The 57671-nt window shown below is 66.0% G+C and carries 50 protein-coding genes and 1 riboswitch (1 of these 51 running past the window's edge); of the genes, 26 read left to right on the forward strand and 24 right to left on the reverse strand.

The window, feature by feature from the left end:
* Positions 1–2277: hypothetical protein (locus CSC74_RS00005; protein ID WP_211369524.1), on the forward strand; the 2277-nt coding region annotated here is incomplete at its 5' end.
* Positions 2278–2280: 3 nt separating this feature from the next.
* Positions 2281–3342, forward strand: coding sequence for a hypothetical protein (locus CSC74_RS00010; protein WP_162312393.1), 1062 nt, complete (start codon positions 2281–2283; stop codon positions 3340–3342).
* A 39-nt stretch (positions 3343–3381) separates the two neighbouring features.
* On the opposite strand, the gene CSC74_RS00015 is transcribed toward CSC74_RS00010, so the two are convergent.
* Together CSC74_RS00015 and CSC74_RS00020 are read right to left on the reverse strand one after the other, a co-directional pair.
* Entirely contained in the window at positions 3382–3591 is a 210-nt protein-coding gene (locus CSC74_RS00015; RefSeq protein ID WP_162312394.1) for a hypothetical protein, read from the reverse strand.
* A 117-nt stretch (positions 3592–3708) separates the two neighbouring features.
* A complete protein-coding gene (locus CSC74_RS00020; RefSeq protein WP_162312395.1) occupies positions 3709–4674 on the reverse strand; it encodes a cation diffusion facilitator family transporter in 966 nt (321 codons plus the stop codon).
* Positions 4675–4958: 284 nt separating this feature from the next.
* Between CSC74_RS00020 and lexA the strand changes: the two genes are divergently transcribed.
* From lexA to CSC74_RS00055, 7 genes are all read left to right on the forward strand, one after another.
* Complete coding sequence (gene lexA, locus CSC74_RS00025) at positions 4959–5567, forward strand: transcriptional repressor LexA (protein WP_162312396.1); 609 nt, start codon at positions 4959–4961, stop codon at positions 5565–5567.
* Entirely contained in the window at positions 5567–6178 is a 612-nt protein-coding gene (gene imuA / locus CSC74_RS00030) for a translesion DNA synthesis-associated protein ImuA (RefSeq protein ID WP_162312397.1), read from the forward strand. The genes lexA and imuA overlap by 1 nt, the downstream gene beginning before the upstream one ends.
* 9 nt (positions 6179–6187) lie before the next feature.
* The gene (locus tag CSC74_RS00035; RefSeq protein ID WP_162312398.1) at positions 6188–7612 is read left to right on the forward strand and encodes a Y-family DNA polymerase; all 1425 of its coding nucleotides are present in this window, start codon (positions 6188–6190) and stop codon (positions 7610–7612) included.
* A complete protein-coding gene (locus tag CSC74_RS00040) occupies positions 7609–10776 on the forward strand; it encodes an error-prone DNA polymerase (protein ID WP_162312399.1) in 3168 nt (1055 codons plus the stop codon). The genes CSC74_RS00035 and CSC74_RS00040 overlap by 4 nt, the downstream gene beginning before the upstream one ends.
* Positions 10776–11366: an alpha-ketoglutarate-dependent dioxygenase AlkB family protein gene (locus CSC74_RS00045; RefSeq protein WP_246192878.1), complete on the forward strand. Its 591-nt coding sequence runs from the start codon at positions 10776–10778 to the stop codon at positions 11364–11366. The genes CSC74_RS00040 and CSC74_RS00045 overlap by 1 nt, the downstream gene beginning before the upstream one ends.
* A 47-nt stretch (positions 11367–11413) precedes the next feature.
* Positions 11414–11965: a YdeI/OmpD-associated family protein gene (locus CSC74_RS00050; protein ID WP_162312400.1), complete on the forward strand. Its 552-nt coding sequence runs from the start codon at positions 11414–11416 to the stop codon at positions 11963–11965.
* 152 nt (positions 11966–12117) lie between these two features.
* A complete protein-coding gene (locus CSC74_RS00055; protein ID WP_162312401.1) occupies positions 12118–12528 on the forward strand; it encodes a VOC family protein in 411 nt (136 codons plus the stop codon).
* A gap of 114 nt (positions 12529–12642) precedes the next feature.
* Here CSC74_RS00055 and CSC74_RS00060 read toward each other — a convergent pair whose 3' ends face one another.
* From CSC74_RS00060 to CSC74_RS00075, 4 genes are all read right to left on the reverse strand, one after another.
* Entirely contained in the window at positions 12643–13119 is a 477-nt protein-coding gene (locus CSC74_RS00060; RefSeq protein WP_162312402.1) for an MgtC/SapB family protein, read from the reverse strand.
* A 175-nt stretch (positions 13120–13294) separates the two neighbouring features.
* Positions 13295–14026: a sulfotransferase-like domain-containing protein gene (locus CSC74_RS00065; protein WP_211369525.1), complete on the reverse strand. Its 732-nt coding sequence runs from the start codon at positions 14024–14026 to the stop codon at positions 13295–13297.
* A gap of 17 nt (positions 14027–14043) precedes the next feature.
* Positions 14044–14991: an aminotransferase class IV gene (locus CSC74_RS00070; protein WP_162312404.1), complete on the reverse strand. Its 948-nt coding sequence runs from the start codon at positions 14989–14991 to the stop codon at positions 14044–14046.
* 176 nt (positions 14992–15167) lie between these two features.
* Positions 15168–15800: a DUF4142 domain-containing protein gene (locus CSC74_RS00075; RefSeq protein WP_162312405.1), complete on the reverse strand. Its 633-nt coding sequence runs from the start codon at positions 15798–15800 to the stop codon at positions 15168–15170.
* Positions 15801–16087: 287 nt separating this feature from the next.
* Here CSC74_RS00075 and CSC74_RS00080 point away from each other — a divergent pair, with 287 nt between their 5' ends.
* Positions 16088–16354: a hypothetical protein gene (locus CSC74_RS00080; RefSeq protein WP_162312406.1), complete on the forward strand. Its 267-nt coding sequence runs from the start codon at positions 16088–16090 to the stop codon at positions 16352–16354.
* 70 nt (positions 16355–16424) lie between these two features.
* Here CSC74_RS00080 and CSC74_RS00085 read toward each other — a convergent pair whose 3' ends face one another.
* Positions 16425–17741, reverse strand: coding sequence for a glycoside hydrolase family 30 protein (locus CSC74_RS00085; protein ID WP_246192880.1), 1317 nt, complete (start codon positions 17739–17741; stop codon positions 16425–16427).
* Positions 17742–18152: 411 nt separating this feature from the next.
* On the opposite strand from CSC74_RS00085, the gene CSC74_RS00090 reads away from it, so the two are divergent.
* The 3 genes from CSC74_RS00090 (at position 18153) to CSC74_RS00100 (ending at position 23919) form a co-directional block, all read left to right on the forward strand.
* Positions 18153–20996: a TonB-dependent receptor gene (locus CSC74_RS00090; protein ID WP_162312408.1), complete on the forward strand. Its 2844-nt coding sequence runs from the start codon at positions 18153–18155 to the stop codon at positions 20994–20996.
* A 323-nt stretch (positions 20997–21319) separates the two neighbouring features.
* Positions 21320–22354, forward strand: coding sequence for a GGDEF domain-containing protein (locus CSC74_RS00095; RefSeq protein WP_246192882.1), 1035 nt, complete (start codon positions 21320–21322; stop codon positions 22352–22354).
* A gap of 119 nt (positions 22355–22473) precedes the next feature.
* The gene (locus tag CSC74_RS00100; RefSeq protein WP_162313659.1) at positions 22474–23919 is read left to right on the forward strand and encodes a glycoside hydrolase family 30 protein; all 1446 of its coding nucleotides are present in this window, start codon (positions 22474–22476) and stop codon (positions 23917–23919) included.
* A 132-nt stretch (positions 23920–24051) separates the two neighbouring features.
* Here CSC74_RS00100 and CSC74_RS00105 read toward each other — a convergent pair whose 3' ends face one another.
* Entirely contained in the window at positions 24052–24615 is a 564-nt protein-coding gene (locus CSC74_RS00105; protein WP_162312409.1) for a dihydrofolate reductase family protein, read from the reverse strand.
* Positions 24616–24834: 219 nt separating this feature from the next.
* Between CSC74_RS00105 and CSC74_RS00110 the strand changes: the two genes are divergently transcribed.
* Positions 24835–25119 carry a hypothetical protein gene (locus CSC74_RS00110; RefSeq protein WP_246192884.1) on the forward strand — a complete coding sequence of 95 codons (285 nt, stop codon included), beginning with the start codon at positions 24835–24837 and terminating at the stop codon, positions 25117–25119.
* A 142-nt stretch (positions 25120–25261) separates the two neighbouring features.
* Here the strand turns inward: CSC74_RS00110 and CSC74_RS00115 are convergent, their stop codons facing one another.
* Positions 25262–26422 (reverse strand): sensor histidine kinase, encoded by a 1161-nt coding sequence (locus CSC74_RS00115; protein WP_162312410.1) that lies wholly within the window; start codon positions 26420–26422, stop codon positions 25262–25264.
* 154 nt (positions 26423–26576) lie between these two features.
* Here CSC74_RS00115 and CSC74_RS00120 point away from each other — a divergent pair, with 154 nt between their 5' ends.
* The 4 genes from CSC74_RS00120 (at position 26577) to CSC74_RS00140 (ending at position 32023) form a co-directional block, all read left to right on the forward strand.
* Positions 26577–26888 carry a hypothetical protein gene (locus CSC74_RS00120; protein WP_162312411.1) on the forward strand — a complete coding sequence of 104 codons (312 nt, stop codon included), beginning with the start codon at positions 26577–26579 and terminating at the stop codon, positions 26886–26888.
* 684 nt (positions 26889–27572) lie between these two features.
* Entirely contained in the window at positions 27573–28490 is a 918-nt protein-coding gene (gene ku / locus CSC74_RS00130) for a non-homologous end joining protein Ku (RefSeq protein ID WP_162312412.1), read from the forward strand.
* 3 nt (positions 28491–28493) lie between these two features.
* A complete protein-coding gene (gene ligD / locus CSC74_RS00135) occupies positions 28494–30923 on the forward strand; it encodes a DNA ligase D (protein WP_162312413.1) in 2430 nt (809 codons plus the stop codon).
* A 182-nt stretch (positions 30924–31105) separates the two neighbouring features.
* Positions 31106–32023: an NAD(P)/FAD-dependent oxidoreductase gene (locus CSC74_RS00140; RefSeq protein ID WP_162312414.1), complete on the forward strand. Its 918-nt coding sequence runs from the start codon at positions 31106–31108 to the stop codon at positions 32021–32023.
* Between the two features lie 191 nt (positions 32024–32214).
* On the opposite strand, the gene CSC74_RS00145 is transcribed toward CSC74_RS00140, so the two are convergent.
* The 3 genes from CSC74_RS00145 to gcvP form a co-directional block, all read right to left on the reverse strand.
* The gene (locus CSC74_RS00145) at positions 32215–34326 is read right to left on the reverse strand and encodes a catalase (RefSeq protein ID WP_162312415.1); all 2112 of its coding nucleotides are present in this window, start codon (positions 34324–34326) and stop codon (positions 32215–32217) included.
* Positions 34327–34463: 137 nt separating this feature from the next.
* A complete protein-coding gene (locus CSC74_RS00150; protein WP_162312416.1) occupies positions 34464–34919 on the reverse strand; it encodes a hemerythrin domain-containing protein in 456 nt (151 codons plus the stop codon).
* Between the two features lie 343 nt (positions 34920–35262).
* Positions 35263–38190 carry an aminomethyl-transferring glycine dehydrogenase gene (gcvP, locus tag CSC74_RS00155; protein ID WP_162312417.1) on the reverse strand — a complete coding sequence of 976 codons (2928 nt, stop codon included), beginning with the start codon at positions 38188–38190 and terminating at the stop codon, positions 35263–35265.
* Positions 38191–38230: 40 nt separating this feature from the next.
* A riboswitch (glycine riboswitch) is annotated at positions 38231–38346 on the reverse strand.
* Between the two features lie 530 nt (positions 38347–38876).
* Here gcvP and CSC74_RS00160 point away from each other — a divergent pair.
* From CSC74_RS00160 to CSC74_RS00170, 3 genes are read left to right on the forward strand one after another with little or no spacing between them, the layout of a single operon-like run.
* Positions 38877–39335 (forward strand): VOC family protein, encoded by a 459-nt coding sequence (locus CSC74_RS00160; RefSeq protein WP_162312418.1) that lies wholly within the window; start codon positions 38877–38879, stop codon positions 39333–39335.
* Positions 39332–40576 carry a multidrug effflux MFS transporter gene (locus CSC74_RS00165; protein ID WP_162312419.1) on the forward strand — a complete coding sequence of 415 codons (1245 nt, stop codon included), beginning with the start codon at positions 39332–39334 and terminating at the stop codon, positions 40574–40576. The genes CSC74_RS00160 and CSC74_RS00165 overlap by 4 nt, the downstream gene beginning before the upstream one ends.
* A 59-nt stretch (positions 40577–40635) precedes the next feature.
* Positions 40636–41040, forward strand: a complete 405-nt coding sequence (locus CSC74_RS00170; RefSeq protein WP_162312420.1) for a hypothetical protein — start codon at positions 40636–40638, stop codon at positions 41038–41040.
* Between the two features lie 312 nt (positions 41041–41352).
* On the opposite strand, the gene CSC74_RS00175 is transcribed toward CSC74_RS00170, so the two are convergent.
* The 8 genes from CSC74_RS00175 to CSC74_RS00210 all read right to left on the reverse strand — a co-directional run bounded on the left by CSC74_RS00175 (position 41353) and on the right by CSC74_RS00210 (position 49333).
* Positions 41353–42903, reverse strand: a complete 1551-nt coding sequence (locus tag CSC74_RS00175) for a trypsin-like serine peptidase (protein ID WP_162312421.1) — start codon at positions 42901–42903, stop codon at positions 41353–41355.
* A gap of 161 nt (positions 42904–43064) precedes the next feature.
* The gene (locus CSC74_RS00180; RefSeq protein ID WP_162312422.1) at positions 43065–45149 is read right to left on the reverse strand and encodes a M2 family metallopeptidase; all 2085 of its coding nucleotides are present in this window, start codon (positions 45147–45149) and stop codon (positions 43065–43067) included.
* A 42-nt stretch (positions 45150–45191) separates the two neighbouring features.
* On the reverse strand, positions 45192–45887 hold the full coding sequence (locus CSC74_RS00185) for a YrbL family protein (RefSeq protein WP_162312423.1): 696 nt from the start codon (positions 45885–45887) through the stop codon (positions 45192–45194).
* Positions 45888–46138: 251 nt separating this feature from the next.
* Positions 46139–46621, reverse strand: coding sequence for a hypothetical protein (locus tag CSC74_RS00190; RefSeq protein WP_162312424.1), 483 nt, complete (start codon positions 46619–46621; stop codon positions 46139–46141).
* Between the two features lie 96 nt (positions 46622–46717).
* Positions 46718–46972 carry a cell division topological specificity factor MinE gene (gene minE, locus CSC74_RS00195; RefSeq protein WP_162312425.1) on the reverse strand — a complete coding sequence of 85 codons (255 nt, stop codon included), beginning with the start codon at positions 46970–46972 and terminating at the stop codon, positions 46718–46720.
* Positions 46973–46974: 2 nt separating this feature from the next.
* On the reverse strand, positions 46975–47784 hold the full coding sequence (gene minD / locus CSC74_RS00200) for a septum site-determining protein MinD (protein WP_162312426.1): 810 nt from the start codon (positions 47782–47784) through the stop codon (positions 46975–46977).
* Positions 47785–47912: 128 nt separating this feature from the next.
* Complete coding sequence (gene minC / locus CSC74_RS00205) at positions 47913–48704, reverse strand: septum site-determining protein MinC (RefSeq protein ID WP_162312427.1); 792 nt, start codon at positions 48702–48704, stop codon at positions 47913–47915.
* Between the two features lie 2 nt (positions 48705–48706).
* Positions 48707–49333, reverse strand: coding sequence for a GNAT family N-acetyltransferase (locus tag CSC74_RS00210; protein ID WP_162312428.1), 627 nt, complete (start codon positions 49331–49333; stop codon positions 48707–48709).
* Between the two features lie 147 nt (positions 49334–49480).
* Here CSC74_RS00210 and CSC74_RS00215 point away from each other — a divergent pair, with 147 nt between their 5' ends.
* The 5 genes from CSC74_RS00215 (at position 49481) to CSC74_RS00235 (ending at position 54003) form a co-directional block, all read left to right on the forward strand.
* Positions 49481–50701, forward strand: a complete 1221-nt coding sequence (locus CSC74_RS00215; RefSeq protein ID WP_162312429.1) for a sensor histidine kinase — start codon at positions 49481–49483, stop codon at positions 50699–50701.
* A complete protein-coding gene (locus CSC74_RS00220; RefSeq protein WP_162312430.1) occupies positions 50698–51339 on the forward strand; it encodes a response regulator in 642 nt (213 codons plus the stop codon). The genes CSC74_RS00215 and CSC74_RS00220 overlap by 4 nt, the downstream gene beginning before the upstream one ends.
* 302 nt (positions 51340–51641) lie before the next feature.
* On the forward strand, positions 51642–52814 hold the full coding sequence (locus CSC74_RS00225; protein WP_162312431.1) for a polyketide cyclase: 1173 nt from the start codon (positions 51642–51644) through the stop codon (positions 52812–52814).
* Positions 52815–52946: 132 nt separating this feature from the next.
* On the forward strand, positions 52947–53318 hold the full coding sequence (locus CSC74_RS00230) for a DUF423 domain-containing protein (RefSeq protein ID WP_162312432.1): 372 nt from the start codon (positions 52947–52949) through the stop codon (positions 53316–53318).
* Positions 53319–53328: 10 nt separating this feature from the next.
* Positions 53329–54003 (forward strand): DNA-3-methyladenine glycosylase family protein, encoded by a 675-nt coding sequence (locus tag CSC74_RS00235; RefSeq protein ID WP_162312433.1) that lies wholly within the window; start codon positions 53329–53331, stop codon positions 54001–54003.
* A 96-nt stretch (positions 54004–54099) separates the two neighbouring features.
* On the opposite strand, the gene CSC74_RS00240 is transcribed toward CSC74_RS00235, so the two are convergent.
* The 4 genes in view from CSC74_RS00240 to CSC74_RS00255 are tightly spaced (at most 44 nt apart) and all read right to left on the reverse strand, a layout consistent with a single transcriptional unit that may run on beyond the window.
* Entirely contained in the window at positions 54100–55137 is a 1038-nt protein-coding gene (locus CSC74_RS00240; protein ID WP_162312434.1) for an NADP-dependent oxidoreductase, read from the reverse strand.
* Positions 55138–55181: 44 nt separating this feature from the next.
* Positions 55182–55988 carry a M15 family metallopeptidase gene (locus CSC74_RS00245; RefSeq protein WP_162312435.1) on the reverse strand — a complete coding sequence of 269 codons (807 nt, stop codon included), beginning with the start codon at positions 55986–55988 and terminating at the stop codon, positions 55182–55184.
* Positions 55989–55997: 9 nt separating this feature from the next.
* A complete protein-coding gene (locus CSC74_RS00250) occupies positions 55998–56603 on the reverse strand; it encodes a hypothetical protein (RefSeq protein WP_162312436.1) in 606 nt (201 codons plus the stop codon).
* Between the two features lie 21 nt (positions 56604–56624).
* Positions 56625–57671, reverse strand: partial view of an alpha/beta hydrolase gene (locus tag CSC74_RS00255; protein ID WP_162312437.1) — the 3' portion only. Its footprint extends 255 nt past the window's final position; only the last 1047 of its 1302 coding nucleotides appear in the window; the start codon falls outside the window, past its right edge — the gene reads right to left on this strand; its stop codon occupies positions 56625–56627.

Genomic DNA, 57671 nt, shown 5'->3' on the forward strand with positions numbered 1-57671 from the left:
GTCGGCGCCGGGCGCGTGCCCACCCCCGCGCCCGGCGCCGACCGCGAAGCCCTGACCAGCGCGATCCGCGAACTGGTGCGCATGGACCGGCGCGAACTGCTGGTGCAACCCGACGAACGCGGCGGCGCGGTCCGCGACACCACCCCCTTCACCCTGACCGCCGCCGCGCGCAAGACCGTCTCGCGCGAGACCCAGGCCGTGCTGAAGAACCAGGGCGTGGACCTGGCCGCCACCCCCATCGACACCGCCGTGCAGCGGCTGTTCGCCGACAAATGGCTGGTGCCGGCGAAGATCCCGCACTGGCCGCGGCCGGTGGTGACCGCCCAGTCCGGCATCACCCTGCCGCCGGCGCCCGGCGCCGCGCTGGTGCAGCCGGCCGGCGTCGCCGACCTGCTGGTGGTCAAGCAGCAGATCAAGCGCTACGAAGGCGCGGAAATCGCCCACATCGAAAACGTGCTGATCGGCGAAAAGAAATCGCGCGCCCACCGGCAGCTGGAACGCAGCGAGGAAACCACCGTCAACGAAACCGAGAACACCCGCAGCAGCGAGACCGAACTGCAGAGTACCGACCGCTTCGAACTCAACCGCGAATCGTCCAGGACCATCCAGAACGACCACAAGCAGGGCTTCGGCCTGAGCCTGTCCGGCAAGTACGGGCCGACCGTGGAATTCAGCAACAGCTTCCTGGTCGAGGATTCCTCTTCCACCGAAGACGTTTCCAAAAACTCGTCGAAGTACGCCAAGGACGTGGTCAGCCGCTCGCTGGAACGGCTGACCGAACGCGTGCGCGAAGTGCGCACCCGCACGCTGATCCGCGAGACCGAGGAAACCAACCTGCACGAACTGGACAACGGCCCGCCCCACGGCACCGGCAAGCACATCAACGGCGTCTACCAGTTCCTGGACAAGGTCTACGAAACCCAGGTGTTCAACTACGGCATCCGCCAGATGTTCGACTTCATGATCCCGGAGCCGGCCTCGTTCTTCTGGTACGTGGAGAAACACCCGACCCTGGACGTGGACCTGCCGCCGCCGCCGCAGAAACTCGATCTGGTCTGCCCCAACGCCTCCTACCTCAGCGAGGACCTGGCCTTTGCCCTGGCCGCCGAGTACGGCGCCGACATCGACGGCATGCCCGCGCCGTACCTGCTGATCAACTCGGGCGCCAAGCATGGCGAGGACAACGCCAGCGAAAGCGGCCAGCCGCGCGGCGTGCAGCGCCTGGAGCTGACCGTGCCCGCCGGCTACCGCCCGTTGCGCGCGCGCGTGCGTGGCGTGGCGCTGACCGACCAGAACCCGGTCATCGCGGTCACCATCGGCAGCGAGCGCGCCCTGTGGCAGCCGCCGGCCGCGGGCCGGGTGGCGGTGAGCGGCGGCTACACCCTGGCCCACCAGCCGTCGCTGTACCTGTACCTGGACGCGGAGCCGTATGCCTTGAGCGCCGAATCCAAGCTGGGCGTGTCGATCGTCGCCTACGAGACCGCGACCTGGTCGCTGGACATCGTGGTGGTCGCCCAGCGCACCGACGAGGAGGAAGACCGCTGGCGCCTGGCCAGCTACAAGAAGATCCGCGGTGCCTACGAGGACCGCGTGCGCGAACACGAACAGAAGGTGGAACAGTTGCGCGCCGAGGCCGAGGCCCGGGCCGAGCGCGAAAACCGGATGCCGTTCGGCGCGCCGCCGGCGACCAACCGGCAGATGGTGGTCACCGAGTTGCGCAAGCACTGCTTGTCGATGATCACCCAGCAGCGCTACGACGCCTTCGACGCGACCAAGGACGCCAGCCCGCCGTATTTCGATTTCGCCGAAGCCGCGGCCGAGGGCGCCTACATCCGCTTCTTCGAACAGGCCTTCGAGTGGGACCAGATGCAGTACGTGTTCTACCCGTATTTCTGGTCGCGCAAGGCGACCTGGGTGGAGCGCTTCAGCAAGCAGGAAATCGACCCGGTGTTCCTGGAATTCCTGCGCGCCGGTTCGGCCCGCGTGGTGGTGCCGGTGCGCCCGGGCTTCGAGGCCGCGGTCAGCCATTTTCAGGAGACCGGCAAGTTGTGGGGCGGCGAAGGCGAGCCGCCGCGGATCAACAGCCCGCTGTACGTGTCGATCATCGACGAGATCCGCGAGCGCACCGGCGCGCCGCGCGGCGAAATCCCGGTCGGCGAACCCTGGGACAACCGCGTGCCGACCGCGCTGGTGCTGGTGCGGCCCGAATCGGACCTGCCGAAGTGGAAGCGCACCGCGCCCAAGGTATGGGAGTGGCTGCCGGACGAGGGGAACTGAGCCGTGGCGGCGGCCCGGACCGTGGTCTTCGTGCAGGGCGGGAAGAAGAACGAGGTCGCCTATCCGTGGATGTTCTTCCACCTGGATCCGCTGAACGACGGCAAGCCCGAAACCGTGGACCTGGTGTTCTTCGATTTCCCCGACGGCACGGTCAAGACCTGGAAGAACCTGCTGCTGAAACGCGGCAGCGCGCCGACCGCGGCGCCCGACACCGAGGTCGAGTTGCTGCCGCGCGTGAACATGCGCAATGCCGACGGCACCCTGGGCCCGGAGCGGCCGCCGATCACCCTGATGTACGACTGGGTGAAAAAACAGCCGAAGCAGTCGATCCGCAGCCTGCAGGTGTTCAGTCACGGCTGGATGGGCGGTCCGATCGTCTGGAACAGTGCCGAATACGATCCGGCCGGCAACAAGCTGGAGCCGCTGGACCAGCAGGACCGCGACCCGAACGACACCGATTTCCGGATCCGCGATTTCTTCGGTTCCAATCCGCTGGCCGGGGCCGAGGGACGCAAGTTCGCCGATGCCTTCGCCAGCGATGCGCTGATCAAACTCTGGGGTTGCGTGGCGCCCGACGGCATCCGCCAGCAGATGCAGAATTACCTGAAGGCGCCCAAGGGCAGCAAGGGCGATGCGGCGCGCAAGGCGCACCTGATCGACTATCTGGGTTCGATCGGCGACAGCTTCCCGATGATCATGGCCCAGCAGCTGGACCTTGCGGTCTGGGCCTCGCCGATCGGTTATGGCTCCGAACCCGGTGGCGAGGTGCCGACCAACCGCGGCAAGGTCAAGGTGAAATACACGGGCAAATTCCCGCCCGACCTGAAGAAGGACCGCTGGTGGCGGGTCAGCTGGTTCTTCCGCAACCAGGACGGCGGTGCGAAGTTCTACACCGATGTGCTGAAGGCGCGGATCGACGCGGTGGATTTCGTCGAACACAAGAAGTCCTGGTTCGACGACGCCAAGCGCGTGGCCACCGCCAGCGTGGAGAAAGGCCCGTTCGATTCGCCGATGGACCTGCAGCGCCGGTTGACCGATCGCATCGAAGCGCTGCGCGTGGGTTGAGGGGGCGGGGCGTCGCCCCGCGCGACTGCCTGCGGCTGCCTACTCGCCCTGGGCCATCGCGGTGAGCTTGGCCACCATGCATTCCAGCTCCGCCAGCAGGTGGCACTGGTGTTCGTCCGCACACGACTCGATCACCCCGCGTAGGCGGCCGGCCAGCGTCAGCGAAACCGGCACATCTTCGGCCTTCAACGGCGACATCAGCCCGGACAGGTTGCGCAACTGCAGCTCCGCCTCGTATTTGCTGTCCATCTGCTTGTTCCCCGAATGGCTGGGTGGGCGGAATTCCGACGCCAGCCGCATCGCGGGGCGGCAGCCTAGGCTTCCGGGGTCCGCGAGTGTTGGAAATCGTGCGGTCCGTAGCGATCCTCAAGGCGCGGGAATATCCGCATCCCCCAGCCCCGCGATGCGCTTTTCCCAAGTCGCCTGCGTCTGCGGTTTGACGAACAGCACTTGCACCGACGGGTGCGCCGCCTTGATCGCGGTTTCGATGCGGTTGACGCAGGCCTCGATCTGCGTGGTGTCCAGGGGGTCCTCGAACTCCGCACTGAGCGCGGCCACCACCTGCCGCGGGCCCATCTGCACGGTCAGCACGCCATTGGCCGAACGCAGGCCGGGGTCGGCGCCGGCGATGCGCAGGATGCCCGCGTGCACGCCCGGATCGGCGGCTTCGCCCAGCAACAGCGCCTTGGTTTCGCGCGCCAGCAGCAACGCGGTCACCGTGAGCACGCCGCCGATCGCGATCGAAGCGATGCCGTCGTACATCGGCTGCTGCAGCAGATGACTGGCGGTCACACCGGCGAAGGCGACCAGCAGCCCGACCAGCGCCGCGCTGTCTTCGAACAGCACGGTGAACGTGGTTGGATCCTTGCTGCGGCGGAACGCCTCGAACCAGCCCAGCGCGCCCTTCTCGCGGCGGAAGGCGCGCAAGGCGACGACCCACGAGGTGCCCTCGAACAGGAACGCCGCGCCCAGCACCAGGTAATTCACCCCCGGCCGGGCGATGGGCTCCGGATGCAACAGGTGGTGGATGCCTTCGTAGACCGAGACCCCGGCGCCGACCGCAAACACCAGCAAGGCCACCATGAACGACCAGAAATACAGCTCGCGTCCGTAACCGAACGGATGGCTTGCGCTGGGCGGGCGCGCCGCACGGGCGCTGCCGTACAACAGCAGCACCTCGTTGATCGAGTCCACCAGCGAATGCACGCCTTCGCTGAGCATCGCCGAGCTGCCGGTCACCGCCGCGGCCACGAACTTGGTCACGGCGATGGCGACGTTGCCCGCCAGCGCGACCAGGATCACCACCCGGGAAGAGGATTTCGTTTTCGCCATGCGAGGGCGCGGCCGGAGAGGAGGACAAGCCAGCCTAGCGAACGGCGGGGATGCGTTACGTGCACGCACGGGCTCCGATCCGGCCCACGTGTGATGCAAGGCCAGGCAGCCTAGGGTGGGCTCGCCGCATGCGGCAAAGGGCGGTTCCGTCCGGCGGGCCGGGCCCGCCCTATACGGGCGACGGATTTCCTGGGCTCATGAGACCCCGGCGGGACGGGCCTTTCGCCAGGCCCGGCTGAAAGGTTCTCGCCTCCTGCGACCGGAGGGTGTACAAATGTACACCTATGGACACCCTTCCTCCCAAACGCGCCGCCGTCCTCGCCTTCCTCCGTGACCGGGTCGAAGGGCAGGGCCAGGCGCCCAGCCTGGCCGAGATTGCCGAGGAATTCGGCTTCGCCTCGCGCAATGCCGCGCAGAAACATGTGCAGGCCCTGGTCGCCGACGGCCTGATCGAACTGGCCCCCGGGCAGAAACGCGGCATCCGCCTGGTCGGCGGGCGCGGGCCGGGGCAGATGATCTCCCTGCCGGTGCTGGGCCGGGTCGCTGCCGGCTCCCCGATCGGTGCCGACATCGGCCTGGACCAGCAACTGTGGCTGGACCGGACCCTGTTCTCGCTGGCCCCCGACTACCTGCTGAAGGTGCAGGGCGACTCGATGATCGACGACGGCATCCTCGACGGCGACCTGGTCGGCGTGCATCGCACCTCGGATGCGCGCAACGGCCAGGTGGTGGTCGCGCGCGTGGATGGCGAGATCACCATCAAGCGCTACGAGCGTGGACGTCGGAACATCCGCCTGCTGCCGCGCAACCCTTCGCACGCGCCGATCGTGGTCGAACCCGGCCAGGACTTCGCCATCGAAGGCGTCTACTGCGGACTGGTCAGGCAGGGCTGATGGGCGCCGTCGTCGCCCTTGAAACCCTGTTCGCCGCGCAGACCCTATGGCATGCCGGACGCAGCGCCAGGATCCACGCCGACGGCGAACCGACCGGCCATGCCGCACTGGACGCGCTGCTTCCGCAAGGCGGCTGGCCGCGCCGCGCGCTGACCGAGCTGCTGTTGCCGGCCGATGGCGTCGGCGAACTCGAGCTGGTGTTCCCCACGCTCGCGCGCATGACCCAGGCCGGCCAGCCGGTCGTGGTGATCGCACCGCCTTACATTCCGTATGCGCCGGCTTGGCATGCCGCTGGCGTCGACCTGTCGCAACTGCAGATCGTCGACGCCTCGCCGCGTGATGCGTTGTGGGCGTTCGAACAATGCCTGCGCAGCGGCGCCTGCGCCGCGGTGCTGGGCTGGCCGTCGCAGGCCGATGCGCAATCGCTGCGCCGGCTGCAGGTCGCCGCCGACAGCGGCGATTGCCTGGGCTTCGCTTTCCGCGACCGCAGGCATGTCGCCAACGCGTCGCCGGCTGCGCTGCGTCTGGAGCGGGCAGATGGCGCCTGGCAGGTACGAAAATGCCGCGGCGGGCAACTGCCTTCGCGCACGTTCGCGCTGGCGACGCATTGAGCCACGCGCATGTTGTGGGCCTGCATACTGCTGCCGCAGCTGGCGCTGGATTCCGTCCTCCGGCGTTTGCCCGATCCCGATAAACCGCTCGCGCTGGTCAGCGGACCCGTGCATTTGCGTCACCTGCACGCGGTCAACGCCAATGCAGCGAAAGCGGGGCTGAAACCCGGCATGCGCCTGTCCGCCGCGCATGCGCTGATGGCCGATGTGGCCACCGTCGTCCACGATGCGCAGGCCGAAGCGCGCTGGCATCGCTTCCTCGCCGCCTGGGCCTACCGACACAGCTCGCTGGTCAGCGCGCAATGGCCGGGTTGCCTGGTCCTGGAAGCGCGCGCCAGTTTCAAGTTGCTGGGGCCGTGGCCGCGTTTCGAAGCACGCCTGCGCGAAGAACTGACCGCGCTGGGATTCAGCCATCGCATCGCCCTGGCGCCGACGCCGCGCGCCGCGCGCGTGCTGGCCGGCTTGCGCGACGGACTGGCGCTGACCTCGGCACCGGCCCTGCACGAGCTGCTGGCGAAAGTGCCGGTGCGTCGCGCGGCGTTGCCCGACGGCGATGGCGAACGCCTGCATCGCATGGGCGTGCGCGACCTGCGTGCGCTGCGCGCCTTGCCGCGCGACAGCCTGCGCCGGCGCTTCGGGATCGGACTGCTCGAGCACCTGGACCGCCTGTATGGCGAAGCCGACGATCCGCTGGAGCACTACGCACCGCCGGATCATTTCGACAGCCGCATCGAACTGGGCTATGAAGTCGAACACCATCCGCCGCTGCTGTTTCCCTTGCGCCGGCTGATCAACGACCTGTGCATGTACCTCTCGATCCGCGATGGCGGCGTGCAGCGTTTCGTCCTGCGTCTGGAACACGAGAACAGGGACTCGGCCTGCGCGCACACCGATGTCGAGGTGGGCCTGCTGTCCGCCGAGCGCGAACCGGCGATGCTGTTCGAACTGACCCGCAACCGTCTGGAACGCGTGGCCATTCCCAAACCGGTGGTGGGAATGCGATTGCTGGCGCGCGAACTGCCGCCGTTCGTGCCCGCTTCGCGCGATCTGTTCGATACCCGCGCGCAACGGGCATTGCCCTGGCCGCAATTGCGCGAGCGCCTGCGTGCGCGTCTCGGCGACGAGGCGGTCTATCGCGTCGTGCCCGCAGGCGATCCGCGCCCGGAACGCGCGTGGCGCCGGGACGAGGGAAGGCCGGCGCTGACACCGCTATTGCCGTCCCGGCCACGCTGGCTGTTGCAGCGGCCCATCCCGCTGCGCGGCCACGGCCTGCGCATCGTCTCCGGCCCCGAACGCCTGGAAAGCGGCTGGTGGGACGGCGAGGATGCACGCCGCGATTACTACGTGCTGGAAACTTCGCAGGGCCAGCGCGCCTGGGCGTTCGCACGGGTGGGCGAGCAGGGCAGCTGGATGCTGCATGGCTGGTTCGCATGAAACAGTTCCCTCTGTCGCTCGAGGCGGCCAACGATCCCGGCGACCCGCCGCCCGCGTACGCCGAACTGCACTGCCTGTCGGATTTCTCGTTCCTGCGCGGCGCTTCCAGTGCCGAGGCGCTGTTCGCCCGCGCCGCGCAGTGCGGCTATGAAGCGCTGGCGATCACCGACGAATGCTCGCTGGCCGGCATCGTGCGCGCGCTTGTCGCCTCGGAAGAATCGGGGGTCAAGCTGATCGTCGGCAGCGAGTTCGAACTGGAAGACGGCTTGCGCCTGGTGCTGCTGGTGCAGACGCAGGCCGGCTACACGCATCTGTGCCAGTTGATCACCCAGGCACGCCGCGCGGCGGGGAAGGGCGAATACCTGATCACGCGCGCGGATTTCGAAGCGCATGCCGACGCCGCTGGCGTGCCCGGGATCTTCGCCCTGTGGTTGCCGGGCCGCAGTCCCGACGCGGGCGAGGGCGTCTGGGTGCGCGAGACCTTCGGCGAACGCGCCCGGCTGGCGGTGGAACTGCACCGCGACCGCGACGATGCGCAGCGGCTGCAGGAACTGCTCGCGCTATCGATGCAATTGTCGTTGCCGGCGGTCGCCGCGGGCGACGTGCACATGTGCACCCGGCGCACGCGCGCACTGCAGGACACGATGACCGCCATCCGCCACGGAGTGCCACTGGCCGAAGCGGGCGCGCATCTTTTCCGCAACGGCGAGCGCCACCTGCGCAGCCGTCGCGCCTTGGGAAATATCCATCCCCCTGCCTTGCTGGACAACGCGGTAAGCGTCGCGCGGCAATGCAGCTTCGACCTGCGCAAGCTGGAATACGTCTATCCCGCCGAACTGGTGCCGCCGGGCGAAACCCCCGCCAGCCACCTGCGTGCGCTGACGATGCAAGGCCTGCGCGTGCGCTGGCCCAACGGCACGCCGGCGAAAGTGATGCAGACCATCGAAGGCGAGCTGGCGCTGATCGCCAAACTCAAGTACGAGGCCTTCTTCCTCACGGTAGAGGACATCGTCCGTTACGCGCGCAGCCTCGGCATCCTCTGCCAGGGCCGCGGCTCCTCGGCCAACTCGGCGGTCTGTTTCGCACTGGGCATCACCTCGGTGAATCCCGAGGAAAGCCGCCTGCTGATGGCCCGCTTCCTGTCCGAGGAACGCAACGAGCCGCCGGACATCGACGTGGATTTCGAACACGAACGCCGTGAGGAAGTGCTGCAGTACGTCTACAACAAGTACGGGCGCGAACGCACGGCATTGGCCGCCACCGTGATCCGTTACCGCGGACGCAGCGCCCTGCGCGACGTGGCCAAGGCCTTCGGCCTGCCACCGGACCAGATCACGCTGCTGGCCGGCTGCTATGGCTGGGGCAACGGTGAAACGCCGATGGAGCAGCGCCTGGGCGAAGCGGGGTTCGATCCGCAGAATCCGCTGATCACGCGCATCCTGACCTTGACCCATGCCCTGCACGGCCACCCGCGCCACCTGTCGCAGCACGTGGGCGGTTTCGTCATCTCCGATACGCCGTTGTGGAATCTGGTGCCGGTGGAGAACGCGGCGATGGCCGAGCGCACCATCATCCAGTGGGACAAGAACGACCTGGAGGAAATGAAACTGCTGAAAGTCGACTGTCTGGCGCTGGGCATGCTGACCTGCCTGCGCAAGGCGTTCGACCTGGTGAAAACGCATCGCGGCCTTGTCATGGATCTGGCCAGCGTGCCGCCGGAGGACCAGCCGACCTACGACATGATCCAGCTCGCCGACACGGTGGGCGTGTTCCAGATCGAATCGCGCGCGCAGATGAGCATGCTGCCGCGGCTCAAGCCGAATTCCTTCTACGACCTGGTGGTGGAAGTGGCGATCGTGCGTCCCGGACCGATCCAGGGCGGCATGGTCCATCCCTATCTGCGCAGGCGCATGGGCAAGGAAGCGCCGGATTACCCGTCGGAGGGCGTCAGGGAAATCCTCGAGCCGACTCTGGGTATCCCTCTGTTCCAGGAGCAGGTCATGGAGCTGGTGATCCATGCGGGCTATAGCGGCAGCGAAGCGGACAACCTGCGCCGTTCGATGGCGGCCTGGAAACAGGGCGGCGACATGGAGCCGCATCGCGCGCGCATCCGCGAACTGATGGAAGCCCAGGGCTACACGTCGGCCTTCATCGAGCAGATCTTCGAACAGATCAAGGGCTTCGGTTCCTATGGATTCCCGCAGAGCCATGCGGCCTCGTTCGCCAAGCTGGTGTACGCCAGTTGCTGGCTGAAACGCCATGAACCGGCCGCCTTCGCCTGCGCACTGCTCAATGCGCAGCCGATGGGGTTCTATCCCGCCAGCCAGATCGTGCAGGACGCGCGGCGTGGACGGCAGGCGAGGGAGGCGGTCGAGTTCCTGCCGGTGGACGTGGCCTGCAGCGATTACGACAACACACTGGTGGGCGGCTCGCTGCGCGGCGACGGCGATGCGGGCGAACAGCCGGCGATACGCCTGGGATTCCGCCAGGTCGGCGGACTCTCCGAGCAAGCGGCCCTGGCGATCATGGCTGCGCGCCAGCGGCAACCGTTCCATGACATCGCCGACCTGTGCCTGCGCGCGCCGCTGGATGAAAAGGCGCGCAGTGCGTTGGCCGAGGCGGGCGCGCTGCAAAGCCTCGCCGGCAATCGCAACCGGGCGCGCTGGATGGTCGCGGGTATCGAACGCCAGCGCCCGTTGCTGCCCGGCAGTCCGGAAGAACGATCGATCGAGTTGCCTGCACCGCGGATCGGCGAGGAAGTGCTGTCCGACTACCGCGCACTGGGACTTACCCTGCAGGCGCATCCGCTGTCGCTGTTGCGCGACCGGTTGCGCGCGCGCCGTCTGCTGGGTTCGCGTGACCTGATCGACAAGCGCCACGGCAGCAGCGTGCATGCGGTGGGCCTGGTGACCAACCGGCAACGTCCGCAGACCGCGAGCGGAACCATATTCGTGACCCTTGAAGACGAACACGGCATGGTCAACGTGGTGGTGTGGGAACACGTGGCCCAGCGCGGGCGCAAGGCGCTGCTCGGCGCCAGCCTGCTGGCGGTGCGCGGGCGCTGGGAACAGGTGGACGGCGTGGCCCATCTGATCGCGAAGGACATGCAGGACCTCAGCGCGATGCTTGGCGGTTTGCAGACTTCATCGCGGGATTTCCACTGATGCCGGCTGCCGCGTTCTCGCTGGACCTGTTCGTCGGGACGATGACGCAACTGGTGGACGATGCCGAAGGCGGCATCCGCTACTGGCCGGGATTCATCGAGGCGCGACTGGCGCAGCAGTGGTTCTGCGAATTGCAGGCGAGGGCCGCATGGACGCACCTGCAGCGCCCCATGTACGACCGCATCGTCGACGTGCCGCGCCTGATCGCCTCCTACCGCGCGGACGCATTTCCACCGGATCTTCCGCTGGCGGTAATGCTGGCGCACGTGCAACAGAAAATGTCCGCGCCCTACAACGGAGTAGGGCTCAACCTCTACCGCGATGGCAACGACAGCGTGGCGATGCACAACGACAAGCTGCACATTCTCACCGCCCCGCATCCGATCGCCCTGGTCTCGCTGGGCGACCCACGGCGCATGCTGATCCGCACGAAAGCAGGCGACCGGCGCACTCTCGCCGTGGACCTGGAGCCTGGCAGCCTGTTGTGCATGAGCCACGCCTCGCAACTCACCCACGAGCACGGCATACCGAAAACGAAAAAGCCGCAAGGTCCACGCATCAGCGCGGTGTTCCGGGTCAGGCCGATTTAGGTCCTGTTCGACAGACAGTTAACGACTGCCAGTGCTACCTTTCCGTCATGGCCAAATCCACCGAAGCGATCAAGTTCAAGGCAAAGCTCTCGCGTCCCGCCGAGCCGAGGGGCGCGGCGTGGACCTTCCTGGTGCTGCCCACCGCCGCCAGCAAGAAGCTGCCGACACGGAGCATGGTCACCGTCGACGGCACGCTCGAAGGCCAGCCCTTCCAGGCCACGCTCGAGCCTGATGGCCAGGGCAGCCACTGGCTCAAGGTCGAAAAGAAACTGCGCGAAGCGGCCGGCGTCGCCGCGGGCGACAGCGTCGCGCTGGAGATCGCGCCGGTGGAGAAGGAGCCGGAACCCAAGGTGCCCGCCGACCTCAAGCAGGCGCTGGCCGGCAACCCCGCCGCCAAGGCGACCTGGGGCGAGATCACCGCGGTGGCGCGGCGCGACTGGATCCACTGGATCACCTCCGGCAAGAAAGCCGAGACCCGCGTGAAACGCATCGCCGTGGCCTGCGACAAACTCGCCTGCGGCAATCGCCGCGCCTGCTGCTTCGACCGCTCCGGCATGTACAGCAAGGGCAACATGGGCGCGCCCGAAGCGGCGGAATAAAACCGTAGGGTGGGCCTTGGCCCACCAGATGGAACATCGCCACCTTCCGGTGGGCCAAGGCCCACCCTACCGAGGAGCGTGCCACGCGTTTGTCGATTTCAATCCCTGTCGCTCGTCGCCGGTACATACCCACCACCGAAAGGACAGCACCCATGCCGCGCATGATCTTCGTCAACCTGCCCGTCACCGACCTTGCCGCCTCGATGAAGTTCTACGAGGCCCTGGGTTTCCGCAACAACCCGCAATTCACCGACGCCACGGCCGCCTGCATGGTCTGGAGCGAGGCCATCAACGTCATGCTGCTGACCTACGACAAGTGGCGAACCTTCACCAGCCGCCCGATCCCGCCCAATACCTCCAGCGAGGTACTGCTGGCCATTTCCCTGGACGATCGCGACGCCGTCGATGCCATGAATGCGGCCGCTGCCGCCAACGGCGGCAGCGCCGACATCAACCCGAAGCAGGACCTCGGCTTCATGTACAACCGCAACCTGGCGGATCCTGACGGCCACGTATGGGAAGCCATGTGGATGGATATGGCCGCGTTCCCCACCGGCGAGTGACGGGATACATCGCCTCACCGCCGGCAACGCGCAAGGCGGGTCGACCAAGATAGTCGCCGTGCCAATCATCGTAAGGCGGGTCTCGAGCCGCCTTACGGCCCTGCACACTTCCACTCAGGGCTCGTCATTCCGCATGAGCTTTGGAATGGCGTTGACCACCGCCAGCGCGATCAGCGTGGTCGCCAGCGCCATGACCCCCATGCCCATGCCGGCGGCCATGCCCACGGCGGAGACCATCCAGATACCGGCCGCGGTGGTGAGGCCCTCGATGCGCTCGTCGCGTTCCAGCTTGATGATCGCGCCCGCGCCGAGAAAACCGATGCCCGACACGATGCCCTGCATCACCCGCGTCACATCGCCCGGATCGATCCCCGACAACAACGGCGCCATCACGAACAACGCCGACCCTATCGACACCAGGATGTGGGTCTTCAGGCCCGCTGCGCGTCCCTTGCTCTCGCGCTCGAGGCCCAACATCCCGCCGAGTATCGCAGCCACCAGCAGGCGCACCACCATGACCGTGGTGGTATCCGCATCGGGCAGGGCGAATTCCCTGGCCAGCGCCTCGCCGATCTCCGCAGTCACACTCATGCAGGCTCTCCCGGTTGCGGGCGGCGCGAGCCGGCAAGACCCGCGCGACAGATAAGGATTGTCTACGGGCGGCCGTTAGGGATGCGTATCCGTCCAGTGCGCCGGCAGAATCCATGGGGCGGTCCCGATGAGCCCATCCGATGGGCCGGGAGCCAACCCCATGAGAGGTTCACCCTTACCGCATCCGCAACCCGTGCAGCCGCTCGTAATGCGGCCTGCATTCCTCGGCGACTTGCGCCGCCGCGCCCGACAGGGTGATCTCCTTTTCCGCCGGCGCTTCGAAGCCGGTCGATTCCCACACATGCGCATACCAGTGCGGCGCCCAGATACCGTCGCTGGCGCGTGGGCCCTTGGGCCAGTGCAGCATGCGTTCGGTGAAAGGGATGCCCAGCCACCCGCACAGCGCGCGCAGGTGCGGTTCCGGGGCGCGCAGGAAATCGCCGGCATCGATGATCGGCGGCGGCGAACCGGTCGCGCACAGCTCGTCGTACAGCGCCACCTGCTGCGGCAGGCCGATGTCGTTGGCGGTGACCGTGGCCCGCGATTTCACGTAGGACGCCACCACTTCGCGCGGGTCGCGGATCAGCAGCACATTTCGCAAGCCTGCGATCCATGCATGGTCCATGTGCGGCAACAGATGGTGGGTCATGTGCTTCTGGTACCACACCGCCGCGCCACCGGGCGCCGCGCCCAGCAGCGAATCCACCACCCGTCGCCAGTCGCTGTCGCCATCGGCGATCACTTCCTCGCGCGCCGGATGGTCCAGCCCGGTGTGGTCCAGGTAATGCGCGTACAGCGGCTCGTCGCTGACCGCGCAATCGCCGCGGTTTTCCCAGGCCCGCATCATCGCCGTGGAAATATTGCGTGGGCCCGACCACATGGCCATCCGCACAACTTCGGTCGACACACCCATTCCCGACGCACTCATGCAGGACGAACGCGCGCGGCCGCATCGGCCGCGGCGAACGCGCGATACAGCGACTGCAGGCGCTGCACCATCGGCCCGCGCGCATCCTCAGCGCGTGGTTCATTGCCGACCCCGCGCTGGTCGACCGTATGCACCGGCACCACCCCGCCGAAGGTGCCGGTGACGAAGGCCTCGTCCGCGCCATACACATCGGTCAGGCTGAAGGACTTCTCGAACACGGGGATGCCGTTCTCGCGGCAGAGGGTGATGATGTTGGCGCGGGTGATCCCGCCCAGGCAGTACTGCCCGGTCGAGGTCCACACCTCGCCCTTGCGCACGATGAAGAAGTGGGTGGAATTGCAGGTGGCGACGAAACCGTGCGGATCCAGCATCAGCGCCTCGTCCGCGCCCGCGCCATAAGCCTGGATGCAGGCGGTGATGCAGTTGAGCTTGCTGTGCGAATTGAGCTTGGGGTCCTGCACGTCCGGCGCGCCGCGGCGCACGTGCACGGTGAACAGCGAGAGCCCGCGCGCGGCGGTGTCGGTGGAGGCGGTCTTGTATTCTGGGATGATGACGATGGTGGCCGGGCCGATTGTGACGCGTGGGTCCTGGTAAGGCGTGCTTTTCACTCCGCGGGTGACCATCAGGCGGATGTGCACGCCGTCGCCATGCATGTTGTTGGCGTCGAGCGTGGCATAGATCGCGCGCGTCAGCCGCTCACGGTCCAGGCCGATGTCGAGCAGAATCGCCTTGGCCCCTTCGTACAGGCGGTCCAGGTGCGCGTCCAGGAACAGCGGATGTCCACCGAGCACGCGGAAGCCTTCCCACACGCCGTCGCCGAGCACGAAGCCGCTGTCGAACACCGACACCATCGCCTCGCTGCGATGCTTCATCACGCCGTTGATGGAAATGAGGGTGTCGGCGTTGCGTGGATCTTCGGCCGAATGCTGGGTGCCATGGGTCATGCGCGGTCTCCTGGGGTCGGACCGATGGTAGCCGCTGCACTTTCGCCTGTCTTTGTCCCTCAGGTTGACTTCCTTCGGGGCTTGGATCCGGACTCGCCGGATCCCATCGCATGGGGCCGGAACGCGCAGGGCGAACCCGCCCAGGCGGGTTCGCCCTGCATGGCCTTTCCCGCTGCTTACGCGGGCGGCGCGCCCTGCAGCTTCCTGGCCGCTTCCAGATGCGCCATCACATGTTCCCGCGTCTTGCTCAGATGGTCGCGTACCGGTCCCAGCGAGGCCAGCGAGAGCAGGCGGCCGTCGATCAGGGCCAGGACTTCGGTGTGGCCTTTCACCATCGCGTCCACGTAGGCGGTTTCGTATTCCTTGCCCGACAACTTGCCCAGTTCGGCCAGGTCGCTGGCGCCTTTCTCCTTCATCGCCTGCACCTCCGGCGTGTCGGCCAGCGCGCCCAGCGACTTGGTCTCGACCAGGTTATCGGTGTGCTGCTTTTCCATCATGCTGGCGTAATCCATGACCGCGGCCGAGACCTGCTTCGACTTGGCCTGCTGCGCCGCCTGTATCTCATGGTCGTCGACCGCGGCCAGCAGGCCCAGGGCCAGCGCATCGTCGTTGGCGGGCGTGGCCGCGGGTGCGGTGCCGTCGGCATTCGCGTCCGTCGGTAGGGCAGCGGTGGGATCGCTGGCGGGTGCCGATGCGGTGTCGGCGATGGCCGCTTCCGGCGTGGGCGAATTTTCCGGATCGTCGCGGCGATCGCAGGCGCTGGTCAGGGCCAGGGCAAGCAGGCTGAAGGCGAGCAGGGGAGTCTTCATGGGGAGGATTCCTGGAGGGGTGTGCCTGCACCCTGACTCCGCGGCCGTGAAGGGCATGCTAAAAAACCCATCGGGAGTCTTCGTAATCAAGTTCGTGTTCATCGTGTGGAGAAGCGGAAGACAGGATCAGGATCAAAGGCACGCAAGGGAGAAGGTAAATCCGGATCTGTGGAATGTGGTTCGGGATTCCGTTTATCGCAAAGTAGGGTTGTTGGCGGCTTCATGACATCGGCTTCCGGGTGCGACAGGTAGCATCGGCGCGTCGTCTTTCCATCGAGGAATACCTCATGTCCGAGGAAACCGCCAAGACCCCGCTCGACCACGTCGCCGACACACTGTCGCAACTCAAGGAGATGCGGCATTACTCGAAGAACAACGTGGAGATGCTGACCACCCAGTGGCTGTTGTTCGACGGCGAGCTTGCGAAGTTGAAGCAGGCGACGAAGATCGAGAACCTGATGATGCGCCAGAGCGAATTCCACGACGCGCTGGAAACGGCCATCGCCGAACTGGAGGAAGTGAAGGCGGAACTGCAGCCTGCGCCGGAGGAATGACGCTGCCGTTGTGGGAGGGGCTTCGGCCCCGAGGCTTCACCGGCTTCTGCGGTCGGGGCTGAAGCCCCTCCTACAAGTGACGCGGACGCGGCGTCCAGCGGAAGGTCGCCACGCTGCTGGCGGGCAGGGTGTAGTTGAAGCGCCGGTCCTGCTGGCTGACCGCGACCGTCCGCGGTTGCGGATTGGAGTTGACCACGATCAGCACCACCGAACCGTCGTCGCTGTTCTGGAAGGCGACGTTGTCCAGGCCGTCATCCGCGGTTGCGGTGGAGGCGATGCGGTACGCGTCCTGGCGCACGAAGCGGCTGGCGTGGGCCAGTGCGTAGTAGCCGTTGTTGCGGGTCACGGCCCCGGTCTTCGAGTCGATGGCGACCACGCCGATGCAGGTGTCGCAGCCGCCCGCGTGCGGGCCGCCTTTTTCGTCGAGCGCCAGATTCCAGAACAACACGCCGCGCGCCCAGTGCCGGGTGGTCTGCACGATCAATTCCCGCGCCTGCAGCGGCAGTCCGCCGCTGAGGACCGGTTCCCAGGTGCCGTCCGAGCATTCGGTCATGTATGCGTCCTTGCCGGGGAACGCCTCGTGCACCGGCGATTGCGCGGCGACCTCGCCGCCGTAGCAATGCCAGGCCACGGCGGCCACGTGCGGGCCCGCGGCCGGATCGGACAGCACCGCCATCGGCTCCTGCGGTTTGTCCCAGTTGTGGTCCCAATCGAAGATCAACGGACCCTTGCCGCGTTGCGCGATCAATGGGCCGAGGTGGTCGCCGATCAGGCGCGCGCGTGCCGGTGCGTTCAAGCGCATGCCGGGATAGTCCGCGGGTTCGTAGTCGGGTTCGTTCTGCACGGTCAGGGCGAAGATCGGGATGCCTTCGGCCGCGTACGCATCCACGTACTTGAGCAGGTAGCGGGCGAACGCATCGTAGTACTCGGGACGCAACTTGCCCTTGATCAGGCTGTCGCTGTCCTTCATCCATCCCGGCGCGCTCCACGGCGAAGCCATCACCTGCAGGCGCGGGTTGATGCGCAATGCCTCGCGCGCGACCGGGACCACGTCGTCCAGGTTGGGCGCGATGCTGAAATGTTGCAGTTGCGGATCGGGCCGGCCATCCGGCGGATCGTCCAGGCTGTAGTGATGGCGGGAGAAATCGGAGGCGCCGATGGTCAGGCGGGTGAACTCCAGGCCGATGCCGTTGCCGGAACGGCCGAACAGTTCCTGCAGCAAGGCCAAGCGCTGTTCCGGCGTCATCTTTTTCCGGATCAGCCAGGCCGAGGCATCGGTGATCGAGGCGCCGAAGCCGAGCATGCGCTGGTAGCGGGTGCCGGTGTCCACCTCGATGCTTGTCGCGGTGTCCGTCGCCGTTTCCGCGGCCTCTCCGCTGACGGCCACGGACTGCAGTGCCAGGCGGTGGTCGGCGGTGGTGACCCAGGCTTCGACCCTTGCCGCGGGTTGTTGCTGGACAGGTGTCTTTGCAGGCGCTGCCGGGGGAGCAGGCGCGTCGTTTTTGCACGCGCTCGCGATCGCGAAAAAAACCAGAAGCAGGACCGCTTCGGGTCTTGCCTGCCGGCGAGGAGACGGGGAGTCCATCTGCTTTTCTCCATTCCGATTCATGAACGGATATTGCGGGATATTCGTGCGCTGGTGCGTGTTGCGCCGCAACTGTAACGATGCGTTTCAACCGTTACATGCGACAAAAAGCGAGGCGGGCGCGGAAGGAAGTCTGGGTGATGCACGTGATGATTGACAAACCATACGCGTAAATATACGACAGCGCTGTCAGCAACTTTCCGGAGAGGATAGATGGCCCCCCTGAACAAAGCAGTGAAACCCTCGTTCATTTCCCCCTCTTCGATACACCGGCATGCGCACCGGCATGCATTGGCCATCGCCTGCTGCCTGGCCCTGTTCGGCGCGCAACCGGTCCTTGCCCAGGACGCGGCAACGGTCCCCGCGGAGCAAGCGCCCGCGCAGCCGGATGTGAATACGCTGGACGCCGTGGTGGTGAAGGGCATCCGCAGCAGCATCGCCAAGTCGGTGGAGACCAAGAACGAATCCAGTTCGATCGTCGAAGCGATCTCCGCCGAGGACATCGGCAAGTTGCCGGACATCAGCATCGCCGATTCCATTTCGCGCTTGCCGGGCCTGGCCACCCAGCGCGTGGACGGGCGCTCGCAGGTGATCAACATCCGCGGCATGTCCGAGCAGTTCGCCGGAACCCTGTTGAACGGGCGCGAGCAGGTCAGCACCGGCGACAGCCGCGGCGTGGAGTTCGACCAGTACCCGGCGGAGTTGATCAACGCGGTCACGGTGTACAAGACCCCGGACGCGAGCATCGTGGGGCAGGGCCTCTCGGGCACCGTCGACCTGCAGACCATCCATCCGCTGGACCTGAGCGAGCGCCGCATCGTGTTCAGCGGGCAGGGCGAATACAACTCGCTGGGCAAGCTGACCGCCGGCGGCGACCACACCGGTTATCGCGCCGCCGCATCGTATGTGGACCAGTTCGCAGACAACACGATCGGCGTCGCGCTGGGCATCGCGCGGCTTGATTCGCCGTTCCAGGAGGAGCACTACAAGCAATGGTGGTGGGCCAGCGGCGACACGACCAATGGCTGGGGCGCACCCAACCCGCAAGCCGGGAAGCCGAGCGACGCCATCGCACTGCAGGGGTCCGAAGGCTGGATCAAATCCCGCAACCTGACCCGCGACGGCGTTATGGGCGTGCTGGAGTTCAAGCCCAACGACACCTGGCACAGCGTCCTCGACCTGTACTACTCCAAGTTCGACCAGGACGAGACGATGCGCGGGACGATGTGGAGCAACGACCCCTGGTTCGCCAACGTCGATGCTCCTCTCGACGCGAACGGCAACCCGATCCCCAATGTCGACTACGCCAACGTGGGCGTGAGCGACTACCGGGGTTATCCCTTCGTCACCAGCGGTACGCTGGTCGGCGTGCAGCCGATCGTGCGCAACGACAACAACACGCGCGAGGACAAGCTTTATTCGGCGGGCTGGAACAACAGCTTCGCATTCGATCCGTTCACGTTCAATGTCGACCTGAACTATTCGCGCGCCGAGCGCGAACAGTCCACGCTGGAAACCTATGCCGGGCTCCTGGACCCGCAGATCGTCGATTTCGAGATTCCGCTGAGCAACCGGTTCGGACATTACTCGCTGCCCGACCTATCCGATCCCGCTGCCGTCTACCTGTGGGATCCGCAGAAATACGGCCATGACGGGCGCATGGAGGATTCCAAGCAGACCGACATCATCAAGGCGGCCCGGTTCTCGTTGAACCGCGTGGTCGAGTCGTCGGATTTCCTGCGCAGCTACGATGTCGGCGTCAACCTCAACCGTCGCAGCAAGGAGAAGACCGCGCAGGTGTATTTCGCCGACCTCAAGAACGGGCGCACGCCGACCCTGGTCGATCCGTCGCTGCTGTCCTCGCCGACCTCGCTGGGTTTCCTTGGCATGGGCGACGTGCTCACCTACGATCCGCGCGCGCTGCTCGGCCAGTACTACGACGTGAACCTGAGCGAGAGCAACGACGACGTGCTCAAGGACTACATCGTCGAGGAGGACGTCAAGACGTTCTACTTCCGGGCCAACCTCGACATGGACGTAAGCGATCGCATCCGCCTGCGCGGCAATGCCGGTTTCCAGTACATCCGCAGCGAACAGTCGTCCACCGGCTTCAACGCCAACAACGGCATCGTCGCCGGTTCGCAGAAGATCGACGCTTCCTACGGCGACATCCTGCCGAGCCTCAACCTGGTCGCGGACTTCGGCGATGGCTGGATGGTGCGCTTCGGCTGGGCCAAGACCCTGATGCGCGCGCCGATCAACTACCTCAGCGCGGCCAGTTCGGCCAGCGTGAACCAGTTCGGCGAGTGGTCCGGCAGCGGCGGCAACCCGAAGCTCGAGCCGTACCGTGCCAACGCCGTCGACCTGTCGTTCGAGAAGTACATCGGCGATGCGAGCTACGTCGCCTTGGCGCTGTTCTACAAGCAGCTCGAGTCCTATGTTTTCCAGCAGGAAATCACCGGCTGGGATTTCACCGACTATCCCAATGACAGCGGTTACACGCCGCATTCCAACATCGGCAGTTTCTACACGTGGGCCAACGGCAGCGGTGGCTACATGCGCGGCGTGGAGTTGAGCGCGTCGCTCTCCGGCGAGCTGTTGCATCCGGCGCTGGAAGGATTCGGTGCGCAGGTCAACGGGTCGTACACCGAATCGTCGATCGACCCCGACGGCCCCGGAGGGTCGGCCACAGACACGATCCCCGGCCTGTCCAAGATCGTCGCCAACGCCACCGTCTATTACGAGCGCCACGGATTCTCGGCGCGGCTGAGTCAGCGCTACCGCGACAAGTACCGCGGCGAGTACAGCTCGCTGTTCGGGCAGCGCCAGCTGCGCTACACGCTTCCCGAGCGCCAGTTGGACATGCAGCTGAGCTACGACTTCGCCGATGGCAGCCGCTTGCATGGGTTGTCGCTGCTGTTCCAGGTCAACAACCTCAACAACTCGCCGTTCCGTACCCAGGTCAGCGAGGCTTCCGGCTCCACCGGCCTGTTGCTGCCCGAGGAATACACCGAGTACGGCCGCCAGTACATGCTCGGATTCCGTTACGAGCTGTAGCCGGGTCGCAGGTGCAGGCGACCGCGTGGCCTGGCCTGGATGGAGCGCAACGAAATGCCAGGCGAGCGGCTTCATCCGGAGGGCCGAATCTGCCCTTGCGATGCACGCCAAAGCTGCGGTCATCGAACAAGTCGCCATCCCGGCCTGCGCCGGGATGGCGATCCCTGTCGCGGGGGCGCATCGAGCCGCGGCGGTCGGTGCGGGCTTTCGCCGGTCTGTGCCCGGGCTCACCCCGGGAAGACCGGGCCGGATTAGGATAGGGTATCGCCTGAAAAGCGCGCCCTGGCACTCCCGCCGGCGTCGCAGGCAGAGGATCGACCGCCTTGCTCAACCGGTTCCGGCGCAACTCCCAACTCGGCATCCTCGCCCTGCTGGGGACGGCGACTACCTGCACGCTGGCCATGTTCGCGGGTTATCGCGCCCTGCACGGACAGTGGCCGGCCGCCATCATCGACTTCGCCATCGTCGTGCTGATCGGCGTGCCGGTGATCCATGCGTTGCGCACCGGCAACACCGCCGGCCCGGGTGCGTTCCTGTGCGCCACCAACAGCCTGAGTTGCGCCATCGCCTGCTACGTGATCGGACCCGTGTCGCTGCCATGGGTATACCTGGTGCTGATGACCAACTTCCTGATCGCCGGCCCACGCCAGGCCCTGGCCTTCAACCTGTTGCTCACCGTGGCCCTGCTGCTGATGCCGCGCATGCTCGACCTGCCGGTCGAACGCATGTCCGCAGCCGCCGTCGCCGCGTTGGTCACCCTGTTCGCCTGGCTCTCGGCCCTGCGGGTCAGCACCGACCACCAGCAACTGGAAGTGCTCGCCTCGCTCGACGCGCTGACCGGCCTGCCCAACCGGCGGATGATGGAACAGGCCCTGGAGGGCGCCGTTGCGCGGCACCGCGCCGGCGACCGCAGCCACGGGCTGCTGATCGTGGACATCGATCATTTCAAGGAAGTCAACGACACCCACGGCCATGCCGCGGGCGATGCCGCGATCGCCGACCTGGCCGCGATCCTCAAGTTCGAGATGCGCAAGCACGACCGCGTATTCCGCTTCGGCGGCGAAGAGTTCGTGGTGCTGCTGGACGTCGATACCCGCGACGACCTGTGGACCGCCAGCGAGCGCCTGCGCCAGGCGGTGCGCAACGGCCTGCGCGGCCCCGGCGGCCGCATCACGATATCGCTGGGCGGAGCCATGGCCGGGGAAGAGGAGCGCTGGCAGGAATGGTTCTCGCTGGCCGACGAAGCGCTGTACCGGGCCAAGAACAACGGACGCGACAGCACGGTGGTCATGGGTGGCGCCGTGCCCACGGATCCTGCGCCGGAACCTCGCGGCAAACCGGCATTGCCGCGCGTTTGACCAGGTGATGCGGTTCCCCTCCGTATCACCTGGACCCGGCCCGCAACCGAGCAAGTATTCTTGAACCCGCCACCCCCGACCCTCGAGGCAACCAGATGAAGAGTCTCCTTTTCTCGACGATGGCAGGAATGACCATCGTCCTGCTGGCCCATTCCACCACCGGCGTTGCGGCCGAGGCCTCGATGGAAAAATTCCCGGACACCGGCAAGCCGATCGCGATCTACACCAGCGCGGCGGGGTCGGACCAACGCTTGAGCAAGAGCGGCACGGCCGCCCTGCAGCCGGGCCACAAGCTGGTCGAGGCCGAAACCTCGATCTTCGTGGATCCGGGCAAGCGCTATCAATCCCTGATCGGGATCGGCGGCGCCATCACCGATTCCAGCGCCGAAGTGTTCGCAAAGCTGGACCCCGCGCGGCAGGCCGAATTCCTCAAGGCGTATTACGACAGGGACAGCGGCATCGGCTATTCGCTGGCGCGCACCACCATCCACAGCTCGGATTTCAGCAGCGCCAGCTACACCTACATCGAGGAAGGCGACAAGGCCCTCTCGACTTTCTCGATCGACCACGACCGCCGGTTCCGCATCCCGCTGATCAAGCGGGCGATCGAAGCCGCGGGCGGCAAGCTGCCCCTGTACGCCAGCCCGTGGAGCGCGCCGGCGTTCATGAAGACCACCAACAACATGCTCAAGGGCGGGTCGCTGCTGCCCGAGTACGCCGATGCGTGGGCCAGGTATTTCACCAGGTTCATTGCCGCCTATGAAAAGGAAGGCATCTCGATCTGGGCGATCACCGTGCAGAACGAACCGATGGCCACGCAGACCTGGGAGTCGATGCTGTACACCGCCGAGGAGGAACGCGATTTCCTCAAGAACCACCTCGGCCCGACCATGCACAAGGCCGGCTACGGCGACAAGAAGATCATCGTCTGGGACCACAACCGCGACATGATGACCGAACGCGCGCGGGTGATCTTCGACGACCCGGAGGCGTCGAAGTACGCCTGGGGCATGGGCTTCCACTGGTACGAGACCTGGGCCGGCTTCGAGCCGATGTACCGCAACGTGGCCACCGTGGCCCGGAACTATCCCGACAAGCACCTGCTGCTGACCGAAGCGGCGGTGGAGAAGTTCGATCCCGCGCGCTACCAGTACTGGGCCAATGGCGAACGCTACGGCAGTTCGATCATCAACGACCTCAACAACGGCGCCGAAGGCTGGACCGACTGGAACATCCTGCTCGACGAAACCGGCGGCCCCAACCATGTCGGCAATCTTTGTTTCGCGCCGATCCACGCGGACACCCGTACCGGCGAACTGATCTACACGCCCAGCTACTACTACATCGGCCACTTCTCGAAATTCATCCGCCCGGGCGCGCACCGCGTCAGCGCGGCCAGCAGCCGCAGCACCTTGCTGACCACGTCCTTCCTCAACCCCGACAACACCCTGAGCACCGTGGTCATGAACCCGACCGACAAGGAAATCGCCTACAACTTCTATGTAGGTTCGGACTCGGCCCAGTTGAGCATTCCGGCGCACGCGATCCAGACGCTGGTGCGCTAGATCCCCGGTAGCGGCGGGCGAAGCGCTCTGCGGCAAGGCCGGCGCTCTCCTCTGCCTTCGCGGGAGCAGGCGCTGCTTCGCTGCACGGAGCGGCTCCTCTCCCGTAAAGGGAGAGGGGCTGGATATCGCGCTCTACGCGGAATACTGCATCACGATATGTCCGCTCGGGTATGCGCGGACGCTCTGCAGCGCCAGTTTCAGGTCGCCCAGGCCATCGGGCGCGAACGAGCGGCCTTCGCCCAGCAACATCGCGATCATGCGCAGGCGCAGCACGTCCACCTGGCGGGCACGGAACAACGCGTCGGTCAGGGTCAGGCTGCCCCAGATCATCAGGTCGCCGTCGATGCGCTGGCGTAAACGGCGTACGGACTCGATGCCGTCGCCGCGGAGGATTTCAACTTCGTCCTTTTCGCCCCATGGCGCGGATCGCAGCGTGTTGGATACCACGAACTTGGGCAAGGAATTGATCGGGCCGGCGACCCGTTCCACCTTCTCGTCCGCACCGGGCCAATAGTCGGCGAACATGCGGTAAGTGGTCGCGCCGAAGACGATGGCGCCGACCGATCGCAGCCTCTTCATCTGCTCGTCCTCGCCCTCCCTGAAATCGCCGCTGGCGTCGAAGAAGCCGATGCCGCCGTCCTTGTAGGCGGCGTAACCGTCCGCGCTGACGATCTGTTCCACGATGACCTTGCCCATGGCGTACTCCCGTGTCGAGGGTTGTAGAAAGCGCCGTGGCGCCGGAACACGGTGCCTGGATTCCGGTTCCTGCTATCGCGACGAACGAGAGCTTCGCGGATCGACAAGCCATATGGTCTTGGCCGGGACGCGGCGACAGACGCGGTCCGCGCGATCAGTGTCGACACCCACGGAATCGGTGCTTCCTCCACATGATTCACATTCCATCGGAACGATTCCATGCAAAATCGAGGAGTATTCCAGGGAGGACTGGCGATGTCGGACCGCGAACGACGCAATCCGGAAGACGGAGAGAGCGATGCCGAGTTGAGGGCAGGCCTCAGCAAGGAGCAATTGGCCACCTTGCACACGATGGAGCAGTTCCACTGGAAGCTGCGCTTCGTCCGCCGCCCGCTGTTCCGGGCGCCGGTGCCGGTGCTGTTCCACCGCGATGGCACGCGCTTCGTCGTGCTCGAAGCCGATGGTTCCATCAACGAGGACCCGGGTTTCAAGATCCGCCCGTGAGTCCGATCCGAACGGCGTGGGGAACAGGGTTTTCTGCGGATACTTCCACCATGTGGAAGAGTTGGACTGGAGATGCCATGCCGCGCCGCTGCAGCCTTCGTCGAAGCGGGTGTCTCGCAGGTTCCCGCCCGACAGAAGCGGACTACGCTGCCTGAGGCAGGAGAGGTGCCGCCTCGGTCACCGAATGCCGCGGCAGGTCGATGGTGAACACGCAGCCGGTTCCGGGAAGATTGCGCACGCTGAGGATGCCGTCGTTCGCCTCCACGCTGCGTCGGGCGATGGACAGGCCCAGGCCCAGGCCGGTGCGGTCCTCGGCTGCCTGGGTGAACGGCTGGAACATGTCCTCGGCGAAGCCCGGCGGCAGGCCCCCACAATGGTCCTGCACGTCGATCAGGATGCGGTCGGCCAGCGCATAGGCGTTCAGGCTCACTTCGCTGTGCGGGTGGGTGAACTTGAAGGCGTTCTGCAGCAGGTTGCCCACTGCCGCCAGCAACAGGTCGCGGTCCACGTCGATGGCCAGCTTCGGGTCCACTGCGGAGACGTTCAACACGCATTCCTTCACCTGCGCCTCCAGCGACGCCGAGAGCTTGATCTCGGCGATGAAGTCCGCAAGCGAGAACAAGTGGCGCAGCACCGGAAGGCCCGCGGTCATCCGCACTTCGGCCAGCGAGCGGTCGATCAGGTTGGCCAGGCCCACCAGGGCGCGATCCAGCACGCCGCCGGTGGCGCCGCTGAGACCGACATTGCCCTGCTTGATGATCGACAACGCCAATGTGGCGGTGCACAGCTGGTTGCGCAGCTCGTGGGCGAAGAATCCCAGCCGTTCGTTCAATTCCACGGTCTGCCTGTCGGCGACGACGAAATCGCGCTGGTAGCCGAATTCGGTGACCGCGCTGGCGATGGCGTTGTCCAGGCAGCGGTTGAGGGTGCGGAACTCGTCGACCTCCATGGTCTCGCCGCGCTCGAAGGCAAGGTCGGAGATGGACTGGCACAAGTCGCCGTAATCGTGGACGACTTCCTCTGCGGTGAATCCGTGCCGCTGCAGTTCGCGGCCGTGCCGGGTCGCCGATTCGCCGATCTCCGACAGGTTCGGCTTGCCGCCGCCCGACGGGCCGGACACCTTGCGGCTGCGCATCGGGGTCGCGGTCTTTTCCACCAGCAGGGTCTTGATCAGCTGGTCCAGGAAAATGCTTACTCCATGCGCGAGCTCTTCTTCCGACACCCCGAGCGGGGCGCGCTGGGCAACCTTGGCCCGGCAGCGGGCTATCAGCTCGGTCCGGTTGGCGGTGAGGAACTGGTGCATCATCATTTCCGCACCTTACGTTGTTTGCTGCGCTGCGACGTGATGGGCCGACGAAAGGCGCCAGGCGCCGTCCAGCCAGCCGCCGTGGGCCTTTCCGCTGGTCCCTCCGATGCGGCCGTGGCCGGATCCCGCGCCGATTTACGGTGTTGGGAACATGGGCCATTCCATTTCCATTGCCGATGACTCCTCCGCGCTGCTCCGGGTCCTGGACGACCTGGCCTATGTCATCGAATGCGCATCGCTGGATTACATGGGCGAGGGCAAGTACGAGCTGGACAGGTTGTGCAGACGCATCGAGGCCGACCCGCGCTACCGCATCGCCGACGGCGACGGGGTCGCGGAGCGGTTGCGCGAGGCACTGTCCCTGTACGCCAGGGGCGGCCGGGATTATCCGCAAGGCCACTCGCGGCTGATGTCGACCAGCCGCGAACTGTGGAAACGGATGCATCCGCAGCCGCTTTCGTAAGCGATTGGTCGGCGGCTTTCGGATAACCGGATCTCAACCCCGTTTCCGCGACATCACTACCTGGCCAACGATGGCGATCACCAGGATCGCGCTGTTGGTGACGATGAGCCCCCATTTTGCGGCACCCAGTTGTGCAGCAGCCAGCTGTAGGCGATGAAACCCGCCGATGCGGCGATCTGTCCTGCGAACAGTCAGTGTCAGTGCGACACGCCCCTGGCTGATTCGTCCTTCGCCTGCGTGTGGATCTGCCGGCAGAGCGTCAGCAGCAGGATGGCCGAGGCGGCCCAGCCGATCAGATCCGGGGACATGTCGTGGCCATGGTGTGTCTCCGACTGGAGGAGACGGCAATATGCAGCTGCCGGATAAAGCGGGCGTGTGGGCCTTCATCCCCGGTTCGCCGGATTGAAAAGGCAGGGCCGCCGCAGACCGCTTTCGTTGACCGTGATCGGCGGAATTCGTGCCTTTCCTGCCCTAGCCAGCGACGGAACGGTCGAGGACGCCGTGGTCAAGGGCACCGCGATCGGAAAATGAGTGTCGCCGGAGAAAATCGGGCAGGGACGTTTCGAGAGCGCGGACGAAATCCACGGACCGCGCGGGATCGTGCCGTGCTTCGCATCACGCACCGGTAACGACGCCCGCGTTATCAGAAGGAATCGAAACGCTGAACGGCCGCGGAGAACCCACATGGCAAGACCGATCTGGACCGGCACGCTTTCCTTCGGCCTGCTCAACGTACCGGTGTCGTTGATGTCGGGCGAACGCAAGGTCGACCTGCATTTCCGCATGCTCGATTCGCGCGACAAGAAGCCGATCCGCTTCGAGCGGGTCAACGCGGAGACGGGCGAGGAAGTGCCATGGAAGGACATCGTCAAGGCCTTCGAGTACGACAAGGGCAGCTACGTGGTGGTGGAGAAGCAGGACATCCAGTCCGCCGCGCCGGAGAGCCATGAGTCGGTGGACGTGGAAGCCTTCGTCGATGCCGGAAGCATCGACCAGCGCTACTTCGAGAAGCCCTACATCCTGGTGCCGGGGAAGAAAGCGGAAAAGGGTTACGTGCTGCTGCGCGAAACCTTGAAATCGAGCAAGAAGGTCGGCATCGCCCGGGTGGTGATCCGCACCCGCGAATATCTGTGCGCGGTCATGCCCGAAGGCGACGCCCTGGTGCTGATGCTGCTGCGCTATCCGCAGGAACTGGTGGACCCGACCGATTACAAGCTGCCGACCGGCAAGGCCGCTTCCTACCGGATCACCGCCAAGGAAACCGAAATGGCCAGGCAGCTGATCTCATCCATGTCGGGCAAATGGAAGCCGGACGATTACCACGACGAGTTCCGCGAACGGCTGCAGGCGATCATCCGCAAGCGGATCAAATCCAAGGGCAACCTCGCCAAGGTGGTCGAGGAGGCCGCAGAGCACGAGGACGCCGCGACCAACGTGGTCGATTTCATGTCCCTGCTGCAGAAGAGCCTGGACAGCAAGAAGCGCACGCCGGCGGCCAAGGCCGCTGCGGCCAAGCCCGGAAAGGCCGCGAAGAAGGCCGTGAAGAAAGCGCCGGCCAAGGCCGCCCCCGCGAAGAAGGCGACGAAGCGCAAGGCGGGTTGAGCCATGTCGCTGCGCGACTATGGCCGCAAGCGCCGTTTCGCCGATACGCCCGAGCCGGACGAAGGCGGGCGCGGCGCCGCCAGCCATCGCCCGATCTTCGTGGTGCAGCTGCATCATGCGCGGGCGCGACACTACGACTTCCGCCTGGAAGCCGACGGCGCATTGAAAAGCTGGGCTGTGCCCAAGGGTCCCTCGCTGCGGGTGGGAGAGAAGCGCCTTGCGGTGGAAGTGGAAGACCATCCGCTGGCCTATGCCACGTTCGAAGGCGACATCCCGCATGGCAACTACGGCGCGGGACACGTCGACGTGTTCGACCACGGCACGTGGGCCAGCGAGGGCGATCCGCTCGAGGCCATCGCCGCGGGCAAGCTGGATTTCGTGCTGCATGGCGGAAAACTCAACGGCGGCTGGAAGCTGGTGCGCACCAACCTGCGCGGCAAGCAGAAGCAGTGGCTGCTGATCAAGCGCGAGGACGAGTTCGCCGCCGACCTGGAAGCCGACGACCTGGTCGGGAAACCGGCGCCCGCAACGAGGAAAAAGACGGCGGGCAAGGGGGTGGCTTCCTCCACGAAACGCATCGCTGCCAAGGCGTCGCCCGGCAAGTGGGCGCAACGCGCCCTGGCGATCGAGGGCGCACGCAAGGGCGACTATCCGGCCGGCTTCGCGCCGCAACTGGCCGGCAATCGCGAGACCGCGCCTGCCGGCGACGACTGGCTGCACGAGATCAAATGGGACGGCTACCGGATGATGGCCGACCTGGTCGACGGCAAGGTCAAGCTGCGCTCACGCGGCAAGCTGGACTGGACCGATACTTTTCCCGAAGTGGCGCGCGCGGTGGAAGCGTTGCCGGTGGACGATGCGCGCCTGGATGGCGAGCTGGTGGTGATCGACAAGGAAGGGCGCAGCGATTTCAGCGCGCTGCAGCGGGCCATCGACGGCACTTCGAAGCAGCCGCTGCGTTACGTCGTGTTCGACCTGCCCGGCATCGACGGCGTGGATCTGAGCCGTGCGGCCTTGATCGAGCGCAAGACCTTGCTCAAGGACCTGCTGGGCAAGCGCGCAGGCGTGGTGGCCTACAGCGAGCACGTGCTGGGCCATGGTCGGGAGGTGTTCGAGGCCAGTGGACGGAAGGGCCTGGAAGGCATCGTCAGCAAGCGCGCCGATTCCGCCTACAGCCAGTCGCGCTCGTCGGCCTGGGTGAAGGTGAAGCATGAGGACGGCGACGAGTTCATGGTGGTGGGCTACACCGCACCCAAGGGATCACGGTCCGGCTTCGGTTCATTGCTGATGGCCAAACCGGAATCGGGTGGCCTGCGCTACGTGGGCCGCGTGGGCACCGGATTCGACGATGCGATGTTGAAATCGCTGCAGGCCACGCTTGCAAAACTGCAGCGCAAGCAGGCCACGGTCGCGTTGCCGGCACACGTGCCGTTTTCCGCTGGCAGCGTGCACTGGGTGAAGCCGGTGCTGGTGGCCGAAGTGGCGTTCCGCGGCTGGGCCAAGGAAGGTCTGCTGCGGCAGGCGAGTTTCAAGCGGCTGCGGGAGGACAAGAACATGCGCGACCTGGATGCGACCCCGGATAAAACGGTCCTGACCCACCCGGAGCGGATCGTCTATCCCAAGGACGAGATCAGCAAGGGCGAGGTCGCCGACTACTACCGGCGGGTGGCCCGATGGATGCTGCCGGAACTCGAGCGACGGCCGCTGTCGCTGCTGCGTTGCCCCGAGGGAGCGCAGGGCGAGTGCTTCTTCCAGAAACACCACCGCGATGCACTGGGCAAGTCGGTACGTGCGATCTCGCTGCAGCAGAAAAGCGGAAAAGAGGATTATCTGTACATCGAGGACGAGGCGGGCTTGCTGGAACTGGTGCAGATGAACGCGCTTGAATTCCATCCTTGGGGAGCGAGGGTCGAAGCGCCTGAGTTACCGGATCGGCTGGTGTTCGACCTCGATCCGGGCCCGGGCGTGAGCTGGACCAGGGTCAAGGCGGCCGCACGCGACATCCGCCAGCGCCTGCGCGAGGTGAAACTGGAAAGCTGGTTGCGACTTTCCGGCGGCAAGGGCCTGCACCTGGTGGTGCCGATCGCGCCGGGGCCGTCCTGGGACGAGGTCAAGGATTTCTGCAGCGCTTTCGCGGAAGCCCTGGCGACCCATGCGCCGGACAAGTATGTCGCCACCATGAGCAAGGCCAAGCGCGACGGCAAGATATTCGTGGACTGGCTGCGCAACGGACGCGGCTCGACCAGCGTGTGTTCCTGGTCGTTGCGCGCCCGCGAACACGCCACCGTGGCCATGCCATTGCGCTGGGACGAACTGGCGAAAATAACTTCCCCCGGCATGTACACGATGGCGCGCGCGCTGCAACGAGCCGGTCGCCTGCGCAAGGATCCCTGGGAAGGCATCGGGGAAGCCGGGCAAGCGTTACCGGGGTGATCCAGGATCCTGTCGGAGACCTGGAAGAGCTTCTCTTCCTCGCACCAGTGGTCAGTGGCGGCGTATATCGTGCGAGTAATACGGTCTGCATGGCGGGTCGTCGCGATTCTTCGCAGGGCTCTACTGCGACGCAGGTATAAGTGCGCTTCCCACCCGCATTCACCCATCTGCAGGAAATCGAAATGCCCGACCTGGACAATGCCACCGCCGATACGCTGTTCGATGTGGTGGTGGTGGGCGGCGGCCCCGCGGGCCTGACCGCGGCGACCTACCTGCGCCGTTTCCACCGCAGTTGCCTGGTGCTGGATGCCGGTGACAGCCGGGCGCGCTGGATCCCGGAAAGCAACAACTGCCCGGGCTTCCCGCAGGGCGTGTCCGGGGTGGAACTGCTGCGCCGCATGCGCGAACAGGCCGCCGGCTTCGACACGCGTTTCGAAGCGGCACGGGTCGAGCAGATCGAACATGACGACGACGGCTTCGTCCTGCACGGCAAGGACAGCGCCTGGTGCGCGCGCTGCGTGATCCTTGCCACCGGCCTGTCCGACAAGCTGCCCGACGCGCCGTGGGTGGAAGAGGCCGTGGCTTGCGGCGCAATGCGCCTGTGTTCGGTCTGCGATGCGTATGAAGCCAGCGACTCGCGCATCGGCGTGTATGGTCCCAGCGCGGATATCGCCGCGCATGGGCTGTTCCTGCGGTCCTATTCGCGGCACGTGTTCCTGTTGCCGACCGATGCCGGCGACGTCAAGAACCTGCGCGAGGCGAAGGATGCGGGCGTGCGGATACTTGCGTTCGGCGGCAGGCTCGATTTCGACGGCAAGCAATGCGCCTACATCGCGGCGGACGGGAGCGGCACCGCGTTCGACAGCGTCTATCCGTTCATGGGCTCCCACACCAGCGCCGGCATCGCCGCGGCGGTCGGGGCGGCGCTGTCGGAGACGGGCGAAATCCTGGTCGATGCGCAGCAGATGACCAACGTGCCGGGCCTGTTCGCCATCGGCGACGTGGTCAGCGGGCTGAATCAGATTTCGGTGGCGGTAGGGCAGGCGGCCATCGCCGCGACTTGCGCGCACAGGCGGTTGCCGTTTGTGCCGCGGCCTTAGTTCCCTTCTCCCGTTGTGGCGCCCGCAGGGCGTGCAAGGCTGAGAAGAGAGCCTGTCCCTGCGAAGGCGGGAGGCGGGGGCGGATGAGGGGAGCAGCGGACCTAGCCTGTGCGCTGCTCTGAAAAGCCGACCCCTCTCCCTGCTTCGCTGCGCGAAGCTGTCCCTCTCCCGCAAGGGGAGAGGAGAATTACTTACGCCAGCGTCCTTACCTTCGGCTCGCGATCCCATTGACGGGTCTTGGCCGCGGCGATGAACGCCTTGGTGTCGCTGGCGTCGACCACGCCCTTGTCCTTGCCCACGTTGCCGGCCTTGAGCAGCGCCTGCGCACCGGCGTCGGCGGCGATGGCCTTGAGGTGGCCGTAGGCGTCGCGCACGAAATCGACTGCGGCCGCTTCCTTCGCCAACGCCTTGCCGCCCGCGTCGGAAAGCACGATCGCCACCGCGTCGAACACCACCGACGGCGTGCCCGCCAGTTGCCCGTCCGCCGGCAGTTTCCTGCCATCGCCCAGCTTGGCGCCACCGAGTTTCGGGGCGACGATCTTGACCGTGGCCCCGGCGCTTTCGACGGCCTTGCGCAGCGCCTTGATCGTGGTTGCATCCGAACCGTCATCGACCAGGATGCCGACGCAGCGTCCCTGCAGCGTGTCCTTCATCTTGCCGATGATCTGCAGCGCCGGTGAAGGCTTCATGTCCTTCGGCGCAACCGCGGCGGGCGGCGCCGGGGGCAGGGCATCGAGGCCGAGCCCATCGGCGACGCGTTGCGCTAGGCCGGCGTCGACATGACGCAAGTGGCCGACGATGGCTTCGCGCACGTGCGGCGTACCGACCTTGGACAGCTCGAATACCAGCGACGAGGCCATGTGCGCCTGCTCCGGCCTGGTCTGGCTGCGGAAGAACAGCCGCGCCTGGGTGTAGTGGTCGGCGAAACTTTCCGCGCGGATGCGGCCCTTGGCGCCATCGTCCGGCGGCGTGGCATGGCTGCGGAAACCAGCAGGCGTTTCGCGCGGCGTATCGGCCTGCAGCGAACTCGGTTCGTAGTTCACCCGTCCCTTGGGTACTTGCATCTGCATATGCCCGTCGCGTTGCAGGTTGGCGAACGGGCACTTCGGCGCGTTGATCGGGATCTGGTGGAAGTTGGGTCCGCCCAGGCGCGAGAGCTGCGTGTCCAGGTACGAGAACAGGCGTCCCTGCAGCAGCGGGTCGTTGCTGAAGTCGATGCCCGGCACGATGTTCGCGGGGCAGAAGGCGACCTGCTCGGTCTCGGCGAAGAAATTGTCCGGCCAGCGGTCCAGGACCATGCGCCCGATCACGGTCAATGGCACCAGTTCCTCGGGGATCAGTTTGGTCGGGTCCAGGTGATCGAACGGGAATTTGTCGGCTTCCTTCTCGGTGAACAGCTGCACGGCGAATTCCCATTCGGGGAAACCGCCGGACTCGATCGCCTCGAACAGGTCGCGACGGTGGAAGTCGTTGTCGGCCGCTTGCAGTTTCACCGCCTCGTCCCAGACCGTCGACTGGATGCCCAGCTTCGGCCGCCAGTGGAATTTCACGAAAGTGGAATTGCCCTTCGCATCGAGCAGGCGGAACGAATGCACGCCGAAGCCCTCGATGGTGCGCAGCGAACGCGGGATGGTGCGGTCGCTCATCGCCCACATGATCATGTGCATGGCTTCAGGGGTGAGCGAGATGAAATCCCAGAAGGTGTCGTGCGCGCTGCCGGCCTGCGGGAAGGCGCGGTCGGGTTCCATCTTCACCGAATGGACCACATCCGGGAACTTGATCGCGTCCTGGATGAAGAACACCGGGATGTTGTTGCCGACCAGGTCCCAGTTGCCTTCGCTGGTGTAGAACTTGACCGCGAACCCACGCACGTCGCGCGGGGTGTCGACCGAACCGGCGCCGCCGGCGACGGTGGAGAAGCGGGTGAATACCGGCGTGCGTTTGCCGACCTCGGTGAGCAGTTTCGCCGTGGTGTATTTCTGCAGCGAGCGGGTCAGTTCGAAGTAGCCGTGCGCCGCGGATCCGCGTGCATGCACGATGCGCTCCGGGATGCGCTCGTGGTCGAAATGGGTGATCTTCTCGCGCAGCACGAAGTCTTCCAGCAGGGTCGGCCCGCGTGGCGTCGCCCGCAGCGAGTTCTGGTTGTCGCTGACCGGAATACCCTGGTTGGTAGTGAGCGGAGGGTGGGCACCGCCGGCTGATTGATGCAGTTCATCGCCGCTCCCGCGCTTGTCGGCTGCCGCCGACTTGCTGGCGGTAGGGCGGGCGGCGGTCTTGTTCGCGGCTGGCTTGCGGCTGGCCATGCGTATTCCTTGGTTGACGGACCGGATCGGCACTGCATGTTGGCCGCCCTTGTGTTAATCGCTTGTCTACCCTGCATGAAGATCGACATGGAGCCAGCGGCTCCGTTCATTCCCGGAATGCGCGAGGATGGCGGCGACTATCCTTCCCGCAAGCTCTTCACCATCCGCGCGTAGTCGCGGCGGTACCGATTGGTAAGCCTTTCCTTCTGGGTCGCGTTCAGGATCCTGCCGGAGACCTGGAAGAACTTGGTTTCTTCCTCGCGCAAGTGGTGGTGCACTTCGTGCGAGAGTTTCTTCACGGTGGCCATCCAGCCGCGGCCGTTGTGGTCGGTGGTCTGCAGCTTCTCGACCAGTTCGTCGATTTCGTGATGCTCGTGCTGGGCATGGCGGGAGACGTGCAGGCCGGCATCGTGCATCAGCACCGGCACGTACAGGTAGCGCTCCTCGGCGGCGGCGTGAGCGGCCAGTTCGATGCGCAGCGCGGTGAATACTTCGATCCGCCGCTCGCTGTGCGGTGGCGAACGCATCAGCTTGCGGCAGAGGGAACGTTGCGTCTCGTGGCTTTCGCGCAGCGCATCGAAGATAGTGGGCATATGGCCGCTCCTTGGAAGGATGAAGGGGATTGCGCGCCGAGAATGCCGTGCGCAAGCGTTAAAGCCGTGTGCAGGACGGAAGGACAGGGACCTGAACCAGATCGGCGCAAGGCAGGGCGCGGTTGTCCGGAAGGGCCTGCTTCGGGAGGCGACCGAAGTGCATCGTCGGCCATGCGCTTAACGGCGCGTCGAGGCGGCAACCACGCTGGAACATTCGCGCACGGCCGGGTTTTCCGGGTTTGGAAGCGTGCCGCGTTCTTGCCGGAGCGGCATCATGCATCGAATAAAAAGAAGCCCCGCGATGCGGGGCTCCTTGTTTTTCCATGGTGGAACGTAAATGCGCTTACGCCTGCGCTTCTTCCTTGTACGCATCCACCGGAATACAGGCGCACATGATGTTCTTGTCGCCGTAGACGTTGTCCACGCGCGCCACCGGCGGCCAGTACTTCTGCAGTTTCAGCGTGGCCAGCGGGAACGCTGCCAGTTCGCGCGGATAGGCGTGGGTCCATTCGCTGGCCATGACCATGGTCGCGGTATGCGGAGCGTGCCTGAGCGGGTTGTCCTCGGCGTCGAGGCTGCCGGTTTCCACCGCGCGGATCTCTTCGCGGATCGCGATCATCGCGTCGATGAAGCGGTCCAGCTCATGTTGCGATTCGCTTTCGGTCGGTTCCACCATCAGCGTGCCGGCGACCGGGAAGCTCAGGGTGGGCGCATGGAAGCCGAAGTCGATCAGACGTTTGGCCACGTCCTCGGCGCCGATGCCGGTAGCGTCCTTGAGCGGGCGCAGGTCGAGGATGCATTCGTGCGCGACCAGGCCGTTGCGGCCGGTGTAGAGCGTCTCGTAGTGCGGAGCGAGGCGCTTGGCGATGTAGTTGGCGTTGAGCAGGGCGACCTGCGTTGCCTTGCGCAGGCCTTCGGTGCCCATCAGGGTGATGTACATCCAGGAGATGGGCAGGATCGAGGCGGAGCCGAAGCTGGCGGCCGATACCATGCCGCCGCTGCCCTCGCCCTCGTTCGCTGCGCGAACATTTCCCTCTCCCGCGAGCGAGAGAGGGGCGGTGCGCGGCAGGAACGGGGCGAGATGCGACTTCACCGCGCACGGGCCGACGCCGGGACCGCCGCCGCCGTGCGGGATGCAGAAGGTCTTGTGCAGGTTGAGGTGGGAAACGTCCGAACCCCACTTGCCCGGTTTCGCCACGCCGACGAGGGCATTCATGTTGGCGCCATCGGTGTACACCTGGCCGCCGTGGGCATGCACGATTTCGCAGATGGCGACGATGTCTTCCTCGAACACGCCGTGGGTGGACGGGTAGGTGATCATCAGCGCGGCGAGGCGGTCGGAATATTTCTCCGCGTTGCGGCGGATGTCTTCCACGTCGACGTTGCCGTTGGCATCGCACTTGGTGACGACCACCTGCATGCCGCACATCTGCGCCGAGGCTGGATTGGTGCCGTGCGCGGACTCGGGGATCAGGCAGATGTCGCGCCGGTCTTCGTTGCGCGAGCGATGCCAGGCGCGGATCGCCAGCAGGCCGGCGTATTCGCCCTGCGCGCCGGAGTTGGGTTGCAGGCTGACCGCGTCGTAGCCGGTGCACTCGACCAGCATCGCTTCCAGTTCGTCGATCAGTTGCTTGTAGCCGGTGGCCTGCGCGGCCGGGGCCAGCGGGTGGATGTTGCCGAACTCCGGCCAGGTCACCGGGATCATTTCGGCGGTGGCGTTGAGCTTCATCGTGCAACTGCCCAGCGGGATCATGGTCCGGTCCATGGCCAGGTCCTTGTCCGCCAGCGAACGCATGTAGCGCAGCATCTCGTGTTCGCTGTGATGGGTATTGAACACGGGATGCTGCAGGAACTTCGACTTGCGCAGCAGTGCGGCGGGCAGGGCGTCGGCGGTATCGCGATCCAGCGCCTCGATGTCGTCGATCTGCGCGCCGAACAGCTTGGCCAGTGCGATGACATCGGCACGGGTGGTGGTTTCGTCCAGGCTGATGCCGACGCTGTCCGCGTCGATTTTGCGCAGGTTGATGCGTTCGTGGCTGGCGTACAGATGGACCTGGGCCGCGTCGACGCCGGTGACGTGCAGGGTGTCGAAGAAACCGCCGCCGACTTCGACGCCTGCTCCGCGCAACGCGCCGGCGAGGATCGCGGCGAGGCGGTGGGTGCGACGGGCGATGCGGGTCAGGCCTTCGGGGCCATGGTAGACGGCGTACATGCTGGCCATCACCGCCAGCAGCACCTGCGCGGTGCAGATGTTGGACGTGGCCTTCTCGCGGCGGATGTGCTGCTCGCGGGTCTGCAGGGTCAGGCGATAGGCGGGCTTGCCTTCGGCATCCACCGACACGCCGATCAGGCGGCCCGGCATGGAGCGCTTGTAGGCGTCGCGGCAGGCCATGAATGCGGCATGCGGGCCACCGAAGCCGAACGGCACGCCGAAGCGCTGGCTGTTGCCGACCACGATGTCCGCGCCCCATTCGCCGGGCGACTTGACCAGGGTCAAGGCCAGCAGGTCGGTGGCGACCGCGACGATGCCGTTGCGCGCATGCACCGCGTCGGCCAGCGCCTGGTGGCCGCCGGGCGTGCCAAGTGAAAGCCGGCCGAAGCTGTCCGGGTATTGCAGCAGTACGCCGTAGCTGTCGAGGGTCAGTGCTTCGCTGTCGTCGCCGACGTGCAATTCGATGCCCATCGGTTCGGCGCGGGTACGCAGCACTTCGAGCGTCTGCGGATGCACGTTCTTCGACACGAAGAACACGTTCGACTTCGACTTGCTGGAACGCTTGGCCAGGGTCATGGCCTCGGCGGCGGCGGTAGCCTCGTCGAGCAGCGAGGCGTTGGCGATCTCCATCCCGGTCAGGTCGGCGACCAGGGTCTGGAAGTTGATCAACGCTTCCATGCGGCCTTGCGAGATTTCCGCCTGGTACGGCGTGTAGGCGGTGTACCAGGCCGGGTTCTCGAGGATGTTGCGCAGGATCACGTTGGGCGTGTGGGTGCCGTAATAACCCTGGCCGATGAAGCTGCGGAAGACTTCGTTGCGGTCGGCGATCTTGCGGATCTTGGCCAGCGCCTCGACTTCGGTGATCGCTTCGGGCAGCGCCAGTGGCGCAGGCGACTTGATGTTGCCGGGCACGATGGCGTCGGTCATCGCCTCCAGCGAGTCGTGGCCGACGATCTGCAGCATGTGCGCGATCTCGGTGTCGTTGGGGCCGATGTGGCGTTCGACGAAGGCGGAATGGTGTTCGAGGTCGCGCAGGGAAGGCGAGGGGCTCTGTGACATGGCAGGGACGTCCGTTGGGCACGCGCGAAGCCGCACGTGGGGGCGCCCCTCTGTCCTTTTGCCTGAGAGTTTGGAAGCGTGCCGAGGTTGCGGCATGGATCGCGCTTCTTGCCCCTTCGGCGCCGGCATTCTGCCGATCTCTCCAGAGTGTGTGCACGCGGCGGTCACTAGCCTGAGCGATTACGGGCGTTGCGCCTTCGGCAGCGGGCCAATGCCTCCTGGAGGCCGGCCCGCTTCTTCCACTGCGTGCTGCGGGGGAATTATAGCCTGTGGGGGAGAGTCCTTCTCCCCTTGTGGCGCCCGCAGAGCCTGCCCCGTACTTGATACGGGGGTGTGCAGAGCTGAGAAGGGCTTGTCCCCGCGAAGGCGGAGGTGCCCGATGAGCCTGCCCCCGAGTGCTCTAGTCGGGGGCGGATGAGGGGCGCAGGGCGTGGCCTGGCCCTCTCCCTGCTTCGCTGCGCGAAGCTGTCCCTCTCCCACAAGGGGAGAGGGTGCAAAAGAGGCGTCCTTCTCCCCTTGTGGGAGAAGAGCCTGTCCCCGCGAAGGTGGAGGTGCCCGAAGAGCTTGCTCCCGAGTGTCTGATCGGGGGCGGATGAGGGGTGCCGGACGAGGTCCGGCAGGCGAATTTCGCCAGCCATGATCATTGTCCCCGTAACATGGCGGGCGCTCCCCTCCCTCCGGTTCCAATGAACAAACCTCCCTTCCAGTTGCAGCGCATCGACCACGTGGTATTGCGCGTCCGCGATCTCGCCGCCATGCAGGCCTTCTATTGCGGGGTGCTGGGTTGCACGGTGGAGCGACGCCAGGACGGGATCGGGCTGCTGCAGCTGCGCGCGGGGGATTCGCTGATCGACCTGGTTCCGGTCGACGGCAAGCTGGGCCGCATGGGCGGGGCCGCACCAGGCGCGGAAGGACGCAACCTCGATCACCTGTGCCTGAGCGTGGCGCCGTTCGAGCTCGACGCGATCCTCGCTCATCTGCAAGCCCATGGCGTGCGCATCGGCGAATTCGGCTCGCGTTATGGCGCCGAAGGCGAAGGCCCTTCGCAATACCTGTCCGATCCCGAAGGCAACGTCATCGAGTTGAAGGGGCCGCCTGCGAAAGTCGCGCCGATCGAACGCGCCGGCAGGATCGATCCAGCATGAGCGCCTCCGTGTCGACTCGCCGCCTGACCTGGTTGCTGGCCGGCCTGTCGATGATCGGCCCGTTCTGCATCGACACCATCTTCCCGGCGTTCCTGCAGATGGGTGCGCAACTGGACGCCGGACCGCTGGCGATCCAGCAGACCATCAGCGTCTACCTGATCGCCTATGCGGCGATGAGCATCGTCCACGGGCCGCTGTCCGATGCGATCGGCCGGCGTTCGGTGATCGTCGGCGGCATGGTGGTTTTCACCCTGGCCTCGGTCGGCTGCGCGTTGTCGAAGGACCTGCCGACGTTGCTCGCGTTCCGTGCGGTCCAGGGCCTGTCCGCCGGCGCCGGGCAGATCGTCGGGCGCGCGGCGATCCGCGACCTGTTCCATGGCGACGATGCGCAGCGGCTTATGAGCCAGGTCTCGATGCTGTTCGGCATCGCCCCGGCGATCGCGCCGATCGTCGGCGGCTGGATCCTGGGCTGGGGTGAGTGGCCGGTGATCTTCTGGTTCCTGACCGCGTTCTCGGCGGTGCTGCTGCTGGCCACCTGGCTGTGGTTCCCGGAAACCAATCCGCCCGCCGCGCGCATGCCGCTGGTCGCGCGCAGCCTGGTGCGGGACTACGCGGCGATTTTCATGAACCCGCGCTTCCAGCGGCTGGCGGCTGCGGGCTCGTTCAATTTCGCCGGCATGTTCCTGTACATCGCCTCGGCGCCGGTGTTCGTGATGCAGCACCTGCATCTGGGCGAAGGCGATTTCGCCTGGCTGTTCATTCCCACCATCGGCGGCATGGTGACCGGTTCGTACCTGTCGGGACGCGCGGCCGGACGCATGAGCGGCGACCGCTCGACTTCGATCGGATTCATGATCGGCGGGATCGGTGCGGTGCTGCATATCGCCTACGCCGCGTTCGCGGACCCGTTCACCATTCCATGGGCGGTGTTGCCGCTGTTCCTGACCGGCGTGGGCGTGGCCCTGGTGTTCCCGATCCTGACCCTCGCCATCCTCGACATGTATCCGCGCCAGCGCGGTTCGGCGTCGTCGCTGCAGGCCTTCACCAGCCTGGTGGTGGCCGCGCTGGTGTCGGGGGCGATGTCGCCCTGGCTGAGCCACGATCCGTTGCACCTGGCCCTGGGCAGCGCGGCGCTGACCTTGCTGGGCTGGATGTTCTGGCGCTGGGAGCGCAATGTCTGCAGGCGGCTGCCGGCGACGCCGTCCGAAGTGGCCGTGGTGGAATCGCCCAACCAGCTTTAGATGCGGGCGACAGTTCCCCCAGCAGGTTTTTCTTCCTTCCGATCATCGCAAGCGAGCGCATGTCCATCAATTCCAAAATCCGTCGCGAGGCGAAGAAGCGCAACACCGCCAAGGCTGGCGCCAGGGAAGCGGGCGATGTTCCGATCGAGCCGCATGCGGAATTGCGCGACCAGTCGGGCCGGTTGCTGGCCGGCATCGTCCGCCGCGAGGGCGAATGGGTGCTGGGCATGGACGGCCAGATCGCCGGCAGCACGGACAGCGCGGCGCACGTATTGGCGATGATCCGCCGCGCCGCGGCGCTGCACGAAGCGCAGGGCACCCCGGTGCGCCTTACCTGGTCGGATGCGTTGAAGGACGCGGCGCAGGCGGAGGTTGCGGAGCGGGGCATGAGTTTCGAGGAATTCGAAGCGCAACTGGAGCAATCCATGGCGGCGGCGAAGGCCCGGACGGATGACGCGCGCTGAAAGAGCGTGCGATGCGCATGAGAAAGGCCAGCATTGCCGGCCTTTTCCTTGATGCTTCGCGGAAATCCGTGCGCTGACGCCGGGCGCGCCGGATGTCCCTTGAGTATGATTGCGCGGGCGTAGGAGCGACGTAAGTCGCGACCGTCCTCCGCGCGGGAAAGGCCAGGAGCAGGACCCACGCGCGACATGGCGGTGGATCGGCGAATGCCGGATCAAGAGAGAGGATTACGGTAGCGACTTACGTCGCTCCTACGTCCGCTTTCTTCTCCCCGCAAGCGCGGAGAGGGGCGCAATCGAGTGCAGCTCGTGCGATCAGGGTTCGTAGATTCTCGTCCTCGCGCGGATCAGCGCTGAATCCTTGCGGGCAGGCAATGCAGCCGCCGTCGGCGCGATTGCCGCGGACTTGCCTGGGACGCGCGGCTGCGAGCCGTTGACCCGGATGCGTGTCGACGTCGCGGGCGCCAGCCACTGGCTGATATGCGGGAACACCACGTCGAAGCGCGAGTAGTAGTCGCGGTTATCCGGATCCGTGATCGAACCGCTGTTGCTGCACATCGCGTCGCCGCCATACAGACCGCCACGCAGGTGATAGCCCGTGGCATCGGCGGTGAACAGGCCCGAGCCGCTGCTGCCGCCCTCGGTGGTGCCGCTGAGCCAGGCCACCGCGTTCTGGTAGGCATCGACCGAGACTTGCGTGCCGGAAGAGACCTTCTTCACGTCTCCCATCGGGTGGTGGATGCCGATGATGTTGCTGGAGCCGGCCAGTGGCGCAGAATCCCAGCCGGCGAACTCCGCTCCTGCCGGTGGCGTGTTGTTGAGGCGCAGCAGCAGGCCGTCGGTGCCATTGGGGATGCTGTCGCTCGTATCGGGGTCGGAATACAGGTAGGTGGCGCCGCCTGCGAGCTGGACCTTGGCCGCCACGATCCCGCTGCGGCAAGCGGTGGCTTCGTACTTCCAGAAAGTATTGAGGGTGGAGGCGACCGTCTGGTTGTCGATGCAATGGTTGGCGGAATAGAAGTAGGGGATCTGCGAGGTGCTCACCGTGTCGGCCAGCAGCGTACCCGTGCAAATGTATGTCCCTTCGCCCGCTATGACGAACTGCATGTGGGCGACGGCGTTCTTGGCGCTGACGAAATCCGCACCGAGTTCGCCTACGCGACAGGCAGTATCGACATTGCAGCTTTCGGACTCGCCGATCTTCTCGATGATCTTGAAATCGTTGAGGCTGTTGGCTAGCAGGTGCGACAGCTGCGGCGCCTGCAGCCTGGTGCCGGCGCGGGACGCGCCCCTGGGCAGGTAGACCTCGATGAACTGGGTCTCGCCATCGGTACTGGGGGTCCAGAAGATGTGTTTGGGATCGGCGAGCTGGCGGATTTCCACTCCGCTCATTGCCGCGACCACGCGTGAAGGTTCGGTGGAGCCGGCGAAACGCAATTCGGCACGCGGATCGAGCGCATCGACCTGCAAGCCGACGCGCAGAGCAAGGGCTACCGGGGAGCGTATCTCGACGCGGGCGATGGAACTGCCATCCTTTTGCGAGATCCAGTTCAGCGGTGGCAGAGAAGCAGTCATGCCTTCATCCGCGGCATTGCGGTTGATGCCGATCTGCACCGGTTTCATCCGGCGCGTGGCGTTGTTCTGCTGCACTTTCAGGATCCGCGCCGCCGACATTTCCCGGTACTGCATGCGCGACACCCGCGCAGCGGGAAAACCGGTGGCCCGCCAGGCCGGCGCCACCATTACAGGTGCGGCCTTGCTGCGCTCGCTCGGCACACGTTGCGCCGCGGAAGCGGAGGGAACAAAGGAAAGCAGCGAGCCGGCAAGCAGGCAGGCGCTCAAGGAAAAATGGTGAAGCGACTTCATGTGCAGGTTCCTTCCGATGGAGACGATAGGTGGGGCGGGATCAGGCAACGAATCGGGCTGGAAGACGAATTGCTTCCGGCATTGGCAATGTAGCAGCTGGCCCGATCGGCAAAAAGGCCGGCTTTCGCCGGCCTTTTTGCTTGTTCCACAGCCTGGCCTGTTCAGGGCTTGGCGACAGGCGCCGGCGCTGCAGCCGGCACCTGCCAGCCGCAGGTCTTGCCTTCGTTCTGTTGCTTCAGCCAGTCCTGCAGCGGGGCGAAGTATTCCAGTACCGGGCCGGCGTCGGCCTTGTCGCTGCCGGTGAGTTCCTTCAGCGTGGCCTGCCATGGTTGGCTGGAGCCTTTTTCCAGCATCGCCCAGAACTTCTGTCCGGCGACCTTGTTGCCGTAGAACGTGCAGTCGTACAGCGGGCCCTTGTAGCCGGAGGCGTCGCACAATCCCTTGTAGAACTGGAACTGCAGGATGTGCGAAAGGAAATAGCGCGTGTACGGCGTGTTGCCCGGCACGTGGTACTTGGCGCCCGGATCGAAGAAGTCCTCGCCGCGCGGCGTGATCGCGGCCACGCCCTGGTATTTCGCCTTCAGTTCCCACCAGGCCTGGTTGTAGTGGTCGGGCTTGATCGAACCGTCGAACACGCCCCAGCGCCAGCGGTCGATCATCAGGCCGAACGGCAGGAACGAGACCTTGGCCAGGGCCATGCGCATCTGCGAATTGATCAACGCCTCGTCGCCCTGTTGCGGCGTGCCGACCAGACCGATCGAGTTGAGGTACTTCGGGGTCATCGCCAGGACCATGGTGTCGCCGATGGCTTCGTGGAAGCCGTCGTTGGCGCCGCCCTGGAACAAAGGCGGCAGTTTGTTGTAGGCCAGGTAGTAATAGACGTGGCCGAGCTCGTGGTAGATCGTGGTGAAGTCTTCCTCGTTCGGCTTGATGCACATCTTGGTGCGCACGTCGCCGGCCAGGTTCATGTCCCAGGCGCTGGCGTGGCAGACCACGTTGCGGTCCAGCGGCTTGATGAACTGGGTCTTGTCCCAGTAGCTCGCGGGCAGCTTGGGCATGCCCAGCGAAGTGTAGAAATCCTGCGCGCGTCCGGCCATCGACTTGGCCATCGCCGTGTCGGCATTGCGCCGGATCGTGGCGACGCGGGCGATGGCTTCGTCGTAGGCGCGCCGGTTGAGGGCGTCGCGCTCGGCCGCGTCGGGCGCATGGCCAAGGTCCTTGAGCAATTGCCCATAGCCCTTGGTCCGCGCATCCTCGAACGGATCCAGCGTATCCAGCCCGGCGGCCTTGACCAGGGTTTCGTATTCCTGGTTGCTCTGCTTCTCCAGCGCGCCGGTGACGTCCAGGCTGCCGGCGTCCTTGTACGGCTCCAGCATGTCCCACAGATTGCCCCAGTCCTGCTGCCACATGTTGCCCATCAGGTGCGCGGGCAACAGGCCGTCGACCTGGCCCTTGTCCTGGCCGTATTGCGCTTCCAGCTTGGTCCGCGTGTAGCAATGCAGTTGCTCGTACAGCGGCTTGACCTGGCCCCACAGGCGGTCGGTTTCCGCGGCGATCTCGACCGGGGTCATGTCGTAGCCGCTGCGCCACATCTCGCCGGTGTCGGCGTAGCCCATCTCCCGGGCGCCTTCGTTGACCAGTTCGGCGAAGCGCGTGTAGTCGGCGCGCATGGGTCTGGAAATGGTGTGCCAGCCCTGCCAGGCATCGAGCTGCTTGTCGTAGTCGCGACTGCTGCGCAACACGTCCTCGAGTTCGCCCAGCTGCCGGCACTGCCTGGCGTCGCCTTCGCCGCTGCAGTATTCGCCGGCGCCGTACATGCCTTCCATGCGCGTGGAGATACGCGTCAGCTCCGCCAGCTTGGCCGGGTCCTTGGGCGCGGGCATGGAAGTCTGCAGCTTGAGCAGGTGGATCGCGCGCGCGGTCGCCGGGGTCATCTTCTGGCCCTCGAACTTCTTCGCCTGCTCGATCCAGCCGTTGAGCTGGGTCAGGTAGCGTTCGTTGGCCTTGGCCGCCAGCCTCTGGGTGTCGTCGTTGATGTAGGTCGAGGACAGCCACTGCGCCGAGGAGATTTCCGGATAGGACTCGCGCAGTTCCTCGTTGACACGGGCGATGAACTGGTCGGCGTTCTCGCCCTCCGGCGCCGTTTGCGCGCTTCCAGCGGATTCGCCCGGCTCCTTCTTGCAGGCGGCCAGTGCGATCACGCAGGCGCCGATGGCGAGCGCAAGCAGGAGTTGACGTTGCTTCACGGGAAATCCTTGGCAGGCGCATCGAGCGCTGGAAACCGAAGGCTAGTGGGACGGCGGGCGTCCTGCAAGCTCGACGGGGCCGGCCGACGCATCGGCGATGCGCTGCCGCAGGCGTTGCGCGCGGCGCTGGATCTTGCGTTGCATCAGCCGCCGCGACCAGCGCGAGAAGGGCAGGATTTCCTTGCCGCTCAACACCGACTTGGCGTCGATGCAGACCAGCGCGAGCGCATCGCCGCGCGGAACGACGACGAAATTGCCGGCGTTGAGGTCGAACAGGGGAATGCCGTTCTCGAGCAGCCAGGCTTCGAAGGCATCCACCGCGGCGCACAGCTTTGCGGCTGGCAGGCGCGGGCCTTCGAACAGGTGCCGGTACAGGCTGCGGGCCGGGCTGCCATCGGCCAGCAACACGCAATCGCAACGCAATGCCGTGCCGTGCCTGGTTGCCACGAGGCCATGGCAGGCGGCCAGGTAGCCGTCGGTGCGTTCGGCCAGGCGCGCGCGCAACCTGCGGTAGGCGCGCAGTTCGGTCCGGTTCTCGCCGAAGCGCGGGACATGGCGCCCCAGCCAGCGACGCATCCGCTGGCGAAGGCCGACCTGGGTGCGTTCGCCGGGCGGCAGTTCGAACTTCAGGCAGTGCGCTGGATCCTGCGGATCGCGCGCGCACAGGCGGTTGGCGCCGCGGGAAACGATCTCGAGGCCATGCCAGTCGTTCTCGTCGCTGCGGATGTGCGGGCCCATGCGGACAAGTCTGCCTGAGAAAACTGCCGCCAAGGTACGGGATGGGAAATCCGCAACCGCACCGCATCGATGAATCGTCGTCCCTGCGGAAGCGGGGATCCAGTGCCTTTGCTGGCGACAGGTCGGTGGAGAAGATCGAAGTCGCTGGATCCCCGCTTCCGCGGGGACGACGACCCAAGGATGGTCAAGGCTGGCGGTTCAATATCGGATCCGGGTCGATCCCCGTGGCTATCCCTGCCTGCGCCGCGCAATCAATCCTCCAGCAATCCCCGTCCCGCCAACCACGCCCGCGCGTCTTCCGCATCCTGCTCGAACCACGCCCGCGTGCTTCCCAGGCGGAATGAATAACCCCAGGCGTCCATGTCCTCCATCAGCCGGCCGCTGCCGACGCCGGGCAATCCGTCGGCGAGCACGATCTGCAGGTAGCAGGTCGCGTCTTCCTCGATGTCGGAATCGCTGGCGTCGGTGTGCACCAGCGCGCGGCGTTCGGGCGGCAGCACGATCAGGTGGCAGGCTTCGTGCAGTAGCGAATGCACCGGCGTGTCGTTGCGCGCGTAGACGGTGCTTCCGATCACGCCGGCCTCGGGGTCGCCCCAGAAGCTGCCGGGGATGGGTGCGTCGTCGTCCACGCGTTGCAGTTCCAATGCATGGCTGGTGAGCAGCGCTGCGAGCACCGGCCATGCGATGTCGCGAACACACAGGACATCAGGTTCGGGAACAACGGGAGCGGACATCGCGATCATCCGTAGGAGCGCCCCTTGGGCGCGATGCTCTTGTTGCGGTCGTGCGGAAAAGCATCGCGGGCAAGGCCCGCTCCTACGCCATGGGAGTCAGGCGGCGCCTTCCTGCAGCGACACCGAGATGTCCAGCACGTCGTGTTCGCCTTCCTTGATCAGTTTCACGTTGACCGCGTCGGCATCGACGTTGACGTATTTCTTGATCACTTCCAGCAATTCGCGCTGCAGCATCGGCAGGTAATCCGGTCCGCCGCGGGTGGTGCGTTCCTGGGCGACGATGATGCGCAGGCGGTCGCGGGCGATGGAGGCGGTTTCTTTCTTCGGCTTGAGGAAATCGAACAGTCCCATGCTCAACCTCCGAACAGCTTGCTGAAGAAACCTTTCTTGTCGACGGTGGTGAAGCGCAGCGGGCGTTCTTCGCCCAGCAGCCTGCCCACCGCGTCGTCGTAGGCCTGGCCGGCGATCGATTCCAGTTCCAGGATCACCGGTTCGCCCTTGTTGGAAGCGTTGAGCACGTCGCCCGATTCCGGGATCACGCCCAGGGTCTTCAGGCCCAGCACCTCCTCCACGTCCTTGATGCTGAGCATCTCGCCGCTTTCCACGCGCGACGGGCTGTAGCGGGTCAGCAGCAGGTGCGGCTTGAGGGTTTCGCCGTTCTCGGCCTTGCGGGTCTTGGAGTCGAGCAGGCCCAGGATGCGGTCGGAGTCGCGCACGCTGGAGACTTCCGGATTGACCACGACCACGGCGGTGTCGGCGAAATACATGGCCAGGTAGGCGCCTTTCTCGATGCCGGCCGGCGAATCGCAGACGACGAAATCGAAACCGTCGGCCTCCAGGTCCTTCAGCACTTTTTCCACGCCTTCGCGGGTCAGCGCGTCCTTGTCGCGGGTCTGCGACGCGGCCAGGATGAACAGCGTGTCGAAGCGCTTGTCCTTGATCAGCGCCTGCTTCAGCGTGGCCTCGCCCTGGGTGACGTTGACGAAGTCGTACACGACGCGGCGCTCGCAGCCCATGATCAGGTCGAGATTGCGCAAGCCGACGTCGAAGTCGATGACCGCGACCTTCTTGCCGCGACGCGCCAGGCCGCAGGCGATGCTGGCGCTGGTGGTGGTCTTGCCTACGCCGCCCTTGCCGGACGTGACTACGATGATTTCAGCCAATGTTGTTCTCCTTGTTTGTACTTATTTTGTGAGAAGTGGGGGAGAGGAGTGAGCGGAGAGGAGTGAGAAGTGAGCGAAGGCAGGGTGCGACGGTTACCTCACTCCTCTCCGCTCACTCCTCGCTCCGTTCATTCCTGCAATGCGATTTTGAGTTCGTCTTTGTCGAGCCAGACCTGCACGGACTTGCCGCGCAGTTCCTTGGGTACGTCTTCCAGCACTTTGTAGTGGCCGGCGATCGCCACGAGTTCGGCATGGAACTCGCGGCAGAAGATGCGCGCGTCCGTGTTGCCCTGGGCACCGGCCAGCGCGCGGCCGCGCAAGGTGCCGTAGATATGGATGGAGCCGTCGGAAATGACCTCGGCACCGGCACCGACCGTGTTCAGCACGGTGAGGTCGCGGTTTTCCGCATACAGCTGCTGGCCGGAGCGGACCGGGGTCTTCTGCACCAGGCCCGGACTGCTGGCGGCGCCAGCAGCCTGCGCCTTCGCTGCTTTTGCAGGAGCGGCTTCAGCCGCGACGCTTTCGCGACGGTCGGCCGGGGCTGAAGCCCCTCCCGCAGGTGCGGCGGTGGCGACCGGCTCGTATTGCGCGCGGAACTTGGCCAGCAGCGGCAGCCTCAGCTGCTCCGCGAGCTGCTCGGTTTCGCGCGTGCCGTAGGACAGGCCGACCGGAAGGACGCCGGCGCCGCGCAGTCCATCCAGCAGCGCCTGGGCGGTGGCGACGTCCGGCATCCGCGCCAGGCCACCGAAATCGATGATCACCGGCGCCCGCCCGAACAGCTTGGGCGCGCGCTCGACGCGTTCGCGCATCTCCCGCGAGAGCTGTTCGACGTCGAGGGTCCGCACGCGCAGGTTGGCGATGCCGACCTGGCCGATCTTGAGCTCGCCGGCCTGTTCGTAATCCAGGTTCGCTGAAGTCATGCTCATGCCCCGGCCGGCCCTGCTCCAGCCGAGTATGTTCCGGTCGACCGTTCCGACAGGTCTGCGGCGAGGGCGCGGCTGCGGGTCCACGGCAGGTCGGGCAGGGCGTCGCCGTAGGTCTCGTGCACCCACGGGTAGCTGCACAACTCCTTCATCAGCATGCTGGCGCGCACGCCGGCATCGGCCATCTGGTTCTGGCCCACTTCCTTGAAGCCGAAGCTGCCATGGAACAGCAGGGCGGGGTCGGCGCCGTGGTCCAGGAACACTTCGCAGGCCAGCTGCGGGTACCTGAGCTCGGCGTAGCTCTGCACGTCGGCGTAGAAGGCGCGGCCGACGCCGCCGCCGCGGCGGCGGCTGGCGACCACGATGCGGTCGATGTAGAAGAACCGCGGGTAGCGTTCGCGGAACCAGGCGAAATTGCTGCTGTCGTGGTCGGCGTCGGCGCCGAAGCCGACCAGGAACCCGGCCAGGTTGCCGTCGCGCTCGGCGACGCGGAAGTATTCGGCCTGCTCGTAGAAACGATGCACCCGGGCCGAATCCAGCGGCAGGATCGCCAGTCCGGCGTTGTTGTTCAGGGCTAGGACGGAATCCAGCTCGTGCTCGCGCACGTCGCGGATGACAATCGACATTCAACTCGCTCCGGGGGAGATGGTACGGGTGGCCGCGAGCCACCGGCGCGGATTATCGCATGGGTGGCGGGATGCGGGGCGGCCGGGTCGGCGACTGCATGACTTTTGGTCGGGGTGCGAACGGGGCATTCGGCCTAAGATGCGCGCATGTGGTCACGCCTCAGTCATACCCGCCTCCTGCGCTCGGCCGGCCTCTACACGTGGGCGCTGGTGGGCATTCCCATCATCGGCAACGCGTGGTTCCTGCCGCCTTCCAGCGGCGTCGACGAGCAGGGCATCAACGTGCCCATGGCGGTCGCGGCCTACCTGGCCTTCGGCATTTCCTACTGGCTGGCGACCCGTTCCCTGGCCACCTACCGGGCCAGCACTCCCTCGTCCTGGAACATCGCCCTGCTGGTGGTCCTGACCTCGGCGGCGGTGGCGGTGGGCCTGTACACCAAGACCGGCCTCGGCGCCCTGCTGATGCTGATCGTCGCCGGGGTCCTGCCGTGGCTGTTGCACGTGCGCGTCGCCGTGGCCTGGCTGGTGGTGGCGCATGTGTTCCTGGTGCCCTCGTTCATGGCGTTGGGGGAATTCAACCTGTGGGAAGCCATCTTCCAGGCGTCGTTCTACGTGGGCTTCGCGGTTTTCGTGCTGGTCACGGCCTACGTGGCGCGCGAACAGGCGGCCGCCCGCGATGAACAGCGCCGTCTGAATGCCGAACTGCGCGCCACCCGGGTGCTGTTGGCCGAAAGCGCGCGGGTCAACGAGCGCACGCGCATTTCCCGCGAGCTGCACGACCTGCTGGGCCATCACCTGACCGCGCTGAGCCTGAACCTGGAGGTCGCCGGGCACATGACCGAAGGCCGCGCCCAGGAGCACGTCAAGCAGGCCCATACCCTGGCCCGGCTGCTGTTGACCGACGTGCGCGAGGTGGTCAGCCAGCTGCGCGAGGGCGATGCCATCGACCTGGGCGCGGCCCTGCTGCTGCTGACCGAGCGCGTCCCCAGTCTGGACATCCACATGGACATCCAGGAGCCGTTGACCCTGGACGATGCCGAGCGTGCGCACGTATTGCTGCGTTCCACCCAGGAAATCATCACCAACACGGTCCGCCACGCCGGTGCACGCAACCTGTGGATCCGATGCCGGCGTGAAGCCGGCGTGATCGCCATCGACGCCCGCGACGACGGCAATGGCGCCGAAACCGTGATCGCCGGCAACGGCCTGCGCGGCATGCGCGAGAGGCTGCGCCAGCATGGTGGCAACATGACCATCGAATCGCGGGCCGGCCATGGTTTCCGCCTGTGCCTGCAATTGCCGGTCGGGGTCGCCGACCCGCTGGTCCTGCAACCCCGTCCCGAACCCACTCCAGAAGGTGCCGCATGATCCGAGTCTGCCTGGTCGACGACCAAACCCTGGTGCGGCAGGGCATCCGCTCGCTGCTGGCGCTCGACGACGGCATCGAGGTGGTGGGCGAGGCCGCGGATGGCAAGCAGGCGGTGGAACTGGTTCCCCAGCTCAAGCCGGACGTGGTCCTGATGGACATGCGCATGCCGGTGATGTCCGGGCTGGAGGCGCTGCAGGCGCTGGCCGCGCTCAACCAGTTGCCGCCAGCGATCATCCTGACCACCTTCGACGACGACCAGCTGGTGCTGGCCGGACTCAAGGCCGGGGCCAAGGGCTATCTGCTGAAGGACGTGTCGCTGGAGCAACTGGTGGGCGCGATCAGGACCGTGGCTTCCGGCGGCTCGCTGGTCCAGCCGGCGGTCACCCAGCGCCTGCTGTCGGGGCTGGAGCACATGCGCAACGATTTCGTCAGCCTGGACCGCCCGGATCCGTTGACCGACCGGGAAACCGAGATCCTGCGGCTGATGGCCAGCGGCTTTTCCAACAAGGAGATCGCCAACTCGCTGGGCGTGGCCGAGGGCACCATCAAGAACCACGTTTCCAACATCCTGTCCAAGCTCGGCGTGCGCGATCGCACCCGGGCGGTGCTCAAGGCCTTCGAGTTGCAGCTGGTTTGAGCAGCTGGTTTGAATAGGGCGGGCTCAAGCCCGCCGCCATGGAATCTGGCGACATGCGCCGGGGCACTGCTTGCCTCCGGAGTCCGCGACACTGCTGGCGGGCCGGGGCGCGCCTTATGCGCCCTGAAAACAAGGACGTATGGGGCGCGACGCGTGGCGACCATGCCAGCCGGACTTTCCGCTGCATCGCAGCTCAGGCTGGCGGGCCGGCCGGCGTGCTGACCGATCTGCCCAAGCCTGCTAGGATGCGCGCTGCGTATACATCATCAATGGCCATGGGATCGGCCCCCGGAGACTGCTGAATGACCCGTTTGATCGAATTCCTGATTGCATTGGCGCTGGTGCTGGCGCTGTTCCTCGTGGTCGGCCTGATCCTGCCGTCCAAGCGCCACCTGGAAGAGAGCGTGGAGACCAATCGCCGCATGACCATCGTCTTCGACACGCTCAACAGCGTGCGCAGGCTCAAGGACTGGAATCAGCTGATTCCGAACAAGGTTTCCGAGCTGACCTATTCGGGCGGCGACGAAGGGCATACCGGGGTCGGCGCGCGCGTCGATTTCGCTTCCGCCGACAAGCACATGGGCAAGGGTTCCTGGACCATCACCGAGAGCGAGGCTCCGGCCGGCGCCGGTACCGGCGGCAAGGTGTCCTACGCGATCGTCGACTCCAAGCCGGGCGACGACAAGAAGAGCAGCTTCGTCATGGCGCCCGCCGGCAAGAACGGCCGCAACGTCAAGATCACCCAGACCTACGACGTGCACTACGGCTGGAACCTCATCGGCCGCTTCAACGGCATGTACGTGAGCCGCCATGTCGGCGACGTCGCCAAGGCCAGCCTGTCCAAGCTGACCAACCTGCTGGCGACGGTGCCGAACTTCGACTATCGCATCGAAGGCAGCAAGCTGACCGGTCTCAGGATCGCCGACGTGCCGGCCGAAGACGTGCTGGTGGTCACCGCCGGCAACATCGAGCGCAACAACGATCTGATCAAGGCCTCGATCAAGGCCAACCAGGAATGGATCAAGCGGGTGATGGAGTCCAACGGCCTGGAAGCCGCGGGTCCGGTGCGTATCGTCACCACCGATTTCGGCGCCGAAAAATACGCCTTCGACGTGGCCCAGCCGGTGCGCAAGCGCAGTGGCGCCGCGGCGGCCAAGCCGGCCGGAGACGACGACAAGGCCAAGCCGGAAGAAGCGGCTCCGGCTCCTGTCGCAACGGCTTCGACCGGTCCCCTGAAAGTTTCGGTCTCCGGCACCCCGGTCAAGTACGAACACCATGACGCGCACAAGGCGGCCAATGCCAGCTATACCGGCTACATGGCCGAGCTGGATGCGGTGCGCAGTTCGCTGCGGGCCTGGGCGATGACCAACGGCTACGAAGTCACGGACCGTCCGTACGAGTCGTGGAAGGGCGGCGTGGACCAGGCCTTCACCGCCGACGGCACCTACGACGTGTACTGGGCGATCAAGCAGTAAGCGCGCGTCGCGGGCTCCGGCCCGCGCTGCCGGCAGCAAGCAACGCGCCGCTGATGCGGCGCGTTGCATATCGGGGCATGGGGATATGCCCCGCCACCGGCCTGGAGGCCGCTTCCTGATGGGGCAATCGCTTTGATCAGTTACGACCGTCGCCAACGCAAACCTTCGTTGCTCGCGTTTTCCGGTGCCTTGCTCGCGGCGACCGCAGTCGCACTGGGTGCCTATTCCGCGCATGGCGCGGCCGATGCCCATGCGCAATCCAGCCTGCAGACCGCCGCCCTGTACGCATTCGGGCACGGCATCGCCCTGGCCGCGCTTGCGGCGGGCACCACCCGGTCGCTGGGCCGCGCCGGCCTGTGCCTGCTGCTGCTCGGTACCTTGCTGTTCTCGGGAAGCCTGGTCCTGGCGGTGCTTGCGCAGGCCACCACCCGCTTCGCCCCTGCAGGTGGCCTCTGCCTGATCCTGGGCTGGTTGCTGTGGGCGCTGGACGCGATGCGTCGCTGAGCCGGTTCCCATGCCACGCCATGCCCGCGGTTTCGATACCGGACAAGCCTTCGATCACCTGAACCGACGCGATCGCAAGCTCGGCACCTGGATGAAACGGATCGGCTACATCGAGCCGCAGCCCACCTGGCGTAAACCCTTCGACCCGGTGGATGCGCTGGCGCGCGCGATCCTGTACCAGCAGCTCAGTGGCAAGGCGGCGTCCACGATCGTGGGGCGGGTGGAAGCCGCCATCGGTAGCACGCGCCTGCATTTCGACACCCTGGGCCGGATCGATGATCCGGCCTTGCGCGCCTGCGGCGTCTCCGGAAACAAGGGCCTGGCCCTGCGCGACCTGGCGGCGCGCGAGGCCAACGGCGAAATCCCCACCTTGCGGCAGATGTCGACCATGCACGAGGACGAGATCATCGCCGCGCTGGTGCCGGTGCGCGGCATCGGCCGCTGGACGGTGGAGATGATGCTGATGTTCCGCCTGGGCCGCCCCGACGTGCTGCCCGTCGACGACCTGGGCATACGCAAGGGCGCGCAGCAGGTCGACAAACTCGAGGCCATGCCCACGCCGAAGGAACTGCTGGCCCGTGGCGAGCGCTGGGGGCCGTACCGCACCTACGCCAGCCAGTACCTGTGGCGGATCGCCGATTTCGGCGCCGAAGCGAAGACGCCGACCAGGCGTTCGCAGGATTAAGGCCGTAGGAGCGGGCCTTGCCCGCGATGCTCTCCGTCGGGATCGGGGATGCGGACCGAAGGGCATCGCGCCCAAGGGGCGCTCCTACGGGTGGTGTTATTCGGATGCGACCTGCAGCACCAGCTTGCCGAAGTTCCCGCCGGTGAACAGTTTCACCAGCGATTCGGGGAAGGTGTCCAGTCCCGCCACCACGTCCTCGCGCGATTTCATCCGCCCGTCCTCCAGGTACCCGGCCAGTTCGGCGATGGCGACCGGATAGCGGTCGGCGTAATCGAACACCACGATGCCTTCCATGCGCGCGCGGTTGACCAGCAGCGACAGGTAGTTCTTCGGCCCCTGCATGCCGGTGGCGCTGTTGTACTGCGAGATCGCGCCGCAGATGATGATCCGGGCCTTGCGCCGCAGGCGCGCCAGCACATGGTCGAGGATCTCGCCGCCGACGTTGTCGAAGTAGATGTCGATGCCTTCAGGGCATTGCGCCTTCAGTCCTTCGCGCACGTCTTCGTTCTTGTAGTCGATGCAGGCATCGAAACCCAGCTCATCGACCACGAAATCGCACTTGGCCTTGCCGCCGGCGATGCCGACCACGCGGCAACCCTTGATCTTCGCCAACTGGCCCACGGTCTGGCCGACCGCGCCGGAAGCGCCCGAGACCACCACCACGTCGCCTGCCTTCGGCTGGCCCACGTCCATCAGGCCGAAATAGCCGGTCATGCCCGGCATGCCCAGCACGTTGAGCCACTGGGTCGGCGTGCCCAGGCGCGTATCGATCTTGAACACGCCGCTGCGCTTGATATCCGCAGCGCCGAATTCCTTGTACTCCTGCACGCCAAGCCCGCCGCTGACCAGGTCGCCCTCGGCGAAGTCCGGATGCTCCGAAGCCACCACCTTGCCGATCCCGCCGGCACGCATCACTTCGCCGATCTCCACCGGTGCGATATACGACTTGCCTTCGTTCATCCATCCGCGCATCGCCGGATCCAGCGACAGGTACAGCGTCTTCACCAGTATCCCGCCGTCGGCGGGTGCGGCGACCGGTTCGGTGGTGAACGACCAGTTCTCGCGCGTGGTCATGCCGACCGGACGCGCGGCCAGGCGGATCTGGTGGTTCTGCAGGGAAGCGAAGTCGGTCATGTGCGTTCCAGTCCGGCAACCAAGGGGGAGGGCAAGCGTAACGCCTATGCCGGAACGGCCGCGAAATTCCAGTGCCAGGGCTCGTAGACGATGCCGTGCGGGTTGTCGCGCGGATAGCTCATGACGAAGCCGAAACCGCCGGCATGCGTGGTCAGCCATGCGAAGGCAGGCGTGCGCTCGAAGGACTCCTCGGCCGGCGGCTCACCAGGTGCGCCGATATCCAGCGCGTTGCCGCTGTGATGTTCGCTGTAACCCGGCGCCGCATTGACGGTGAGGATCTGGCGCACGTCCTGGCCGCGGGCGAGCTTGCGTTCGAAGATGCCCAGTTGGTAATCGTGGCTGCGATAGCCGGAGATCGCGTCCAGCACCACGCCGTCGGCATCGGCCGCGCGTCGCATCGCCGCCCACGCGCGCGCCGCGCTCGCGGTCAGCCACAACGGGCGACGGTAACGGTCGAAACCGGCGAAGGCGAGGGCGACCGGCTCCGGCACCAGTTCCAGGCCGACCCGTTCGCCATAACTTTCGTCCAGGCCGAGCCGCTGCAGGCGTTCGATCAATCGATCCAGCGGCAATTCGCCGGCTGCATCGACGTCGAAGCCGCGATCCGTGCGCAACCCGTCGAGTGCGTCCAGCGCCGCTTCCACGCCGGGTTCGCGCATCCAGCGCGGCAGCAGCGACTGCATCCCTTCCGGCAGCAGCGCCGCCAGGTAACGGCCGTCCTGCTTGCGCCGCAGGACCACGCTGGCGCGCGACAGGATCCGCGCATCGGCATTGCTGCGCGCACGCAGCAGGCCGCCAGGCCAGAGTTCGATATCCGGGGTGTTGAGCAGGAGGCGAGGGCGTTCGCGCATCGGCCCAGCTTAGCGGCGTGGAGAATCCGCCGCCAGTTCGCGCAGGCGCTGGAGCAGGACGCGCGGTTGCCGCGGCTGCAACAGCAGGGAATGCCCGCGGCGGGTCGGCAGCCACAGCAGTTGTTCGCCGCCGGCAGTGGCGACGAACAGCTTCTTCAAGGCGCGCGAGCGGAACCAGCCGCTGCGGAATCCGGGCAGAGACACGGCATTGGTCTTGAGCATGGGTTTGTGTTCCGGATGCTCGTCGATGGAAATCACCCGCGCGGCTTCGAGTTGCAACTCGGAGAGCGCCAGCTTCTGGCGATAGAAAGTGGTCACGACTTCAAGGCCGCCTGCATTGAATTGCAGGCGATGCCGGCACGCCAGCCGGTCGAGCGCGAACCAGACCAGGCTGGTGATCGCCGCCACCAGCAGCGGCCCGAACAACTGGTCCAGCCATCTCGATGCGGCCAGGCTGTCGTCGATCAGGCGTGCCGTCGCATTGTCGCCGCCCGCCAGCAGTGGCAGCACCAGGCTCAGCGACACCGGCAGCACGACCGTGAGCAACAGCAGCCACAGCCGGCTGCGGCCGCTGACCGGTTCCAGTTGCAGGCGTGGATCGGTTTCGTTGTCCATGTGCCGCCTCGGCATGTCCGCTCAGTGTTCCCGGATCCAGCCGGCGATATCGTCGATCAACTGCGCGTCGACGTGCCCGCCAGGCTTGCTGTATTCGGCCAGCGTGCCCGGGCCTTCGCCGGCGATGCCCAGGTGGTTGAGCGTGGGGTAGTGCTTGAAGGTGGCGCGTGGATCGGTCGAGAAATCCTTCTTCCACAACCGCCAATCGGTGTCGACCACCTGGAAATCACGGCCGCCCTGGAGCAGCAGCATCGGAATTTCCAGCTGGTGGGCATCGACAATGGGGTCGATCTTCTCGAAGGCGCGCCAATAGCCCGCCGGCAGCCCGAGCGGCGTGTCCTTGTCGGCGACATCGGCGTTGCCGCGGACGTTGGCGATCTTCCGGTCCAGTTCGTCGAGGAATTGCTGCTCCTGCGCATCGATGACGCCATCCGCATCGAGCAGGTAATGGTTCTGTTCGGGCAGGATCGTCAGCAGGGAGCGCGCGGGCGCCGCGAACAGGATCAGGCCGGCCACATGGCCGGAGTGCTGCGCGATGCGCGGCGCGAGCATGCCGCCCTGGCTGTGGCCGAGCACGAAGACCTTGCCGGAGTCGATGCCCGGTGCGGCCCGCAGCGCGGCCACGGCGGCGACCGCATCGTCGGTGGTTTCCTCATCCATCGTGTACTTGCCGCCGATGAAATCCTGCGGACGCGCCTTGGTGCGTTTCTCGTAGCGCAGCACGGCGATGCCTTGCACCGCGAGGCCGCGCGCGATATCCAGGAAAGGACGGTTCGGGCCGATGGTCTCGTCGCGGTCCTGCGGTCCGGAGCCATGCACCAGGACCACGGCGGCGATCTTCGCCGCCGCAGGGACCTTGGGCATCGCCAGCGTGCCCGGCAGGTCGCCTACCGGGAAGTCGCGCTCGATGTAGTTGGCATCCGCGGCCGGCGCGGCAGCCGGAGCGGGTGGGGCGGGTTGGACCATGAAGCCGGCGATCTTGCCTTGTGCGTCGACGACTACTTGCGCGATCAGTTCGCCATTGGCGTAGTGCAGGGGGATCACCACCACCTGCACGCCCTGGTGCGG

Origin of the sequence: Pseudoxanthomonas yeongjuensis, assembly GCF_010093345.1 — a bacterium.
Lineage (GTDB): Bacteria > Pseudomonadota > Gammaproteobacteria > Xanthomonadales > Xanthomonadaceae > Pseudoxanthomonas_A > Pseudoxanthomonas_A yeongjuensis.

Coding starts and splice junctions, on each gene's coding strand:
- CSC74_RS00015 (WP_162312394.1), bottom strand. CDS start 3,591: ATGGACAGCAAATACGAGGCGGAGCTGCAGTTGCGCAACCTGTCCGGG.
- CSC74_RS00020 (WP_162312395.1), bottom strand. CDS start 4,674: ATGGCGAAAACGAAATCCTCTTCCCGGGTGGTGATCCTGGTCGCGCTG.
- lexA (WP_162312396.1), top strand. CDS start 4,959: ATGGACACCCTTCCTCCCAAACGCGCCGCCGTCCTCGCCTTCCTCCGT.
- imuA (WP_162312397.1), top strand. CDS start 5,567: ATGGGCGCCGTCGTCGCCCTTGAAACCCTGTTCGCCGCGCAGACCCTA.
- CSC74_RS00035 (WP_162312398.1), top strand. CDS start 6,188: ATGTTGTGGGCCTGCATACTGCTGCCGCAGCTGGCGCTGGATTCCGTC.
- CSC74_RS00040 (WP_162312399.1), top strand. CDS start 7,609: ATGAAACAGTTCCCTCTGTCGCTCGAGGCGGCCAACGATCCCGGCGAC.
- CSC74_RS00045 (WP_246192878.1), top strand. CDS start 10,776: ATGCCGGCTGCCGCGTTCTCGCTGGACCTGTTCGTCGGGACGATGACG.
- CSC74_RS00050 (WP_162312400.1), top strand. CDS start 11,414: ATGGCCAAATCCACCGAAGCGATCAAGTTCAAGGCAAAGCTCTCGCGT.
- CSC74_RS00055 (WP_162312401.1), top strand. CDS start 12,118: ATGCCGCGCATGATCTTCGTCAACCTGCCCGTCACCGACCTTGCCGCC.
- CSC74_RS00060 (WP_162312402.1), bottom strand. CDS start 13,119: ATGAGTGTGACTGCGGAGATCGGCGAGGCGCTGGCCAGGGAATTCGCC.
- CSC74_RS00070 (WP_162312404.1), bottom strand. CDS start 14,991: ATGACCCATGGCACCCAGCATTCGGCCGAAGATCCACGCAACGCCGAC.
- CSC74_RS00075 (WP_162312405.1), bottom strand. CDS start 15,800: ATGAAGACTCCCCTGCTCGCCTTCAGCCTGCTTGCCCTGGCCCTGACC.
- CSC74_RS00080 (WP_162312406.1), top strand. CDS start 16,088: ATGTCCGAGGAAACCGCCAAGACCCCGCTCGACCACGTCGCCGACACA.
- CSC74_RS00090 (WP_162312408.1), top strand. CDS start 18,153: ATGGCCCCCCTGAACAAAGCAGTGAAACCCTCGTTCATTTCCCCCTCT.
- CSC74_RS00100 (WP_162313659.1), top strand. CDS start 22,474: ATGGCAGGAATGACCATCGTCCTGCTGGCCCATTCCACCACCGGCGTT.
- CSC74_RS00105 (WP_162312409.1), bottom strand. CDS start 24,615: ATGGGCAAGGTCATCGTGGAACAGATCGTCAGCGCGGACGGTTACGCC.
- CSC74_RS00110 (WP_246192884.1), top strand. CDS start 24,835: ATGCAAAATCGAGGAGTATTCCAGGGAGGACTGGCGATGTCGGACCGC.
- CSC74_RS00115 (WP_162312410.1), bottom strand. CDS start 26,422: ATGCACCAGTTCCTCACCGCCAACCGGACCGAGCTGATAGCCCGCTGC.
- CSC74_RS00120 (WP_162312411.1), top strand. CDS start 26,577: ATGGGCCATTCCATTTCCATTGCCGATGACTCCTCCGCGCTGCTCCGG.
- ku (WP_162312412.1), top strand. CDS start 27,573: ATGGCAAGACCGATCTGGACCGGCACGCTTTCCTTCGGCCTGCTCAAC.
- ligD (WP_162312413.1), top strand. CDS start 28,494: ATGTCGCTGCGCGACTATGGCCGCAAGCGCCGTTTCGCCGATACGCCC.
- CSC74_RS00140 (WP_162312414.1), top strand. CDS start 31,106: ATGCCCGACCTGGACAATGCCACCGCCGATACGCTGTTCGATGTGGTG.
- CSC74_RS00145 (WP_162312415.1), bottom strand. CDS start 34,326: ATGGCCAGCCGCAAGCCAGCCGCGAACAAGACCGCCGCCCGCCCTACC.
- CSC74_RS00150 (WP_162312416.1), bottom strand. CDS start 34,919: ATGCCCACTATCTTCGATGCGCTGCGCGAAAGCCACGAGACGCAACGT.
- gcvP (WP_162312417.1), bottom strand. CDS start 38,190: ATGTCACAGAGCCCCTCGCCTTCCCTGCGCGACCTCGAACACCATTCC.
- CSC74_RS00160 (WP_162312418.1), top strand. CDS start 38,877: ATGAACAAACCTCCCTTCCAGTTGCAGCGCATCGACCACGTGGTATTG.
- CSC74_RS00165 (WP_162312419.1), top strand. CDS start 39,332: ATGAGCGCCTCCGTGTCGACTCGCCGCCTGACCTGGTTGCTGGCCGGC.
- CSC74_RS00170 (WP_162312420.1), top strand. CDS start 40,636: ATGTCCATCAATTCCAAAATCCGTCGCGAGGCGAAGAAGCGCAACACC.
- CSC74_RS00175 (WP_162312421.1), bottom strand. CDS start 42,903: ATGAAGTCGCTTCACCATTTTTCCTTGAGCGCCTGCCTGCTTGCCGGC.
- CSC74_RS00185 (WP_162312423.1), bottom strand. CDS start 45,887: ATGGGCCCGCACATCCGCAGCGACGAGAACGACTGGCATGGCCTCGAG.
- CSC74_RS00190 (WP_162312424.1), bottom strand. CDS start 46,621: ATGTCCGCTCCCGTTGTTCCCGAACCTGATGTCCTGTGTGTTCGCGAC.
- minE (WP_162312425.1), bottom strand. CDS start 46,972: ATGGGACTGTTCGATTTCCTCAAGCCGAAGAAAGAAACCGCCTCCATC.
- minC (WP_162312427.1), bottom strand. CDS start 48,704: ATGACTTCAGCGAACCTGGATTACGAACAGGCCGGCGAGCTCAAGATC.
- CSC74_RS00210 (WP_162312428.1), bottom strand. CDS start 49,333: ATGTCGATTGTCATCCGCGACGTGCGCGAGCACGAGCTGGATTCCGTC.
- CSC74_RS00215 (WP_162312429.1), top strand. CDS start 49,481: ATGTGGTCACGCCTCAGTCATACCCGCCTCCTGCGCTCGGCCGGCCTC.
- CSC74_RS00220 (WP_162312430.1), top strand. CDS start 50,698: ATGATCCGAGTCTGCCTGGTCGACGACCAAACCCTGGTGCGGCAGGGC.
- CSC74_RS00225 (WP_162312431.1), top strand. CDS start 51,642: ATGACCCGTTTGATCGAATTCCTGATTGCATTGGCGCTGGTGCTGGCG.
- CSC74_RS00235 (WP_162312433.1), top strand. CDS start 53,329: ATGCCACGCCATGCCCGCGGTTTCGATACCGGACAAGCCTTCGATCAC.
- CSC74_RS00240 (WP_162312434.1), bottom strand. CDS start 55,137: ATGACCGACTTCGCTTCCCTGCAGAACCACCAGATCCGCCTGGCCGCG.
- CSC74_RS00245 (WP_162312435.1), bottom strand. CDS start 55,988: ATGCGCGAACGCCCTCGCCTCCTGCTCAACACCCCGGATATCGAACTC.
- CSC74_RS00250 (WP_162312436.1), bottom strand. CDS start 56,603: ATGGACAACGAAACCGATCCACGCCTGCAACTGGAACCGGTCAGCGGC.